Below are 55385 nucleotides of genomic sequence, written 5' to 3'. Positions count from 1 at the left end.
CGACTGCACGCCTTCGGCCCCGCCGAGAACCTCGTCCACGAGCGGGTCGAGGACCCCGAGCCCGGCCCCGGGCAGGTCCGCATCGCCGTCGCCGCCGCCGGCGTGCACCTGCTCGACACCGCCCTGCGCTCCGGCTACACCAGCGCCGTCCACACCGCCCCCGAGCTGCCGACCATCCCCGGCCGCGAAGTCGCCGGCACGGTCGACGCCCTCGGTGACGGCGTCGACGCGAGCCTGCTCGGCCGGCGCGTCGTCGCCCACCTCGGCATGGTCCCCGGCGGCTACGCCGAGCTCGCCGTCACCGCCGCCGACAAGGTGCACGAGCTGCCCGCCGGGCTCGGCGAAGCCGAGGCCATCGCCATGATCGGCACCGGCCGCACCACGCTCGCCATCCTCGGCTTCACCGAGCTGAGCAGCAAGGACGTCGCCGTGGTGACCTCCGCCGCCGGAGGCATCGGCGCCCTCCTCGTGCAGTACGCCAAGAACGCCGGCGCCACCGTCGTCGGCCTCGCCGGCGGACCCGCCAAGGCGGAGCGCGTGCGCGCCCTGGGCGCCGACATCGCGCTCGACTACAACGACCCCGCCTGGCCGGACGCCGCCCGCGCGGCCCTCGACGGACGGGGCGCCACCGTCGTCTTCGACGGGGTCGGCGGCGAGGCCGCCCGCGCCGCGGTCGGCCTGCTCGGTCCCGGCGGCAGCCACCTGGTCTTCGGCTGGTCCGCCGACGGCCTGACCGGCGACGGACCGTCGTTCACGCTCAGCGAGGAGGAGCTCGCCGAGCGGGGCATCACCTCCCGCACCGTCCTCGGCCCCGCCATGATGGAGCGCATCGGCGGCCCCGAGGGACTGCGCCGCCTGGAGGCCACCGCCCTCGCCGACGCCGCCGCGGGCCGCGTCACCCCGCTCGTCACCCGCTTCCCGCTCACCGAGGCCGCCGCCGCGCACCGGGCCCTCGAAACCCGCCGGACGGTCGGCAAGGTGGTGCTCGTCCCGTAGGGCCCGCTCCGTAAGGCCTCTGAAGGAAGCCCCGTAAAACCTGCAAAAGGAGCCCCGCGTTCAGCAGGCGCCCCTCACCCGACCGGCCTACGCTGGATTGCGGATCTCCGCACGTACGGCCGTGAGAGCAGGTCCCATGAGTTCAACGGGTTCCACGCGTTCCTCCGACACAGGCCCCATACCCCCCTCCCCACCCGGCACCGCGCCCGGCCCCGACCCCCGCCGCTGGTGGGCGCTGGTGGTCATCGCGGTCGCCCAGCTGATGGTCGTCCTGGACGCCACCATCGTGAACATCGCCCTGCCGTCCGCACAGCGCGCCCTCCACATGTCGGACGGCAACCGCCAGTGGGTCATCACCGCCTACACCCTGGCCTTCGGCGGCCTGCTGCTCCTCGGCGGCAGGATCGCCGACCTGGCCGGCCGCAAGCGCACCTTCATGACCGGCCTCGTCGGCTTCGCCGCGGCCTCCGCCCTCGGCGGCGCCGCGCACACCTCCGGCCTGCTGTTCATGGCCCGCGCCCTGCAAGGCGCCTTCGCCGCGCTCCTGGCCCCCTCCGCGCTGTCCCTGCTGACCACCACCTTCACGGTCGGCAAGGAACGCGCGAAGGCCTTCGGCATCTACGGCGCCATCGCGGGCGGCGGCGCCGCGATCGGCCTGATCGCGGGCGGCCTGCTCACCGAGTACCTCGACTGGCGCTGGTGCCTCTACGTCAACGTGCCCATCGCCCTGGCCGCCCTGCTCGGCGCCGGAGCCTTCCTCCACGACGACCGGCGGCGCGGCGAACGCCCCCGCCTCGACATCCGCGGCGTCCTCCTGGGCTGCGGCGGCCTCGTCTCCCTCGTCTACGCCTGCAGCGAGGCCCAGCCGCGCGGCTGGAGCAACGCCCTCGTCCTCGGCCTGCTGTGCGGCGGCGTGGCGCTGCTGGGCGCCTTCGCGTGGTGGCAGGGCCGCGCGCCGAGCCCGCTGCTCCCCTTGCAGATCGTGCGCGACCGCAACCGCAGCGGGGCGTTCCTGATGATGGGCCTGGCCGTCATCGCCATGTTCGGCATGTTCCTCTTCATGACCTACTACCTCCAGGTCATCCTCGGCTACTCCCCCGTGAAGACCGGCCTCGCGTTCCTCCCCGTGACCGCGGCGATCGTCGCCGGCTCCACCCAGATCTCCGCCCGCCTGCTGAACCACGTGCCCCCGCGGGCGCTCATGGTGCCCGGGGCCCTCCTCGCCGCCGGCGGGCTGTTCCTGCTCACGTTCCTGCCCGTCGAGCCCGCCTACGTCAGCCACGTACTGCCCGCGGAGCTCCTCGTCGGCCTCGGCATGGGCCTGATCTTCATGCCCGTCATGGCCACCGCCACGTCCGGCGTCGCCCCGCACGACTCCGGCGTCACGTCCGCCACGGTCAACACCGCGCAGCAGGTGGGCGGCTCCATCGGCACCGCCCTCCTCAACACCATCGCCACGTCCACCAGCGCCACGTACATCGCCGCGCACCTCAAGACCGCCGCCGCCGACGCCGCGGCGACCGGCGGCGCCCTGACACCCGCCGTGCGCGACACCGTCGTCAGGACCGGCGTCGTCCACGGCTTCCACGTCGCGATCGGCTGGGGCGCGGGCATCATGCTCCTCGCCGGCCTCGTCGGCGGCGTCCTGGTCACGGCCCGCCCGCCCAAGCACGCGAGCCCGCTCGGGGACGTCGAGGCAGGTGCGGCCCCCGGGGACGGTGCGACGACCGAGGCCGAGGAGCGGCACCACATGCGGGCGTCCGGCCCGGAGGACGGCTCCCCGTGACGGCCGCGCCCCCGCGCCCACCTTCGCCTCCGCCTCACGTAAAAATCGCTGGCCACGCCCCTCCCCCGCCCCCATCCTGGCCCCATGAAGATCGAGATCAGGGACGCCCGCGACACCGACTGGCCCGCCGTCTGGCCCCTCGTCCGCGACACCGCCGCTGCGGGCCTCACTTACACCTTCCCGCGCGACCTCGACGAGGACACCGGCCGCGCCATGTGGATGCTCGGCGCCCCCGGCCGTACGGTCGTGGCCGTCGACGACGAGGGCACCGTCCTCGCCACCGCCAAGATGAACCCCAACCACATGGGCCCGGCCTCGCACATCGCCAGTGCGAGCTTCATGGTCTCCCCCGAAGCCGCCGGCCGCGGCATCGGCCGGGCCCTCGGCGAGCACGTCATCGCCTGGGCCCGGGAGCAGGGCTACCGCGCCATCCAGTTCAACGCCGTCGTCGAGACCAACACCCGCGCCGTCGCCCTCTGGAAATCCCTCGGATTCCGCATCGTCGGCACCCTGCCCGAGGCGTACCGGCTCCCCGACGGCACCTACACCGGCCTGCACATCATGTACCTGCAGCTGTAGCCCGCCGGGCGCACACCGGAGCGGAAACGGTGGCCCCTAGGCCACCACCCGCATGCCGTGCGCCGTATTGTTCAGCCGCCGCCCGCCCGACTCCGTGCAGACGACAATGTCCTCGATCCGTACACCGAAACGCCCCGGAAGATAAATCCCCGGTTCGATGGAGAAACACATCCCCTGCACCAGCGGGAGATGCTCGCCCTCCACCAGATACGGCGGCTCGTGCGTCGTCACGCCGATACCGTGCCCCGTACGGTGAATGAAGTACTCACCGAACCCCGCCGAACGGATGACGTGCCGCGCCACCCGGTCGATCTCCTGGCACGCCACACCCGGCCGCACCGCCTCGAACGCCGCCTGCTGCGCCTCGCGCACCACGTCGTGCACCTTGCGCTCCTCGGCCGTCGGCTGCCCCACGTGCACCGTGCGCGTCGTGTCCGAGCCGTAGCCGTCCTTCAGACCGCCGAAGTCCATGACGACCATGTCGCCCAGCTCGATGACCCGGTCGCCCGCGTCGTGATGCGGATTGGCGGCGTTCGGACCCGAGCCGACGATCGTGAAGTCGACCTGGCTGTGCCCGTGTTCGCGCAGGAGCCGCGCCAGGTCGGCCGCCACCTCCCGCTCCTGCCGCCCCTCGAACTGCAAGCCGGTCACTTCCTCGTACGCCGCGTCCGCCGCCGCGCCCGCCGCCGCGAGCCGCTCCACCTCGTAGGCGTCCTTCACCGCCCGCAGCATCGGCATGACCTCGGTGAACGCCCCGTACGACACGCCCGGGCAGGCCCGTTGCAGACCCAGCAGGTGCAGCGCCCAGGCGTTGTCCGAGACGCCGTAGCGGGCCGCCGGCGCGAGCAGCGGGGCCAGCGCCGCGTACGGGTCCTGGCCGTCGCTCCAGCCGGTGACCGACAACGACGCGCCCGACGGGGAGCGTTCGGCGTCGGGGCGCTCCAGGGCGGGGACGAGAAGCCGCGGCCGCTCGCCCGGCGTGATCAGCAGGGCGGTCAACCGCTCGGTGGGCGGCGGCCGGTAGCCCGTGAGCCAGTCCAAGTCGGGGCCCGGTGTGACGATCAGACCGGCCAGGCCGGAGTCGGCGGCCTCGACGGCGGCGCGCTCCAGGCGGTCGGCATAGGCCGGCCCGCCCGCGGATCCACCGGGCGGGGTCGGGGCGGGTGCGGCGGCATCGCTCATGGGGGCAGCGTAATCCGCACGAAGGCGCCCGGAGCCGCGTTTCTCTACCTCACGGGTGACACTCCCTCATCCGGCCGGATGAGAGCGACCCCGACCCAGGGCCGATTTCCCGGCGATTCCATTGTGGAGCCAATTCCGGGGTGTCTAGCGTGTTCATGCCTGCCTGCCGTCCGCCCACCGGAAGCGACGCGGGAATCACCTAGCTAGGAGCACCACGCATGTTCCGACGAGTCGGGCGGTTCGCCGTCCACCGACCATGGCTCACCATTGCCGGCTGGATCCTCGCCGCGGTGGCCCTCAGCCTGCTCGCCCCGGGGCTGAAGTCCACCACCGATGAAACGGAATTCCTTCCTTCACATTACGAATCCGTGCAGGCGGGCAAACTTCAGGAAAAGGCCTTCCCCAAGACCGAACAGCCCTCCGCGATCGTCGTCTTCCAGCGCTCCGACGGCGGCAAGCTCACCGACGCCGACCGCGCCGACGTCGCCAAGGTCACCCGCGGGCTGGACGACAAGCACCGCAAGGGCGTCGCACACATCGTGACGAACCCGCAGGCGGTCTCCCCCAACGGCGAGATCGCCCTCGCCAACGTCGTCGCGACCGACCGGAACTCCCAGGACGGCACCCTGCCCAACGCGGTCAAGGACCTCCGTCAGGACGCCAAGGGCCTCCTGGACGGCACCCACCTGAAGGCCGGCTTCACCGGCCAGGCCGCCACCAACCTGGACGCCCAGGAGTCCTCCGGCGACACCGACTCGATGATCATGTCGGCCACCCTCCTCCTGATCGTCGTCCTGCTGCTGGTCATCTTCCGCAGCCCGCTGATAGCGCTGATGCCCGTCCTCATCATCGCCCTCGTCTTCGCCGTCGCCCTCGGCCTCATCGGCACCGCCGCCCACCTCGGCGGCCTCAAGGCCGACACCTCCATCTCCGCCATCCTCATCGTCGTCCTCTTCGGCGTCGGCACCGACTACATCCTCTTCCTCCTCTTCCGCTACCGCGAAGAGCTGCGCGCCGGGCAGGAGCCCAAGGAGGCCCTCACCAACGCCGTCGCCCGCGTCGGCGAGACCATCGCCTCCGCCGCCGGCGCCGTCATCGTCGCCTTCCTCGCCCTCCTGCTCTCCACCATGGGCATGATGCGCGCGATGGGCCCCTCGCTCGCCATCGCCGTCGGCGTCACCCTCGTGGCCGCCCTCACCCTCGTGCCGGCCGTCTTCTCCCTCCTCGGCACCAAGGCCTTCTGGCCCTCCAAGGCCTGGAAGAAGAAGCCCCGCAACCGCGTCGCGGGCGGCCTCGGCTCCCTCGTCGCCCGCCGCCCCGCCGCCATCGCCACGCTCTCCGCCGCCGTCCTGGCCGCGCTCGCCGTCGGCGCCCTCAGCTTCAAGGCCGAGTTCGACACCGACAGCCAGCTGCCCCAGAAGCTGGAATCCGTCCAGGCCATGAAGGACCTCCAGCGCGGCTTCTCCGCCGGCCAGTCCGACCCCGCCATGGTCTACGTCGAGTCCCGCGGCGGCACCGCCCTCGACAAGGGCGCCCTCGGCACGTACAAGAAGGAGCTCGCCGGCACCGACGGCGTCGGCACCGTCTCCGACCCGGTCATCAGCCCCGACGGCACCGTCGCCCAGTACAGCGTCGTCCTCAAATACCGCCCCACCGAGGACAAGGCCATCGACCTCGCGGGCGGCGCGCTCCGCGACAGCGCCCACAAGGCCGCGCCCGACGGCACCAAGGCCTACGTCGGCGGCACCTCCGCCGTCCTCGCCGACGTCGAGAAGGCCGTCAACCACGACTACAAGCTCGTGTTCCCCATCGCCGGCCTCGCCATCATGGTCATCCTGGGCCTGCTGCTCCGCAGCCTCGTCGCCCCGCTCTACCTGATGGTCGCCGTCGCCCTCGGCTTCAGCGCCACGCTCGGCTCGACGGTCTGGCTCTTCCAGGACCTCCAGCACAAGAACGGCCTGCTGTTCATGCTGCCGGTCATCGTCTACCTCTTCGTCGTCGCCATCGGCACCGACTACAACATCCTCATGGTCGCCCGCCTGCGCGAGGAGGTCCGGCGCGGCGTCCCGGCCCGCGAGGCCGTCCGCACCGCGGTCACCCGCTCGGCCCCGACCATCGCCTCCGCCGCGGTCATCCTCGCCGGCACCTTCGGCGTCCTCCTGCTGGCCGACAACTCGATGCTCCAGCAGATGGGCTTCGCCGTCGCCTTCGGCATACTGCTGACGGCCTTCGTGATGGCCATGCTCCTCGTCCCGACGGTCACGTCCCTCCTGGGCCACAAGGCCTGGTGGCCGGGCCACCAGGACGCCCCCCGCCCGGACCCCGCGGCGGGCCCCTTCCCCGCCCAGTCCCACGGCCGCCACCGCGCAGCGGACGAGGAGGTCCGCAGCTGAGGCGGCCGGGCCGGACCGGCCCCTGACACGACGAAACCGCAGGCCCAGGGAGGGACCTGCGGTTTCGTTCTGCGAGCCGACTGTCGGGTTCGAACCGACGACCTTCGCTTTACAAGAGCGGTGCTCTACCAGCTGAGCTAAGTCGGCCTGTCCGTTGCAGTCTAACCAAACTCCGGCCATGCCCAGGCCATGAATTTTCACAGCCTCCGGCTGCTGACAACCGACCGCACCGCAGGTACCGTCACCACCAACCCAATCCAATTGGACTGGACCACTCCCTCTACTCGGATCGTCCGGCACGTTCCTGCCGGTGAAGGGACTCATCACCATGGCCACGGTCACGTACGACAAAGCCACCCGGATCTATCCCGGGGCCGACAAGCCCGCCGTCGATCAGCTCGACATCGCCATCGAGGACGGTGAGTTCCTCGTCCTGGTCGGGCCGTCCGGGTGCGGGAAGTCGACCTCGCTGCGGATGCTCGCGGGGCTCGAGGACGTCAACGGGGGGTCGATCCGGATCGGGGACCGGGACGTCACCCATCTGCCGCCCAAGGACCGGGACATCGCCATGGTGTTCCAGAACTACGCGCTCTACCCGCACATGACCGTCGCCGACAACATGGGCTTCGCCCTGAAGATCGCGGGCGTGCCCAAGTCGGAGATCCGCCAGAAGGTGGAGGACGCGGCGAAGATCCTCGACCTCACCGAGTACCTGGGGCGCAAGCCGAAGGCGCTCTCGGGCGGGCAGCGGCAGCGCGTGGCGATGGGGCGGGCCATCGTGCGCGAGCCGCAGGTGTTCCTCATGGACGAGCCGCTGTCGAACCTCGACGCGAAGCTGCGCGTGCAGACGCGCACGCAGATCGCCGGGCTCCAGCGCCGCCTCGGCATCACCACGGTCTACGTCACCCACGACCAGGTCGAGGCCATGACCATGGGCGACCGCGTCGCCGTCCTCAAGGACGGGCTGCTCCAGCAGATCGACACACCGCGGAACATGTACGACCGGCCGGCGAACCTGTTCGTCGCCGGGTTCATCGGCTCGCCGGCCATGAACCTGGTCGAGGTGCCGGTGACCGACGGCGGCGTGAAGTTCGGCAACAGCGTCGTCCCCGTGTCGCGCGAGGCGCTCGCCGGCACCGGCAAGGGTGACCGCACGGTCACGGTGGGTGTCCGCCCCGAGCACTTCGACGTCGTCGAACAGAACGGCGCGACCGCCAGGACGCTCGGCAAGGAGTCGAAGGACGCCCCGGCCGGCCTCGCCGTCACGGTCAACGTCGTGGAGGAGCTGGGCGCCGACGGATACGTGTACGGCACGGCCGAGGTCGGCGGCGAGCGCAAGGACCTCGTCGTCCGCGTGAACGGCCGCAACGTGCCCGAGAAGGGCTCCCTCCTGCACGTCGTGCCGCGCCCCGGTGAGCTGCACGTCTTCTCCACCTCCTCCGGCGAGCGGCTGAGCGACTGACCCTCCGCCCGGCACCGCCGTCCGCGTGAAACCCCCGCCCCCGTGCCGCCAAAAGGCCGGGGGCGGGGTGTTTTTCGGGGCGAAGCCGCACCGGTCGCCGTTTTCCCCGGCAGACCACCCTTTTCGAGTCCCGTGCGTCAACTCGGCGACGCGCCGCACCCCCTGACATATCCCTCGACCGGGTGACTAGATGTCGCGGCGTCATTACCCCTCGCTACCATCTGCGGCATGAACCAGGCCGCCCGCCACATCGGCAGAACCCTTGCCTTCGTACTCCCCGTCGTTCTCGTCCTTTCGGGAACCCTCGCGGTGACCCGCGTCCCGTGGGCCGCGCCTGCCGATTCGCAGGTGCTCACCGCCTCCTCCAACACCGCCTCCACCCAGGCCCGCGGCCTCGCCCCGCACGAGGTGCTGCGCGACAAGCTGCTGACCGAGATGCAGGAGAAGAACCCGGGCGTCGCCCTCACCCACCTCCAGCAGGCCACCAACGGCCGCCCCTCGCTGGCCCGGCACTGCGTCGAGATCGCCCGCAGCCTCGGCCGCGCGGCGGTCGCGAAGTACGGCCCCAAGCAGGCCCAGAGCTTCGCCCGGCCCGTCTGCGACACCTCGTACGCCTCCGGCGTCCAGGCCCGCTGACCGCCGCCGGGGGGCACGGCTGCCGCGGCACCGCCGGTCCGCCCGCGGACGGCACCGCATATCGTGCGGGGCATGACCGGCACGCACGCGCATCCGTACCCCGCCCAAGCCGTGATCCTGGCCGGCGGCCAGGGGTCGCGGCTGCGCCCGTACACCGACGACCGACCCAAGCCGATGGTCGAGATCCCCGGCACCGGGACCCCGATCATCGGCCATCAGCTGGCCTGGCTGGCCGCCGAGGGCGTCACCGACGCCGTGGTCTCGTGCGGCCATCTGGCGGAAGTCCTCCAGGACTGGCTCGTGTCGGCCGATCTTCCGCTGCGGGTGACGACCGTCGTCGAGAAGGAGCCGCTCGGCCGGGGCGGCGGCCTGAAGTACGCGGCGGCCTCCCTGCCGCACCCCGACCGGCCCTGGTACGCCACCAACGGCGACATCTGGACCCGCTTCTCGCTGCGCGAGATGGCCGCCTTCCACCATGAGCGTGACGCGGCGGCCACCCTGGCCCTGGCCCGGCCCCGGATCCCCTGGGGAGCCGTCGAGACCGACGAGTTCGGGCACGTGCTGGACTTCATCGAGTCCCCGCCCTCCCCGTATCTGATCAACGCGGGCGTCTACGTCTTCTCCGCCGCCTTCACGGACCTGCTGCCGGAGCGCGGGGACCACGAGCGCACGACGTTCCCCCGGCTGGCGCGCGAGCGGCGCCTCGCGGGCTATCCGCTGCCGCACGGCGCGTACTGGCGGGCCATCGACACGGCCAAGGACCTGACCGAGGCGGCGAAGGAGCTTGCCGGTACGTAGGACCGCGGGCGGCCGCGGATTCCGCCGGACCCTCGCCGTCGTGGCGTGTCGCCGCCGCGGCGGGCACTTTCTTCCGCCGCCACGGCGACGGGAACGGCCCCGCACCCGGAAAGGGTGCGGGACCGTTGCTGCGGGGCCTGCTCAGCCCAGGAGGCCTCCCAGCGCTCCCGTGCCGCCGCTGGACGAGCCGCCGCCCGAGGACGTGCCGCCCGTGCTGCCCGACGTGCTGCCCGCGCCGCTGGAGGCCGACGAGCCGCCCGAGGGGCTGCGCGGGGCGGCCGGCGGGGCGGGGTGCCGCGGGGTCTGCGGGGCGGGGCGGACGCCCTGGCTGGCGCCGGGCCGACCGGTGCCGCCCGCCGCGGCGCCGGTGGGGGTGCGGGCGGCGCCGGGCGCGGCCGGGGCGGTCGCGGACGGGGTCGCCGAGTGGGTGCCGGGGGCCGTGGGCGTGGGGGTGCCGGCGGCCGACGGGCCGTGGGAGCCGCGCGGGGTGCGGGCGGCGCCGGGGCTCTGCGGGTCCGGGGAGCCGGGGAGGTTGTTGACCGGGGGGTCGCTGGGGCCGGGGACCTTGACGGTCTGGGAGGAGCGGACGGCGCCGCCGAGGGTGGAGCCGACCAGCAGGGTGAGGCCGATGACGACCGTGGCCATGATCGTGCCGCGGCGCAGGACGCGCCGCCGCAGGTCCCACAGCTCGGCGCGCGGGCCGAGGCGGCGCCAGGCCTCGCCGGCGAGCCGCCCGTCGATGGAGTAGAAGGGCGCCCCGGCGATCACGAGGGGGCTCCAGGCGGCCAGGTAGATGATGTCGGGGGCGTCGTAGACGGGGGTGCTGCGCCAGCTGACGGTGACGATCAGGACGGCGGACAGCAGCACGCCGACGCAGGCGGCGAGGCGCTGCCAGAGACCGACGATGGTGAGCACGCCGACGACGATCTGGAGGAAGGCGACGGTGAGGCCGGCGCCCACGGGGTGGCTGAGGGCGAAGTCGCGCAGGGGCTCGGCGGCGGGCCAGGGGTGGAGGGCCGTGAGCCAGGCGACCATGGAGCCGCGCTTGCCGCCGTCGAAGTAGCCGGGGTCGCAGAGCTTGCCCATGCCGGCGTAGACGGAGATGAGGCCGAGGAAGATCCGCAGCGGCAGCAGGACGACGCCGAGGTTCATCCGGCGGCCGGGGTAGTAGGCGTGCCGGACGGAGTCGCGCTTGGTGGCGCTCTCCTCGCCGTCCGCGCCCTCGGCGCCGTCTTCGTCGTACTCCGCGTCGTAGCCGCCGGGGTCGTCGGGGCCGCCGAACTGCGGGTAGCGGTAGCGGTCTTCGTCGTACGCGCTGCCGGTGGGGCGGACGCCGTGCAGGAGCTGCGTCTCGGGGCCGGCGGGACCGGCGGCGTCGACGAGCTCGCCGGGGCCGGTGCGCTCGCCGTGGCTGCGGGGGCCCACGACGGAGGGGGGCTGATCGCCGACGCGGATGCGGGGCAGCACCTGGGTGGAGCCCGCGTCGGTGACGGCGGAGTCCCGTACGGCCTGGAGGAGTTCGGTGGGCGCCGCGTCGCCGGGGGCGGCCCGCCCGCTCCACACCACGGGAGCGCGCCGTTTGGGCGCGCTCTTGACGGTGGGCAGCTGCGCCGTGTCGGCGATGCCTGCGTACTGGCGGGCGACGCGCGGGGGCCGGGCGAGCTGCACGCGGAAACTCACGTGGTTGACGGCGATCTGCGCCGGGTCGGACGGAACCTTCACCGTACTCAGCGCGGGCTGGTCGTCGTACCCGGAAGAGCTTCCCCCCGTGGGTGTGCGGGGTGTTCTGGTGTCCACACTCATCTAACCGAGTGACTTCTGATTAGGACACTGCCTTGACCGGTTCGAACTGCCGGGGACGCGTCAACGCTTCCCGCCGGGGGACGGCCGGAGCGGGCCGGGACGGGCCGGCGGCGATGTCCTCACACGCCGGACCGGCTGGTCAACCAGCCGGTCCGGCGTGTGAGGAGGGCGACCGGGCCGCCGCGTGCGACGCCCGGTGAATCCGCTTATGCCCGGCGGCGCGCCGCCTCGTACAGCACGACGCCCGCGGCGACACCCGCGTTGAGCGACTCCGCGCCGCCCGGCATCGGGATGCGCACGCGGAAGTCGCAGGTCTCGCCGACGAGGCGGGACAGGCCCTTGCCCTCGCTGCCGACGACGATGACGACCGGGCCTCCGAGGGCTTCGAGCTCGTGCAGCTCGACGTCGCCGTCGGCGGCGAGGCCGACGACGACCAGGCCCTCCTTCTGGTACGACTCCAGCATCCGCGTCATGTTGGTGGCGCGGGCGACGGGCGTCCGGGCGGCGGTGCCGGCGGAGGTCTTCCAGGCGCTGGCGGTCATGCCGGCCGCGCGGCGCTCGGGGACGACCACGCCGTGGCCGCCGAAGGCGGAGACGGAGCGGACGACGGCGCCGAGGTTGCGCGGGTCGGTGATGCCGTCGAGGGCGACGATCAGCGGGTCCTCGCCGTCGTCGAAGGCGGCGGCGGAGAGGTCCTCGGGGTGGGCGTACTCGTAGGGCGGGACCGACAGGACGAGGCCCTGGTGGTTGAGGCCGTTGGTCATCCGGTCGAGCTCGGGACGGGGGGCCTCCATGAGGTTGAGGCCCTTGTCGGTGGCGAGCTGGAGGGCCTCGCGCACGCGCTCGTCGTTGTCGAGGTACTGCTGGACGTAGAGGGTCTTGGCGGGCACGCCCTCGCGCAGCGCCTCGACGACGGAGTTGCGGCCGACGACGAGCTCGTTGGGGCCCTTGGGGCCGCCGCGGCGGGGGGCGGGGCGGCGGGCCGCCGCCTGCTTGGCCTGGGCGTTGGCGACACGGTTCTTCTTGTGTCCCTTGCGCATGGAGGCGGGCGGGGTCGGGCCCTTGCCCTCCAGGCCCCGGCGCCGCTGGCCGCCGCTGCCGACCGTCGCGCCCTTCTTGTTGGACGTGCGGCGGTTCCTGCGCTGGCTGTTGCCGGCCATGGGGTCACCTGACTTCTTCTACTCTGCCGCCCTGGGACCGATCGGCCCCGGCGGGCCCTTGCGGGCTTCGGACGGCTGCGCCGGACTGGGTCCGGCGGTTGCCTACTACGTACGTACGAAAAGTGTCCCTCAGGACAGCGACCAGCGCGGTCCGGACGGGGTGTCCTCGATGGCGAGGCCGGCGTGCTGGAGCTGGTCGCGGATGGCGTCGGCGGCGGCCCAGTCCTTGCGGGCGCGGGCGGCCTGGCGCTGGTCGAGGACGAGGCGGACGAGGGAGTCCACGACGCCGTGGAGGTCGTCGCCGCGGCCGGCGGAGGCGTCGGCCCACTGCTCGTCGAGCGGGTCGAGGCCGAGGACGCCGAGCATGGCGCGGACCTCCGCGAGGCGGGCGACGGCGGACTCCTTGTCGTCCGCGGTCAGGGCGGAGTTGCCCTGGCGGACGGTGGTGTGGACGATCGCGAGCGCCTGGGGGACGCCCAGGTCGTCGTCCATGGCCTCGGCGAAGGCGGGCGGGACCTCGGCGGCGGGCTCGACGGTCTTGCCGGCCATCTCGCAGACGCGCTGCATGAAGCCCTCGATCCGCGCGAACGCGGCCTCGGCCTCGCGCAGGGCCTCCTCGCTGTACTCGATCATCGAGCGGTAGTGCGGGGTGCCGAGGTAGTAGCGCAGGACGATGGGGCGCCAGTGCTTGACCATCTCGGAGACGAGGACGGAGTTGCCGAGGGACTTCGACATCTTCTCGCCGCTCATGGTGACCCAGGCGTTGTGCACCCAGTACGAGGCGAAGTCGTCGCCGAAGGCCTTGGCCTGGGCGATCTCGTTCTCGTGGTGGGGGAAGATCAGGTCGAGGCCGCCGCCGTGGATGTCGAAGGCGGTGCCCAGGTACTTGTGGGCCATGGCGGAGCACTCCAGGTGCCAGCCGGGGCGGCCGCGGCCCCACGGGGTCTCCCAGGAGGGCTCGCCGGGCTTGGCGGCCTTCCACATGGCGAAGTCGCGGGGGTCGCGCTTGCCGGTCTCGCCCTCGCCGGAGGGCTGGAGGAGATTGTCCAGCTCCTGGTTGGAGAGCTGGAGGTAGCCGGGGAAGGAGCGCACGTCGAAGTAGACGTTGCCGTCGGCGGCGTAGGCGTGGCCGCGCTCGATGAGGCCGCGCATCATCTCGACCATCTCGGTGACGTGGCCGGTGGCGCGGGGCTCGACGGTGGGCGGCAGGCAGCCGAGGACGTCGTAGCCGCTGTTGAAGGCGCGCTCGTTCTCGTAGCCGATGGACCACCAGGGGCGGCCCTGGTCCGCGGCCTTGTTGATGATCTTGTCGTCGATGTCCGTGACGTTGCGGACGAAGGTGACGTCGTAGCCGCGGTAGGTGAACCAGCGGCGGAGGATGTCGAAGTTCAGGCCGGAACGGATGTGGCCGATGTGCGGAGCGGCCTGCACGGTCGCGCCACACAGGTAGATCGAGACGCAGCCCGGAGTGAGCGGGGAGAAGTCGCGGATCTGCCGGGCGCTGGTGTCGTACAGGCGAATGGTCACGCAACCAGAGTAGTGGGCGTTCGGCAGTGCCCCCGGCAATCGGGGGTGCGGAAGGACGGGAACGAGGGGTTCCGCGGGATCCCGAGAGGAAATACCCCTCTTTGCTCCCTATCTTCCTAATACGGCCTAATACGGCAAAAGTACGGATCTGCGTGATAGCTTCCCGGGCACTGCCTCACCTTCACCGCCTGGAGGGGCGTTGCACCCCACCCTGCCCGTACAGCCCGAGGGAAGCCGCGGGCCCGTCCGGCTGGCCGCACTGGACGGTCTGCGGCTGTGCGCGGCACTGATGGTGGTGGCGTACCACTACGTGGCGTTCGGCAGCGGGGCGTGGGCGGGGCCGCCGGCGGAGGTCTTCCCCGCCGCCCACGTGCCGGCGTCGTACGGGTGGCTGGGCGTGCAGCTGTTCTTCATGATCAGCGGCTTTGTGATCTGCATGAGCTGCTGGGGCCGGGGGCCAGGCGAGTTCGCCGTGTCGCGCGTCACCCGGCTCTTCCCCGCGTACTGGTTCTCCGTCCTGGCCGTCGCCCTCGCCGTCTGTCTGTGGCCGATGGCGGACGAAACCCTCCGTTCGCGGGACGTCGCCGTCAACCTGACCATGCTCCAGTCACCCCTCGGGGTGGATGCCGTCGACGGCGTGTACTGGACGCTGTGGGTCGAGCTGCGCTTCTACCTGCTCTTCGCGCTGGTCGTCGCCGGCAGGGGGCTCACGTACGCGCGGGCGGTCGGCTTCTGCGTGATCTGGGGCTTCGCGGCGGCCGTCGCGGCGGCGGTGGACGAGCCGCTGCTCGACCAGGTGCTGCTGCCGGAGGACTGCTGGTACTTCATCGCGGGCATTGCCTTCCACCTCATGTACCGCCACCGCCCGAACCTCGTGCTGTGGCTGCTGGTCGCCGGGTGCTTCCTCGTCGCGCAGCACTACCTGGTGGTGGCCCAGGGACGTGCGGAGGGCCACATGGGCCACCGGGTGCCGCACTGGCCGACGGCGGTGCTGCTGGCCGTCTTCTTCGCCGCCATGGCGGCGGTCGCGCTCGGCTGGACCCGGCGCCTGACGCACCGGTCGCTGACCGCGGCCGGCGCGCTGACCTATCCCCTCTATCTGATCCACGAGCGGGTGGGCTGGCTGGTGATCCGGCGGACGGCCGGCGCCGCGCCCCCGGCCGTCCTGCTGCCCGCGCTGGTGGCGGGGATGCTGGCGACGGCGTGGCTGGTGCACCGGCTGGTGGAGCGGCCGCTGGCGGGGGTCCTGCGGCGCGGGCTGCGGCGGGCGGCGGCCGAGATGCGGGCCGCCTCACAGGGCGCGTCGCAGGCCGGACCTCCGGGAGCACCGCAAGCCGGACCTCCTGGGGCATCGCAGGCCGCATCGCCGGGCTCACCACAAGATCGTCACAAGATCACCCCGGAGCCGTTCCAGGCCGGGGGTTGGAATTACGGCAGAGACAGGAGATAACTGTCACGGCGGGCCGGGGGGTCCTTGTGTCAGCATGCCCGCGGACGGCCCTCGTAGGATGAGCCGACCTGAGCCGATGGAGAGGACCACATGCGTTTCGCCAGCCGAGGAGATCTCGATGGCGGCCTGGCTGCAGCCGGACGGAAACCGGCGGCTCCCAGGCTTTACGTCCTGGACGGGCTCCGGATCGTCGCGGCCCTCATGGTCGTCTTCTTCCACTACGTGGCGCTGCGCGGCGGCTGGGGCCAGGACCCCGAGCACATCTTCCCCAATGCGTGGAAGTTCGCCCAGTACGGCTGGACCGGCGTCGAGATCTTCTTCCTCATCAGCGGCTTCGTCATCTGCATGAGCACGTGGGGCCGCTCGCTGGGGGACTTCTTCATCTCCCGGGTGTCGCGGGTCTACCCCGCCTACTGGGTCGGGATCCTGCTCACGGCCGCGGTCGTCTCGCTGTGGCCGCAGGTGCGGCAGGTCAACGGCGGCTTCGACGGCATCCTCACGAACCTGACCATGCTCCAGTCGGGGCTCGGGGTCTGGGACGTCGACGGCGTCTACTGGACGCTCTTCATCGAGCTGAAGTTCTACGTAATGTTCGCGGTCGTCGTGGCTACGGGCGTGACGTACCGCAAGTGCGTGCTCTTCTGCGTCGTGTGGACGATCGTCGCGCTGGCCTCGGTCCAGGCGGACATCAAGCTCCTCGACCAGTGGGCGATGCCGCTCTTCCAGCCGTACTTCGTGGCGGGCATCGCCTTCTACCTGATGTACCGCTACCGCCCCAACGCCCTGCTCTGGGGCATCGTCGCGATGTCGCTGCTCCTCGCCGAGCACCAGATCGGCCGCCGCGTCCGGGACAACACCACGCACAACATCCCCGACTGGCCCGCCAAGGCGATCGTCTTCGTCGCGTTCGTGCTGATGGCACTGATCGCGTGCGGCGTGTTCAACCGGATGCAGTGGCGCTGGCTGTCCACGGCGGGCGCGCTCACCTACCCGCTGTACCTGATCCACCAGTACATCGGCATGACGGTCATCTACGGCCTGCGCGACCGCGTCCCCCGGCCCGCGCTGGTCGCCGGCCTGATCGTGGTGATGCTCTGCGCGGCGTGGCTGATGCACAAGTTCGTGGAACGGCCGCTGAGCTCCAAGCTGCGCAAGGTACTGCGCTCCAGCATGGAGGAGGTGCGGCAGCACTCCCCGCGGCGTGCGGCGCCGGCTGCGCCAGGGGCCTCGCAGGCGGCTCCACAGGGAGCCCCGCAGGCGGCTTCGCCGGTTCCCGAGCAGCACGGCGGGCGCGAGGAGGTCCGCGAGAGCGCGGTGGCGCAGCGGCTGCGGGCGTACGAGACGGGCCTGTACGAGCAGCCGGCGGACGACCGGGTGCCCGTGGGCCGGACGGACGGGGCCTGAGCCTCAGGGGCGCGGGCCCGAGCCGTACGGGCCGGGCTGTGGGCCTGTGCGGGCCGGCTGCCCGTACGGACGGGCCGGGGCCCGCGCCTGCCGGGCCGCTCCGAGCCTGAGCCGTACGGGCGCGCGTTCCGGCTTGTCCCGGCTTGTACGCGCCCCTTTCCCGCGCCGGCGGCATACGGTGAGCGCGATCGCGTACGCGCACGCTCCCCCGGGAAGGATCCGCCGTGGCCGCCACGCTCTCCGACGACCTGAAGAAGCTCCTCGACGACGCCCCCGTCTTCGCGACCGTCGCCACGGTCCAGCCGGACGGCAGCCCCCAGCTCACGGTCACCTGGCTCACGCGCGACGGCGACGACCTGCTGATCTCCACGACCGTCGGGCGGCGCAAGGAGAAGAACCTGCGCCGCGACCCGCGCGTCACGGTGATGATCAACCCGCACAACGCGCCGTACACCTACGCCGAGGTGCGCGGCACGGCCACGCTCACCACCGAGGGCGGCCAGGAGCTGATCAACGAGCTCTCGCGGAAGTACACGGGCAAGGACTACGCGGACTTCAACCCGGCGGCGAAGGACGACGCGGAGCGGGTGGTCGTACGGGTCACGCCGCGGAAGGTGGTGGGGTCGATCTGACCCCACGACTTCCGGCCGGGTTCGGTGCTCCGGGGCTCGGTCCTCCGGGGTTCAGTAGACGTCCGCCCGGACCACCAGCGCGGTCGCCACGGCCGTGAGGCCCTCCTCACGGCCCGGGAAGCCCAGACCGTCCGTCGTGGCGCCGGAGACCGTCACCGGGGCTCCCACGGCCTCCGAGAGGACCTTCTGGGCCTCCTCGCGGCGCTTGCCGATCCGCGGGCGGACGCCGACGACCTGGACGGCGACGTTGCCGATGACGAAGCCGGCCTCGCGCACGATGCGGGCGGCCTCGGTGAGCAGCGTGACGCCGGAGGCGCCGGCCCACTCGGGGCGGCCGGTGCCGAAGTGGGCGCCGAGGTCGCCGAGGCCGGCGGCGGAGAAGAGGGCGTTGCAGGCGGCGTGGGCGACGACGTCGGCGTCGGAGTGGCCGGCGAGGCCGGTCTCTCCGGGCCACAGCAGGCCGCCGCACCACAGCTCGCGGCCTTCCTCGAAGGCGTGCGTGTCGGTGCCGATGCCCACCTGGGGCAGGGCGGGGAGCGGGCTAGAAGCCATCGTTGGCCCTCCTTCGGGCGAGTACGGCTTCGGCGAGGACGAGGTCGAGCGGCCGGGTGACCTTGAAGGCCTCTTCGTGGCCGGGCACGAGGACGACGGGGGCGCCGAGGCGCTCGACCATGCCGGCGTCGTCGGTGGCGCCCTCGCCCGCCGAGTCGGCGAACTTCTCGTGGGCGGCGTCCAGCGTGCGCCGGTCGAAGCCCTGGGGGGTCTGCACGGCCCGCAGGAGCGCCCGCTCGGGGGTGCCGGTGACGAGCTCGGGCTCGCCCTCGGCCGCGCCCGTGCGCGGCTCGACCTGCTTGACGGTGTCGGCGAGCGGAAGCGCCGGGACGACGGCGGGCGCGCCCTCGCGCACCGCGGTGATCACGGCGTCGACGGTGTCGACGGGCACCAGGGGGCGGGCGGCGTCGTGCACGAGGACGGTGCTGACGTCCGCCGGGAGGGCCGCGAGGCCGAGGCGGACGGACTCCTGGCGGGTCCCGCCGCCGGGGACGACGAGCACCTCGGCGCGGTCGTGGCCGCTGAGGGGGTGGTCGTCGAGGAGGGCGCGGACCTCGGCGGCGCCGTCCGGCGGGGCGACCACGACGACGAGGGAGACGGCGCGGGAGGCGGCCATCGCCCGGACGGCGTGGACGAGCATGGGGGTGCCGCCCAGGGCCCGCAGGGCCTTGGGGGCGCCCGGGCCGAGCCTGACCCCGCGCCCTGCGGCGGGGATCACGGCGGCGGTGCGCGAAGGAGTGACGGCAGGGGCTCGATCAGACATTGCGTTCGCGTTCAGGTTTGCTTCCTCGGCCGAATTGGGTATGGCCTGGGGAGTGCCGGGCAACAAGCCCCGACCAGCCCCTTCCGTGACAGCTGGGCGGGCCGGCTGCCCGGGCCCGGCACTCCAGCAGCACAGTGAGCGCGCGTACAGCACGAGGGGTGCGCGTGCCCGCATCCGGAGATGCCGCAGCGCCCGGCGGATGACTTGCGTCACCGCGCGGGCACCGCGGCACTTCTTTACGTCCGGTGCATCCCGTACGTACGGTTTTCACGTCACGCACGAGCTTCACGTCGCGCACGGTCTTCACGTCCGGTACCTGTGCGTCGGCGACGCGAGGGCATCGGCATGCCGGCCGTTGACTCACTCAGGACCTCAGGATGCGAGGACCTCGTCGAGCAGGGCCTCGGCCTTGTCCTCGTTGGTGTTCTCCGCGAGGGCGAGCTCGCTCACCAGAATCTGGCGCGCCTTGGCCAGCATGCGCTTCTCACCGGCGGACAGGCCGCGCTCGCGCTCGCGGCGCCACAGGTCGCGCACGACCTCGGCAACCTTGATCACGTCGCCCGACGCGAGCTTCTCGAGATTTGCCTTGTAGCGACGGGACCAGTTCGTCGGCTCTTCGGCATACGGCGCACGCAGCACCTCGAAGACCCGGTCCAGCCCATCCTGGCCGACCACATCGCGCACACCGACGAACTCCGCATTGTCCGCCGGCACCCGAACCGTCAGGTCACCCTGGGCGACCTTCAGCACCAAGTAGGTCTTGTCCACGCCTTTGATCTGGCGAGTTTCGATGGCCTCGATCAGCGCGGCCCCGTGATGGGGATAGACCACGGTGTCGCCAACCTTGAACGTCATGTGACAGGTACCCCTTCCGTGGCTATCCAGTCTAACACGGGAACTCCCCGTTCTGAATGGCGTTTTCGCAGGTCAGGGCATATCTCGGGGCTTGACAACAGCAACCGGGACGTGCTGCGGAGGGGTTCCGGAAGCGGGTATTCGCAGGTGGGAGCGGTTCTCCGGGCAGGGCGAAACGGGCACGTTACACGCGCCGAGAGCCGCTCGCGAGCGGTCGAACGTCCCGTTTTGCCGGGGTCCGCTCGGCTGACTTCCGCTACTCCGTTCGGGGCGCGGGCCGCGTTCACCGACCGGAATCCGGAATTGATCACCGCGAACTTGATCAATTCAGGAAGGCCTTCCGCGCGCCCGCGCATTCCCTGCCGATAATGCGCACCGGCGCCCGCGGACATCCGCGCGGGGCGCACACCGTCGATATTCGGCCGTGCGCCGGACCGGGCCGAAGTTGACCATGGGGGCGGGTCGGGTGCGGCCGCCTCCGAGGGGGTCGGTAACCTAAGCGCGCTGACACAACTCTTACACCTCTCACCTCGTCCAAGGAGATGCCGCCGCCGTGAGCAGCAGCCTTCGACGCGGCACTCTCGCCGCTACCGCCCTCGTGCTCTCGATCGCCTCGCTCTCCGCCTGCGCGGCGGGTAACAGCGCGCAGACGCTCGAGGTGAAGCCGGACAACGCCGCCACTTCGGTCGGCGACATCAAGCTCCAGAACGTCAACGTGATCACGCAGCCGGACCTCACCGCGAAGGGCCCCGCCGTGATCACCGGCCAGGTCTTCAACAACGGGCTCAAGGACCAGACGCTCCGCGCGATCAGCCTGCCCGGCAAGAACGGCGCCAAGGTGAAGCTCACCGCGGCCAAGGGCTCCGGCGACGTCGTCGTCCCGGCCGGCGGCTCGGTGCTGCTGGGCGGCAAGGGCAACGCCTCGGCGGTCCTGCCGGACGGCCGCGAGGCCATCAAGGACGGCGAGCAGCAGCGCCTGGCGTTCGACTTCAGCGAGACGGGCGAGGTGCGGATCGGGGCGTTCGTCGTCCCGGCGACGAGCTACTTCAAGGACTGGGGGCCGGCCGAGGCCGCGCCGACGCCTGCGGCGAAGCCGGGCGGCACCAAGCCGTCGGGTGAGCCGTCCGCGCCGGCGGGCACGCCTTCCGCTCCCGCGGGGAAGCCGAGCGGTGGCGCGTCCTCGCCTGCGGCGGGCGAGGCGTCCCAGGGCGGCCAGCAGCACGCCGGTCACTGAGTGAGCCATGACGAAGGGCCCGGAAGCATTGCGCTTCCGGGCCCTTCGCTCGTACGGGTGAAGATGGGCGGGGCACCGCCGAACTCCACCGTCGTGGTTGCTCGCCGTGGCGGCGGACACTTTCTCCCGCCGCCACGGCGAGACGCCACGACGGCGAGGGTCCGCCGGAACGGCCTACGGCTCGAACTTGTAGCCCAGGCCGCGCACCGTCACCAGGTAGCGGGGCGCGCCCGGGTCCGGTTCGATCTTGGCGCGGAGGCGCTTGACGTGGACGTCCAGGGTCTTGGTGTCGCCGACGTAGTCCGCGCCCCAGACCCGGTCGATGAGCTGCATGCGCGTGAGCACGCGGCCCGCGTTGCGCAGCAGCATCTCCAGGAGGTCGAACTCCTTCAGCGGGAGGTCGACCTTGGCGCCGGAGACCGTGACGACGTGCCGGTCGACGTCCATCCGGACCGGGCCGGCCTCCAGCGCGGCCGGGGTGACCTCCTCCGGCTCGCCGCGGCGGCGCAGCACCGCTCTGATGCGGGCCACGAGCTCCCGCGAGGAGAACGGCTTGGTGACGTAGTCGTCGGCTCCTATTTCCAGGCCGACGACCTTGTCGATCTCGCTGTCCTTGGCGGTCACCATGATGACCGGGACGTTGGAGCGGCCGCGCAGCTGCCGGCAGACCTCGGTGCCGGGCAGGCCCGGCAGCATCAGGTCGAGCAGGACCAGGTCGGCGCCGTTGCGCTCGAACTCGTCCAGCCCGTCGGGCCCCGTGGCCGCGACGGCGACCTCGAATCCCTCCTTGCGCAGCATGTAGGACAACGCGTCGCTGAAGGACTCTTCGTCCTCGACGACGAGTACTCGGGTCACGGAAGGACCTCCGGGGCGGGAAGGTGTTCGACAACGGGGTGGTGGGGGCTGCGGTCGCGGTCTCGGACCGCGCCCGCCTCGGGAAGTCGGAGGGTGAACGTCGAGCCCTGGCCCTCGGCGCTCCAGACCGTGACCTCGCCGCCGTGCGAGGCGGCGACGTGCTTGACGATGGCGAGGCCGAGGCCGGTCCCGCCGGTGGCGCGCGAGCGGGCCGGGTCGACGCGGTAGAACCGCTCGAAGACCCGCTCGCGGTCCTTCTCGGAGATGCCGATGCCCTGGTCGGTGACGGCGATCTCGATCAGGGCGCCGCCGGGCGCCGCGATGTGGCGTGCGGCGATGCCGACGCGTGTACGGGCGGGGCTGTAGTTGACGGCGTTCTCGACGAGGTTGCCGAGGGCGGCGGCGAGCTGGCCGCGGTTGCCCCAGACGTGCAGGTCGGCGGTGCCGCCGGCGGCCATGGTGATCTGCTTGGTGGAGGCCTGGTGGCGGCAGCGGTCGATGGCCTCGGCGACGAGTTCGTCGACGCGGACGGGCTCGGCGTCCTCCAGCGGGTCGTCGTTCTGGACCCGGGAGAGGTCGATGAGCTCCTGGACGAGGTTGGTGAGCCGGGTGGCCTCGATCTGCATGCGGCCCGCGAAGCGGTGGACCGCCTCGGGGTCCTCGGCCGCGTCCATGACGGCTTCGGAGAGCAGGGAGAGGGCGCCGACCGGAGTCTTGAGCTCGTGGCTGACGTTGGCGACGAAGTCGCGGCGGACGGCCTCGATGCGGCGGGCCTCGGTGAGGTCCTCCACCAGCAGCAGGACGAGCCGGGAGCCGAGCGGGGCGACGCGGGCGGAGACCGCGAGGGCTTCGCCGCGGCCGGTGCCGCGCCGGGGCAGGTCGAGCTCGACCTGGCGTATTTCGCCGTCCCGCCGGGTGTCGCGGGCCATTTGCAGCATGGGCTCGACGGCCAGCTTCCCGCCGCGCACGAGCCCGAGGGCGTACGCGGCGGAGCTGGCCTTGACCACGGCATCGGCCTCGTCCAGGACCACGGCCGACGAGCGCAGCACCGAGAGCACGGTGTCGACGCCGGGCGGGAGCACGGCGTCGGTGTGCAGGGAGCTGCGGGTCGGGCGGGCCTGGTCGCGCTCGCTCCAGCGGAACGCGAGCATGGCGATCACGCCGGTGCACAGCCCGGCGAGCGCTGCCGCTGCGGCGAGGGCCGCGTCCACGTTCATGAGTCCAGGTTATGCGGGCCGTACAGACCGTCCACAGCCAAATGGGTACCGCCTCGAACACACGTTGCCGAGAGTTCACCTCGGCGTCGGTCCCGGTTCACTCCGGAGCGCCGCGGCCGTCGCGTTCCGGCCGGACCGTGGGACCGTGGGCGGTCATACGGCTCGGCCCACTGTTTCACTCGGCAGAGAGAAGGTCAGGCAATGCGGGACGCGTACCACGAGGAGCTGGATTCGATCGGCGAGGGCCTGGTGGAGATGGCCCGGCTCGTCGGGTCGGCGATCGGGCGCGCCACGACGGCGATCCTGGACGCGGACCTGAAGCTCGCGGAGTCGGTGATCGCCGCGGACGCGAGGGTGGACGACCTCCAGCGGGATCTGGAGGAGCGTGCCGTCGCCCTGCTCGCGCGGCAGCAGCCGGTCGCCACCGATCTGCGGATCGTGGTCACCTCGCTGCGCATGAGCGCCGATCTGGAGCGCTCGGGCGACCTGGCCCAGCACGTCGCCAAGCTGGCGCGGCTGCGCTTCCCGGACACGGCGGTCCCGCGCGACCTGCACGCGACGATCCTGGAGATGGGGCAGCTGGCGCAGCGGCTGATGGCCAAGGCCGGCGAGGTGATCATCACCAAGGACGTCGACCTGGCGCTCCAGCTGGAGCAGGACGACGACGCGATGGACCTGCTGCACCGCGCGCTCTTCCAGCACCTGATGGACGACCGCTGGAAGCACGGCATCGAGACGGCGGTCGACGTGACGCTGCTGGGCCGCTACTACGAGCGGTTCGCGGACCACGCGGTGTCGGTCGCGAAGCGCGTGGTCTACCTGGTCACGGGCGAGCACGCGGACGAGCTGACGCAGTCGGAGGGCCGGTCGGGCGGGGACGGCGACGCCTGAGCCGGAGCGGGCGCCTGCCGGCGGTCCCTCCGGGTCGGCCGCGGGCGCGGGCGAGGGCGTACGGCCCGGGCCGGGTGCTTCCACGCGCCCTCCATGCGCCCGTACGTACGTACGCGAGGAGCATTGACGGACGGATCGGGCGGTCTTTGACTTGGGGGCAGGCAACCACCCTTCGAGGAGGTACCCGCACATGACCAAGACCCCTCCCGCACAGACCCAGGCCTGCTCATGCGGCCCCGGCTGCCAGTGCGGCTGCCAGTCCGGCGGATCGTGCCAGTGCGGTGGAGGCTGTAGCTAGCTCCTCCTCATCTCGCATGTCACTCACGGGAGGGACCCCCGGCCGGTGCTCCGGCCGGGGGTCCTCTCGCTTCCGGGCTCACTCCACCTGGGGCGCTCCCGGGCTCACTCCTCCTGGGGGTCCGCCTCGCCCTCGCCGGCTTCGCCGCCTTCGCCGGTTTCGGGGCCGGGAGGCGCGGGGGCGGCCGGGCCCGGCTTCTGGGCGGGGGCCTGGGGCTGCTGAGGCGGTGGCTGCTGTTGCTGCGGCGGCTGCTGAGGCTGTTGCTGGGCAGGCTGCTGCTGGGGCTGGGGCTGCGGGGGCTCCTGCCGCGGCTTCTGCTGCGGCTGCGGTGCCGGTGCCGCGCCGGTCAGGTACGAGCTGACGACGACGTTGGCGTTGTAGAGGTGCTTCTTGCGGTCGTAGTCGCCGCCGCAGGTGATCAGGCGCAGCTGCGCCTCGTCGGTGTCGGCGGGGCCGTAGAGCTTGTCGGCGTCGAAGGGCTCGTTGGGGACGACGGCGATGTTCTCGACGGTGAACTCGGCGACGATCCCGTCCGTACGGGTCACGTGGATCTTCGCGCCGCGCTTGAGGACGCTGAGCCCGGCGAAGACGGCCGGTGCCTTCTGGGTGTCGACGTGGCCGACGATGACGGAGGGGCCCTCGCTGCCCGGCGAGGGGCCGTCCTTGTACCAGGAGACGGCGTCGGCCCGCTCGTACGGCGGCAGTTCCACGCCGCCGAGCTTGTCGAGGCCGTGGCTCTCGATCGGGGCCTTGAGCCCCAGGACCTTGATCTCCAGGGTCTGGGGGCCGGCCCCCGGCAACGGATCGCGTGCCGGGGGCAGGCCGTGCGCGTGGGGGTGGCTCTTGGCCGCCGTGGTGCCGCCGCGGCCCGAGGCCTGGGTCTCCGGCTCGTCGGCACTGCCGTTGCCGGTCAGGCACAGGGCCACCAGCAAGGCCGCCCAGGCCACCCTCGTCAGCAGGCGGTTGCGTTTACGGCCACCTGCACGCGCTTCTGACATGACGCCCGTTCGCTCCCCGTCAGTGCTTGACGGCGCTCGCGGCGCGGCGGCGGTACCAGATCAGGCCGCCGACGAGACCGGCGGTCGCGGTACCGGCCAGGATGAGCACCGGTGCGTCGGCCGACTCCGTGGAGGCCGCGAGCGCGGTGGCGCCACCGCCCGCGTGGGAGGAGTGGTGCGGACGGCCGTGGTCGTGGTCGCCCCGGCCGTGGTCGTCGTCACCCCGGCCGTGGTCGCCGCGCCCGTGGTCGTGGTCGCCCTTGTCGTGGTCGCCACGCCCGTGGTCGTGATCGCCGCGGCCGTGGTCGTGGTCACCTCGCCCGTGGTCGTGGTCACCCCGGCCGTGGTCGTGGTCGCCACGCCCGTGGTCGTGGTCACCCCGGCCGTGGTCGTGGTCACCTCGCCCGTGGTCGTGATCGCCGCGGCCGTGGTCGTGGTCGCCACGCCCGTGGTCGTGGTCACCCCGGCCGTGGTCGTGGTCACCCCAGTCGTCGTCGCGGTCACCCCAGCCGTCGTGGTCGCCGCGGCCGTCGTGGTCACCCCAGCCGTCGTGGTCATGACGGCCGCAGCCGCCGTGGTGGTGGTCGTCGTGGTCGTGGCGGCCGTGGTCGTCGTCGCAGCGCCCCGTTGCGGGAGCACCTGCGGCCTCGCCCACGTTCGGGGCGATGCTGCCCCCGAAGGCGTAAGCCGGGACGACGGGAGCCGCGACGACGGCGACGACAGTGGCTGCACCGCATATGGCGGAGCGGAATGAATGCATGGTGTTACCTCCTTGCTCCGAGGCTCACCTGAAGACCCGCCCGCCGCATCCGCACCGTATCCGTCTTGCTCCATTCGGTGACCAGGCAACCCGTTCGCCACAGCAAGAGGCCCCCCACCAGCGGTTTCACCGCCGACAGGGGGCCCGTAGCCCCATGACCCCCGTCAGGGGGCCGGGGTCACTTCTTCTTGCCCTGGTTCTTCACGGCCTCGATGGCGGCCTTGGCGGCCTCCGGGTCGAGGTACGTGCCGCCGGGGGTGACCGGGCGGAAGTCGGCGTCGAGCTCGTAGGCGAGCGGGATGCCGGTGGGGATGTTCAGGCCCGCGATGTCCGCGTCGGAGATCCCGTCCAGGTGCTTGACCAGGGCGCGCAGCGAGTTGCCGTGGGCGGCGACGAGGACCGTGCGGCCGGCGAGGAGGTCCGGGACGATGCCGTCGTACCAGTACGGCAGCATGCGGACGACGACGTCCTTGAGGCACTCGGTGCGCGGGCGCAGCTCCGGCGGAATGGAGGCGTAGCGCGGGTCCTCGCTCTGGGAGAACTCCGAGCCGTCCTCGAGGGCGGGCGGCGGGGTGTCGTAGGAGCGGCGCCAGAGCATGAACTGCTCCTCGCCGAACTCGGCCAGGGTCTGGGCCTTGTCCTTGCCCTGGAGGGCGCCGTAGTGGCGCTCGTTCAGCCGCCAGGAGCGGTGAACCGGAATCCAGTGGCGGTCCGCGGACTCCAGGGCGAGCTGCGCGGTGCGGATCGCGCGCTTCTGCAGGGAGGTGTGGACCACGTCGGGGAGCAGGCCGGCGTCCTTGAGCAGCTCGCCGCCCCGGACCGCCTCCTTCTCGCCCTTCTCGTTCAGGTTGACGTCCACCCAGCCGGTGAACAGGTTCTTCGCATTCCACTCGCTCTCGCCGTGGCGGAGGAGGATCAGCTTGTACGGTGCGTCGGCCATGCCCATGAGCGTAATCGACCGCGCAGGTCACGCCGTGCGCGCTGCCCGGACGGCCGTCGATTGACGGCGTGCGGCAATCGGATGGCAGGTTCACCTCAGCTGTGTGTAAGTTGCGCCTAGCAGGTTCGGCACTTACACATGGGGGGATCCGGAATGTCCGTCGCGAGCGTCAGACGAGCCGCGAAGGAGAGTGTCTCGGGCTTGCCCCGGGCCTTCTGGTGGCTGTGGGCCTCCACGCTCGTCAACCGGCTGGGCGCCTTCGTCTCCATCTTCCTGGCCATGTTCCTCACCGCCGACCAGGGGCACTCCGCCTCCTTCGCGGGCTTCGTCGGCGCGCTGCTCGGCCTCGGCAGCGTCGTGTCGTCGATCGGCGCCGGCGTGATGACCGACCGGCTGGGCCGCCGGCCCACCCTGCTGATCGCCCAGGCCTCGACCGCCGTGTCGGTGGCCGTGCTGGGCTTCATGACCGACCCCGTGGCCATCGCGGTCGTCGCGTTCGTCGTCGGCATGGCGAGCAACGCCTCGCGCCCCGCGGTGCAGGCGATGATGGCGGACATCGTCGCCCCCGAGGACCGGGTGCGGGCCTTCGCCCTGAACTACTGGGCGATCAACCTCGGCTTCGCGATCTCGTCGGTCGCCGCCGGGTTCGTCGCCGAGTACAGCTATCTGATCGGCTTCCTCGGCGAGGCCGCGATGACGATGCTCTGCGCGGTGCTGGTGTTCGTGAAGCTGCCCGAGTCCCGGCCTGACGCCGTGGGCGCCGCCGCCACGGGCTCGGGCGCGGGCTCGGCCAAGGCCGGCGAGCCCGTCGTCAGCATGGGCACCGTGATGCGCGACGGCCGCTTCATGGCCGTGGTCGGCCTGTCCTTCCTCATCGCCGTGGTCTTCCTCCAGTCCCAGGTCGCCCTGCCGGTGGCGATGGCGGACGGCGGGTTCTCCACGAAGGACTTCGGCATGGCCATCGCCGTCAACGGCGTCCTGATCGTCGCCGTCCAGATCCCCGTCACCCGCTTCATCGAGCACCGGGACCAGCGGCTGCTGCTCGTCCTCGCGGCGCTCCTCGGCGGCTACGGCTTCGGGCTCACCGCCTTCGCCGGCTCGCTCGCGGTGTACATGCTGACCGTCTGCGTGTGGACGCTCGCGGAGATCATCAACTCGCCCATCCAGATGGGCCTGGTCGCCCGGCTCTCGCCGGTCCACGGCCGCGGCCGCTACCAGGGCATGTACACCCTGTCGTGGTCGGCGGCGTCGCTGGTCGCACCCGTCGCGGGCGGCACGGTCATCGACCGGTTCGGCGCGGACGCGCTGTGGGCGGGCTGCGCGGTGGTCGGGACGATCACCGCGGCCGGCTACTGGGTGCTGATGAGGAGGGTCACGGCGGCGGATCCGGCAGCGGTGCCGGAACCGCTTCGGGAGGGGGCCGACGCACAAGCTTCGGCCCCGGACCCGGCGGGGTCACCGGCGTAGGCCCCGCCTTACGACCCCGCGGGTCCGGCCCCGCCCTCGCCGTCCGGCCGGCCGGCCGCATCGGCCTGATCCGCCGTCAACCGCGCGAAGGCCTCCAGGTTCCGCGTCGACTCGCCCCGCGCCGTCCGCCACGCGTACTCCTTGCGGATGGCGCTCGCGAAGCCCATCTCCAGCAGCGTGTTGAAGCTGCCGTCGGCGTTCTCCAGGACCGTGCCGAGGATCCGGTCGAGCTCGTCCGGGGTGACCGCGGCCAGCGGCAGCCGGCCGACGAGGTAGACGTCACCCAGCTGGTCGAGCGCGTAAGCCAGCCCGTACAGCCGGGTGTTGCGCTCCAGCAGCCAGCGGTGCACCGCCTCGTGGTTCTCGTCGGGGCGGCGCACGACGAAGGCGTTGACCGAGAGCGAGTGCTTGCCGACGACCAGGGAGACGGTCGTCGCGAGCTTGCGCGTGCCGGGCAGCTTCACCACGTACGTGCCGTCGGCCGGGTTCTCCCATTCGAGCCCGGCCTCGTGGAACGTCTGCTCGATGACGGATTTGGCGTCAGACATGCGACGAGCGTAGGCGACGCCGCCGTTCGCCCATCGCCTCGGTGTACACCTCGGCCGTGGCGGCCGCGGCCGTGCCCCAGCCGAAGCGGCGCGCGTGGCGGGCCGCGGCCTCGCCCATCCGCCCGGCCAGGCCCGGCTCGTCGGCGAAGCGGCGCAGCACGGCGGCGTAGTCGGCGGGGTCGTGGCCGTCGACGAGGAAGCCGCTCTCGCCGTCCCGCACGGCCACGGGCAGGCCGCCGACGGCCGCCGCGAGGACGGGCGTGCCGCAGGCCTGGGCCTCGGCGGCGACGAGCCCGAAGGACTCGCTGTGGGAGGGCATGACCAGGACGGACGCCGCCCGGTACCAGTCGGCGAGCTGTTCCTGGCCGACCGGCGGGCGGAAGCGGACGACGTCGGCGATGCCGAGGCGCGCGGCGAGCTTCTGGAGCCCCTCGGGCTTGGCCATGCCGCTGCCGCTGGGGCCGCCGACGACGGGCACCACGATGCGCGACCGCAGGGCGGGCTGCTGGTCCAGGAGCTCGGCGACGGCGCGCAGCAGGATGTCGGGGGCCTTGAGGGGCTGGATGCGGCCGGCGAACAACGGGACGAGGGCGTCGGCCGGCAGGCCCAGGCGTGCGCGCGCGGCGGCCCGGCCGTCGGCGGGCCGGAAGCGGTCGAGGTTGACGCCGGGGTGGACGACGGCGACCTTGCCGGGGTCGGCTTCGTAGTGGTGGATCAGCTCCCGCGCCTCGCCCTCGGTGTTGGCGACGAGCCGGTCGGCGGCGCGCACGATCTGGGTCTCGCCGATGACGCGCGTGTCGGGCTCGGGCGTGTCGCCCGCGGCCAGGGCGGCGTTCTTGACCTTGGCCATGGTGTGCATGGCGTGGACGAGGGGGACGCCCCAGCGCTCGGCGGCGAGCCAGCCGACGTGCCCGGAGAGCCAGTAGTGGGAGTGGACGAGGTCGTAGTGGCCGGGCCGGTGGCCGGCCCACGCCTGCATCACGCCGTGCGTGAAGGCGCACAGCTGCGCCGGCAGCTCCTCCTTGGCCAGCCCCTCGTACGGGCCGGCGTCGATGTGCCGGACGAGGACGCCGGGCGCCAGCTCGACGGCGGGCGGGAGGGCGCCGGTGGTGGCGCGGGTGAAGATCTCGACCTCGATGTTGATCGCGGCGAGCCGCTTGGCCAGCTCCACGATGTACACGTTCATCCCGCCGGCGTCGCCGGTGCCGGGCTGGTGGAGCGGCGAGGTGTGAACGCTGAGCATCGCGATGCGGCGGGGCTTGCGAGGGGCGCCGAGGCGGCGCAGCGGGGTGCCCGCGAGGGTGCCGAGCGCGCGGCCGCGGCGGGCGCCGAGCCTGGATGCGTACTGGCTCACCGTGCGTGTCCTCCGTCAGCGTGAGGGGTGGGGGCGTGCGTCACCGTTATCAACGGTGCAACGCCGCGGGGCGGAGTCGCATTTCCGCTTTGCCAAAGAGTGACCCAGCCCTCGTCCGGCCGGTCTCCGGCCGCCCTGACCAGCGCCTACTCTCGAAGGCATGGCCGTACGCACCTCCGCTCCCCCCAGCCGCCCCGTCGGCGCGGTGACCCGGGGTACGACCAACCCGAACCGGTTGCGCCGCATGGACCGCTGGATAGCCGACGCCCACGGGCCCGGGCTGCGCCGCAGCGCCGACCCGGTCGCCGTCGACCTCGGCTACGGCGCCGCGCCCTGGACCGCGGTCGAACTGCTCGGACGGCTGCGCACGGTGCGGACGGACGCGTCGGTCGTCGGCATAGAGATCGAGCCCGCGCGCGTCGAGGGCGCCCGGCCGTACGCGCGGGACGGCCTGTCCTTCCGGCACGGCGGCTTCGAGATACCGCTCGACGGCGGGCGGCGGCCCGTGCTGATACGGGCGGCGAACGTCCTGCGGCAGTACGACGAGGCCGCGGTCACCGCCGTCTGGGACCGGCTCCGCGCGCGCCTCGCGCCGGACGGGCTGCTCGTGGAAGGCACGTGCGACGAGATAGGGCGGCGGCACGTGTGGGTCGCGCTCGGCCCCGAGGGGCCGCGTACGGTCACCTTCGCGGCCCGGCTCGGCTCCCTGCACACCCCCTCTGACCTGGCTGAACGCCTCCCGAAGGCGCTCATCCACCGCAATGTTCCCGGCGAGCCGGTGCATGCGTTCCTGCGCGACTTCGACCGGGCTTGGGCGGCTGCCGCGCCGTACGCTGCGCTCAGCGCTCGGCAGCGGTGGATCCGTACGGTGGCCGCGTTGCGGGCGGACTGGCCTGTCGTGGACGGGCCGCGGCGGTGGCGGCAGGGGGAGGTCACGGTGGCGTGGTCGGCCCTCGCGCCGCGCGAGTGAGGCCGGGGCTCCGCCCCGGGTCCGTATCGCGCTGAACGCGCTCGTCCTCAATCGCCGGACGGGCTCAAGAGTGCGTGGACTCCCCCGTTCAGTGCCCGGACGGGCGCGCAGCACGGGAGCTCCCCCGTTCAGTGCAGTGCCCCGGACCTGCCTATCTGGGCGAGGAACGCGTCCACGAGTTCCTTGTCCCGCTCCTCCGTCAGCCGTTTCCTCGCCTCCGCCGGCGGCAGCCACGCCATCCGGTCCACCTCGCGGCTCGGCACGAACGTGCCCTCCGTCGCCCGCGCCGCCCAGTAGCGGACCTCCTTGCGGCGGCCAGCCGCCACGTAGAAGGCCGTGGGCAGCGCCGCGCCCGGCTCGCACGCCATGCCCGTTTCCTCACGGACCTCGCGCAGGGCGCACCCCAGCGCGTCCTCGCCGCGCTTGAGCTTGCCTTTCGGATGCGACCAATCGTCGTATTTCGGTCGATGGACCAGCGCGATCTCCAGGCCTCCGCCCCGCCCCCGCCGCCAGAGCACGCAGCCGGCTGCCCGCTGCGTCGCCGTCTCCCCCGTCATGACGGCGTCGCCACCGTGACCCGCTGCCAGATGCGGCCGAAGGCGAAGCGCGACGCCTCGACCTCGTGGCGCTGGTCGGCGTGGAGGATGCCGAGGGCGTAGGCGGTGGCCGGGGCGATGCGCGGGGTGCGGGCGGCCGCGGCGGCGGCCGCTGCCGCCTCGGCGGCGTCGCGGTGCCGGTCGAGGGCCTGGCCGGCGCCGAGGAGGCGTACGGACAGGGTGGGGTCGGCCTCGGTCCGGAGGTGTTCGTCGAGGACTTCCTGGGCGTACCGCCGCAGCCGTACGAGCCGGCGGACCTGGTGCCAGGGCGCGTCCTGCCGCCCCTCGGCGGGCGGCCCGTCGGGGGCCGGGGTGGCGGCGAGGCCGTGGGCGAGGGCCTCGGCGTTGTACGGGTGGCCGGCGGTGGACAGCGGGAGCGCGTCGGCGGCCTCGGTGAGCCGCCGGTGGATCTGCTCGGCGAGCCGGGGCAGGGCGTCGTGGGCGGGGAGGGAGCGCGCGCCGGGGTCGAGGGGCACCTCGGAGGCGAGCAGCGCCGCGGCGTCGGCCACCGCGTGGAAGCGGGAGGTGCCGAGCGCTTGCAGGGCGGCGGAGTGGGCGCGTGTCCGGGCGAGGGTGAGCTGCCGTTCCAGCAGGGCGCCGGCCCGGGCGGCCCCGACCGTCAGGCCGCAGCCCGCAGGCCCGCCGCCCTCCGTTCCGGACAGCCGGTGCAGCGCTCCCCGCAGCCGGGCGAGCCGCGCCGCGTAGGCATGCTCCCGTCCCAGCAGCTCTGTCAGCCACACCAGTTCCGTACGGATCTGGTCCGTCCAGTCGGTGTCCGTCAGCGGGCGGTAGACGTAGAGGGCCCCGGCGATGCGCCGGGCGGAGCGGCGCAGCAGCCGGGCCGCCTCCCCCGCCTCGTCGGCGTCGGCGCCGCTCTCGCCGTGGAGGCGCAGGCTGCGGAGGAACTCCACCGCCTGGGCGTGCAGATAGCCGGCCAGGACGTCGCCCGCGGCCTCCGGGCCGGCGGAGCCCGCGGGGCCGGCGAGGCTCGCGGGAGCGGGGCCCGCGGCGGTGCGCGCGGCCGGGTACTTCGTCGTCATCGTGTCCTGCCCCCCGGCGGCGGTGTCCTTGAGCGCGGTAAGCGCGTCCGTATCCGTGTCTGATGGCGTGTCCGCGGGCGCGGGGTCATGGGGTTGCTGGGCCACGCCGGCGCCTCCGGGCGTCTATGAGCATCTCCTGGACGTTCCGCAGCGGCTGCCCGTCGCCGTCGGTCGCGTGCCGCGTCCAGGCGCCGTCGGGGCCGAGGTGCCAGGAGGCGGTGGAGTCGGACATGCCGGTCTCCAGCAGCCGGCTGAGCGAGGCCCGGTGCGCGGGGTCGGTGACGCGGACGAGCGCCTCGATGCGGCGGTCGAGGTTGCGGTGCATCATGTCGGCGCTGCCGAGCCACACTTCGGGCTCGCCGCCGTTGCCGAAGGCGAAGACCCGCGAGTGCTCCAGGAAGCGGCCGAGGACGCTGCGGACGCGGATGTTCTCCGACAGGCCGGGCACGCCGGGCCGCAGGGCGCAGATGCCGCGCACCCACACGTCGACCGGCACGCCGGCGCGGGCGGCGCGGTAGAGGGCGTCGATGACGGCCTCGTCGACCATCGAGTTGACCTTGATGCGGATGGACGCGGGCCGCCCGGCGCGGTGGTGCGCGACCTCCTTGGCTATCCGGGCGACGAGCCCGTCCCGCAGCGATCTGGGGGCGACGAGCAGCCGCCGGTAGGTCTCGCGGCGCGAGTAGCCGGAGAGCCGGTTGAAGAGGTCGGAGAGGTCGGCGCCGACCTGCGGGTCGGCGGTGAGCAGCCCGAAGTCCTCGTACAGCCGTGCCGTCTTGGGGTGGTAGTTGCCGGTGCCGACGTGCGAGTAGCGGCGCAGGGTGTCGCCCTCCTGCCGCACGACCAGGGACAGCTTGCAGTGCGTCTTCAGGCCCACCAGGCCGTAGACGACGTGGCAGCCCGCCTCCTCCAGCTTGCGCGCCCACTTGATGTTGGCCTGCTCGTCGAAGCGCGCCTTGATCTCGACGAGGACGAGCACCTGCTTGCCCGACTCGGCCGCGTCTATCAGGGCGTCGACGATGGGCGACTCACCGGACGTCCGGTAGATGGTCTGCTTGATGGCGAGGACGTCCGGGTCGGCGGCGGCCTGCTCCAGGAACGCCTGCACGGAGGTGGAGAACGAGTCGTACGGGTGGTGCAGGAGCACGTCGCGCTCGCGCAGGGCGGCGAAGATGTCGGGCGCGGACGCCGACTCGACCTCGGCGAGGTCGCGGTGGGTGCCGGCCACGAACTTGGGGAACTTGAGCTCGGGCCGGTCCAGGGCGGCGATGCGGAAGAGCGCGGTGAGGTCGAGCGGGCCGGGCAGCGGGTAGACCTCGGCGTCGGAGATCTTCAGCTCGCGGACGAGGAGGTCGAGCACGTACGGGTCGATGGTCTCCTCGACCTCCAGCCGTACGGGCGGGCCGAAGCGGCGCCGCATGAGCTCCTTCTCCAGGGCCTGGAGCAGGTTCTCCGCGTCGTCCTCCTCGACCTCCAGGTCCTCGTTGCGGGTCACGCGGAACATGTGGTGCGCGAGCACCTCCATGCCGGGGAAGAGCTCCTCCAGGTGCGCGGCGATGACGTCCTCCAGGGGGACGTAGCGCTGCGGGGAGGCCTCCAGGAAGCGGGAGAGGATCGGCGGCACCTTGACCCGGGCGAAGTGGTCGTGCCCGCTGACGGGGTTGCGGACGACCACGGCCAGGTTGAGGGAGAGGCCCGAGATGTACGGGAAGGGGTGCGCGGGGTCGACGGCCAGCGGCGTCAGCACGGGGAAGATCTGCTGCCGGAAGAGGGTGAAGAGGCGGCCCTGCTCCTTGTCGGTCAGCTCGTTCCAGCGGATGAGGTGGATGCCCTCCTCGGCGAGCGCGGGGGCGACGTCCTGCTGGTAGCAGGCGGCGTGCCGGGCCATGAGCTCGCGGGAGCGGGTCCAGATCAGCTCCAGCACCTCGCGGGGCTGGAGCCCGGAGGCGGAGCGGGTGGCCACGCCGGTGGCGATGCGGCGCTTGAGGCCGGCGACGCGCACCATGAAGAACTCGTCCAGGTTGCTCGCGAAGATCGCGAGGAAGTTGGCGCGTTCCAGGAGGGGGGTGTCCGGATCCTCCGCCAGCTCCAGGACGCGCTCGTTGAACGCCAGCCAGCTGCGCTCGCGGTCCAGGAAGCGGCCCTGCGGGAGCGGGCCGTCGCCGTAGGGGTCGTCGCCGGCGTCCCGGCCTCCCTCGCGGGCCGGGCGGAGGCCGTAGGCGTCGTGCCCGTATCCGTCATGGCCGTAGCCGTCGTCGTCGTACGCGTCGTGACCGTACGGGTACAGGCCGAGGTCGGCGTCCAGGTCGGGCTCCAGGCCCGGGGAGGCGGCGGGGCCGGCGACGGCGTAGGGCCGGTGCGCGGCGATGGAGCCGACCGAGGGCTGCGGGTTCCCGTACGCCTCGGCGAGGCGGTCGCCGTGCGGCCGGTCCGGCCGGCCGTTTGCCTGTGCGCTGGACGACTGGGTCATGTTCCCATGGTGCCGCGCCGGGGGCGGGCCGGGCGCGTCGACGGCTCGCGCGTCGGGGGCGGCACGGAGCCTTCGAGCGGGTGCGGGTGGCACGGCGGGCTGCATTCCGCAAGGCTCGCAACCGCGGTTGAATCGCAGGTGAAGCCCACATGTCGTGCGGGCAACCGACCGGGGGCCCTCCGTGCGGCAGGCCCGGGTCCCCTGCCCGGCCGCCGGAACCCGCAGGTCAGGGGCTGAGCCGCCGGACCCGCCACACGGCCCCCGCCGACAGCAGGGCCGCCGCGCCCGTCACGACGCCCGCCTGGGCCCATTGCAGGCGCCAGAAGTGCGAGGCCGGATGGTAGTCGAGATACCAGCCGGTGGCTCCGTGGTCGGCGACGCAGCGCCGGATCGAGGGGGCCTCGATGCAGCCCGCGTCGGGGAGGCGCCCGCCCGACGGGGTGGTCATCCCGCGCTCGTAGCGCCAGGAGGCCCCGTTGGAGAGCGCGGGGGGATAGTCGGCCGTGGCCGGGACGGTGTCCGTCACCGGGTCCGCCAGGTACGGGCGGACGGCGGTCAGCGGCCAGTACAGCAGCGCGCACGCGGCGGCCGTGACCGCCATGGCCGGCAGCGTGCGGCGCACCAGCAGGCCCGCGAGGGCGCCGAGCGCGCAGCCGGCCAGGACGCCGGCGACGGGCGCGGGCCCGAGCGCGTCGAACGTCTCGTACCAGCGGGGCCCGTGCACGATCCAGTCGTGCTCGAGGAATCCCACGGACGCCCAGGTCCAGCTGTACAGGGCGGACAGCACCGAGGCGCCCGCGAGCAGGGCGAGGACCGGCAGGGCGAGCTTCGCGGCGAACCAGCGCAGGGGTGAGACCGACTGGGTCCACACCACCTTGTACGTACCGCTCTCCAGCTCGCGTGCGATCACGGGCCCGGCCACGAACATGCCGGCGAGGACGGGCAGGTAGTCCAGGACGAGGCCGTTGTAGGAGAGCAGGCCGCCGTAGCGGGACACGAAGCCCTCGGCGGCGACCTGGTGCGCCGCGCACGCGTCGGCGTCCCCGGTGCAGGGGACGTTCAGGCCGTGCGCCGCGAGGTATCCGGTCATCGCGCCGCGCAGCCGGAGGAGTTCGGCGCAGAGCGCGGCGAGGACGGCGAGGGCGATCCAGGCGGCGGTGCGGTGCTGCCGCCAGACGACCCAGGTCACGCCGAGGGAGCGGGGCGGGCGGGCGGTGGTCGTGGCGGTGGTCGTGGCGGTGGTGCTCACGCCGCCGCCTTGAAGCGGCGCGGTTCGGCGCTGGGGGCGAGGAGCGGGGGCGCGTCCGGGGTGCGCAGATGGGCCAGGAGCAGCTCCTCCAGGGAGGGCTCGGCGGCCTTCCACTGCCCGGCGACCGGGCCGTCGGGCCGGACGAGGGCGGTCAGCTGCCGCCCCGTGGCGCGGGCCTCGACGACGGTGTGCACGGCGAACTCCCGCGGCAGGCCCGGCCCTTCGTGGCGGCCCACGAGGACGGTGTGCGCGGCGAGCAGGTCCTCGACCTCGCCCGCGAGCCGGACCCGGCCGTCGGCTATCAGCAGCAGGTAGTCGCAGACGCCGTCGAGCTCGGCGAGGACGTGGGAGGCGATCACGACGGTGGTGGCGTTCGCGGCGGCCTGGGTCATCAGGGCCGCCGTCATCTCGTGCCGCACGAGGGGGTCGAGGTCGGCCATGGGCTCGTCCAGCAGCAGGACGTCGGGGCGCTTGCCGAAGGCGAGGGCCAGGGCCACGCGGGTGCGCTGGCCGCCGGAGAGGTCGCCGACGCGGGCCCCGGACGACAGCCCGCCGTCGGCGACCGTGGCCTCGGCGGCGGCCTGGTCCCAGCGGCCGGGGTTGAGCTCGCGGCCCATGCGGAGGGTGTCGGCGATCGTGAACTGCGGGTAGAGCGGCTTGTCCTGGGAGAGGTAGGCGACGCGCGGCCGCACGTCCGCGGCGCCCGGGCGGCCGCCGAAGACGGTGAGCGAGCCCTTGCCGGGGCGGGTCAGCCCCGCGGCGAGCGACAGCAGCGTGGACTTGCCCGCGCCGTTGGGCCCGACGAGCGCGCAGACCCGGCCCGCGGGCAGCCGGAACGAGCAGTCCCGCAACGCCCAGCGGCGCCGGTAGCGCACGCCGAGGCCGACGGCCTCCAGGGCGGTCCGCTCGGGTTGATACGTCAGGCCGGTCATCCGATCCGCTCCCCCTACGTCCTACGTTGCCGTTCCCGCGGGCCCGTCGAACCCCTCCTCCAGCACGGAGGCGAGCAGCGCGGCGACGTCCTCCCGGTCGAGACCGGCCTCGCGGGCGCGGCCCATCCAGTCCGCCAGCTCGGCCCGCAGCGGCGACCCGGCGGCGGCCTGCGGCCGGGCCAGCGACCGCCGCACGAACGTCCCGAGCCCCGGCCGCGCCTCGACGAGCCCCTCGCGGTCGAGCTCGCGGTAGGCCTTCAGGACGGTGTTGGGGTTGATCGCCGTGGCCGCGACGACCTCCTTGGCCGTGGGCAGCTTGTCCCCGGGCGCGAGCAGCCCCAGCCGGAGGGCCTGTTTGACCTGCTGGACGATCTGCAGGTACGTGGCGACCCCGCTGCGACGGTCGATGCGGAACTCGACCACGCGGGCCCCTTTCACTACTTGACTAGTGAAAGGGTGCGGGACGGGGGTGTGACCTGTCAAACGGGGGCCGCCCCGCCGCCCCCGCGCAGGGCCGCCCGGACGGCGCCCGCTCCCCGCAGCGCGGCCGCCACGGCACCGTGGGTGGCGGGGGCGTCCCGGCAGCACTCCCGGCACAGGACCTCGTCCGCTACGGGCCTGAACAGCCGCGGCTGCACATGATCGCCTCCGCACTCCCGCATCCCGGCCACCCGTGGCGGCGGCGCCCCCACCTGGGGCATCGAGGCCCGCTGCTCGGCGAACGCCGGGGCCGGGGGCATCTTACGGACCAGCCGGTCGCGGACCAGGCCCGCCGGGTGATGCACCACCTGAGGGAGACGGGCGGTCAGCGCCTCACGGAATTCCGCCATCGGCACGCCCCGCCGCAGCCACTCCCCCGCCAGCGGCGCCAGCCGCGCCACGTCCGGCGCCGACAACCGCAGCCGCCGCTCCGTGCGGGCGACGGCCGCCAGCGCCCGGGCCCCGCGCTCGATCACGGGCGCGGGGGGCGCGGCCCGTTCGGGAGGCGCGTCCGCCGCCTCCCCGTCCGCCTCCCCGTCCGCCGGGGAGGGAGGGTGGCAGTTGTTCTCACCGTTGTTGTCTTTGGGGGAACGGCCGACGGACCGGCCGGTCGGCTCACCGGCGGCCGGAATCCCGCCCGTCGGCGGCCTGCCGTCCCGCACGGCCAGCGCCTCCTCCGCGGACAGCGGCACGCTCGACACCAGCTGAGTCGTCGACCACCGTCCACCCTCACCCTGAAGCCGCCACTCGTGGAGGTAACCCTCGCCCAGGAGTTGGCGCTTCGCCCGAAGGAACGCAATCTTCTTGATCCCTGCGCGCTCCGCGGACTTCGACAGCGGTTCGTTCGCACCGTCCGGCAGAGATAACTGCCAGGTCAGGAGGCGGACGGCGTCGGAGGACAGCCGGGGGTGACGGAGGATCTCGTTGGGAACCTGCGTGAAGAAGGACGCAGGAGGGATAGCATGCTTGAGCATCTTGAGGAGCCTTTGCTTGAGCTCTCCTTACAGGTGTAGGCCCCCAGGCCGGTGTGGCTAGCACCGCCGGGGGCCGCCTCGCTTTCTGTACGAGGCAACCCGATGCGCGCACGCTAGCCGCAACCGCACACGAACACGCCACGGCGACCCAACTACCGCCCCCCACCGGGTGAATCGCCCCACGGACCGGATCAAGCGGCCCGGCCATCCCGTAGGCTGCGCGCCGCCGACGCCGCCGGTGGGAGGCCGGGGGCGAGGTCCCACGGCGGGCTTTACCTCCATGGAGGACTCCCCGACAAGGTGGTTGCACGCCCGATCTCCGGTTGGCCTGCCGATACTCGTCCGCACCCCGGGATCCGGCCAAGTGCCGGAGGAGCGACGCCCCCAGCAGCAGGTGCCGCCCTCCGACCGCCGGCGACCGGGGGCACCCTGAGCGCGATTCGCTAACTTCCGTACACATACCTACGGTTACTTCACACCAGTACGTGATCAGTCATGCACTGCCGGTTCGCCGGAACAGTCATCCAGCGCCCGTTCCAGGATCGAATACCCCTTTCATCACACGGCAAAATGCGACGCAGATCCGCTTGAGCACCTTTGCACTCACATGCTGCATACACCTAGCTTCTTGATCGCCAAAGCAGACCAGCCCTCCACGACTGGACGGAAACCTGATGGTCTGCGACGTCAAGAGCTTGGAGTTACTTGTGCGTACCGCCCGGAGATCCCTTGCCCGTCCCCTTGCGTCCGCCGTGTCGCTCGCGACGGCCCTCACTCTGCTCGGCGCTGCGGCTCCGGCCTTCGCGGACGGCTCCCCGGTCGGCAATGCCGCGCATGCCGCTTCGGTCGTCGAGAAGGCCACAGGTACGGGCGACATCGCCCCCTCCGTGAGTTCACCTGAGGCGGCCGCGAAGGCCACGACCGACACAGCAGCCGGCAAGGTCACTGTCGCCGCACCACACGACGCCACGGGCGACGTCAAGGCCACGGCTGCGGACGGCAGTTCTCTCGGTCTGAAGCTCACAGGCACCAAGGGTGTGGCGGGCACCAAGGCAGGCTCAGGCACTGTGGTGTACTCCGAGGCGGCAAAGGCAACGGACCTTGCGGTCCAGCCCACCGCTGACGGCGGTGCCCGCACGCTGGTCACGCTGAAGGACCGCTCGGCTTCCACCGAGCAGCGATTCACTCTCGACGTGCCCGACGACGCCCGGCTGATCCCCGATGGCAAGGGCGGCTACGGCGTCATCAAGTCCGCGGGTGACGGAGCCAAGATGACCGTAGGGGCCATCGAGGCGCCCTGGGCCAAGGATGCTCACGGCAAGCCGGTGGCGACCAGCTACAAGCTCGACGGAAACCAGCTCATCCAGCACGTTGAGACCAACAAGGACACTGCGTTCCCCGTAGTGGCCGACCCCAAGATCACCTGGGGGAACGTCACCGGCACGGCGTACTTCACGAAGTCCGAGACGAAGAACATCGCCATCTACGGTGCGACCGCCGCTCTGTCTGTGAGCCTTCTCCCGCCGCCACTGAACGTCCTCTACCAGGTCAACTCGGCCCTCATTACCGCCAAGGCCGTCGAGGCGAGGGGCGACGGGTACTGCCTGAAGATCAAGTTCGCGGCCGGAATCTTTGTGCCGGGCGTCTACAGCAACGGCTGTAACTGACAAGCCCAATTCCGCCATGTCACCATGGCGGTGGTCTGAGCGGAAGGGACATCCTGTGAACTGGTGGCTGTGGACATCCGTCGCAGCGTTCTGCATGGCGGCCCTGGGCACGGAAGTGTTCCTCACCCGTCGTGGCGTGCGCAGCCGCTTCGCGCGACTCGGAGCGTATGCGGACGCGCCCGCGCTCTTCGCCGGTGTCTTGACCGTGGTGCTCGTCCAGTTGGCCATCGATGGCTCTGCATCGACAGCAGCAATGGCGTGGACGTCGGCCGTCTTCTGGGGGCTGAGCGCTGCCACGACGGTGCATCTCGTGCGGCTCTGCCGACGACCGGCAGCTCATTCGTCCGAGCGGTGACGTAAGGCCACGCACGTGGCAATGGCAAATGGCCTGGCCTGACCCTGGAGGATCAGGCCAGGCCATTTGCTCGGCCCTGAGACAACAGTCCCTCCACGGCGTCCAGCGCGAGGTCCCACGGATACGACGCGCGCCGTTCCTCCCCCGTACCGGGGGCGTGGGGCACCCATGCGCCTGCTCCGTACAGCACGCGGACACCGGCACCGCGCAAGGTCTCCACAGCGCGCTGCGTGGCGGGGTGGGAGTCCAGAGCCGTCGACCAGAAGGGCAGGGCGACCACGGGCAGCCCGAGCCCTACGGCCTCGGCCACCAGGCCGAGGGCGTACGTGTCGGCGATCCCGGCGGCCCACTTGTTGGCCGTGTTCATGGTCATCGGCGCCACGACGACGGCGTCCGCAGGAGGGTTGCGCTTCTCCTCGCCGGACCGGCGCCACGTGCTCCGCACCGGCCGCCCCGACGCGGACTCCAAGGCAGGCCGGTCGATGAAGCCACCTTCGGCGGCGGCCGGAGTGGCGATCACGCACACGTCCCAGCCGCGGCCTTTCGCGGCAGCCACCGCCCGTACGGCGTCCCCGGCGGGGCCCGCCGCGCACACGATCAGATACAGCACCCGGCCGGGGCTCATACGGTCACCTGAGCTCTCGACGCCAGGGAACGCAGCACGGGCACACGGCCGCTTCGATCCCGCATCAGCAGCTCCCCGATCAGCTCCCGGACCACAGGCCGGGACCGTACCTCTTCGGGAGCCTCTCCCTCGGCCGCGAGCAGGGCAGCCGTGGCCTTCTCGGTTCTCCCGCAGGCGTGCAAGGCCCGAGCGACATCTGTCCAGAAGACCGCACGCCGCTCCGCGACAGCCAGCGTGGGAACGCTCACCTTCCGCGCCTCCGTGAGTGCCCTGCCGGCGTCCCCGAGGGTGAGTGCGATGGAGACCCTGTGCAGCAGAACGTTGTTCGGCCCGAACGCGGTCCCCTGGAGGTTCGAATCTTCCAGTAGTTCGGCAGCCTGCCCGGCTTCATTCAAGAGCGCCTCGGCCATGTCCCTGTCGCAGGCCGCCGAAGCAGCCCACGCCCCTCGCAGCAGCAGGGCGCCGAAGACTGCGACCATGCCCGGGCTGGACCGGGACACGCTGCCGGAGACCTCGTCCGCTCCCCGGACAGCGACACCGACCCCTTGCCGGTGATGGCCCACTGCCGTCACCGCGTGGGCCAGAATGCGTGAAGCCGAAGCGATGGCCGCCGCGTCCGCCGTCCGACGAGCCGCTGCCATGGACCGCTCGGCAGCGATCCAGGCGGACGGTGCATCATCGTTTTTCAACAGGAGAGAGGAAGCCACGTGGTACGCCTCGACGGCGATGCGATCGAGCTGCCGCCGGTCTTCGGCTGATCCGTGCCGGGGCTCCAATTCGATAAGCAAGTCCGGCAGACCTCTGGCCACGCTGGAGTAGTGGCACTTCTGGATCTGCCGCTTCGCTGAAGCGGACGCTTGCACCAGAGCTCTGAGATTGCTCGGCTCTTTCCGGCACTCCGCACCACCGCCCGTGAGGACGGACCGCAACCGGTCCAGCGGATCGGCCATGACCTGGGTCAGGATCTCGTCAGGCGAAGCAGGAACACTCACCGCACCGACCGCGGCAAGCGAGTAAGTGACGAAGTCGCGTCTCTTCACGGGACCATCGTGCGGCGTGACCGCCGGGGATGGGACGGCTTCCCCCACGTTCCGAACCGGCCGAGCGAAGCCCAGCTCTTCAACGGGGCTCCGGAGAAGTGCCTGAAGGACCGTGCGCGCAGCAGGGTGCGGCCAGCCCGGTTTCCCGGATTCCCAGCGACGGACCTGCCGGACCGAGACCGTCAGCTTGAACCCCAGCGCACGAGCCGCACCCTCGAACGCTTCGGCGAATTCCTCCTGCGTGTACAGCCCCTGAGCAATGCGTGCCCGCACGAACAACGGGTTCCCTGGCGTGTCTGCCATGACCGACCCCCAACGCTGTGCTGCTCAAAGTAGTCCACCAGGTGGAGCAGCATCTGGAAACGTCCTGCAATATGTCCGCCCAAGTGGCCGCCGGTGCGACCTGGTCCACGGCCTCTCCAAGCGATGTCCTATCCGCATGAGAAATCCAGCCACCGAAGGTCTCACCCCGTCCGGCCGCTCCGCCGATCAAGTCCCCCGGAAAGGTTCATTCGTGATCGACATCCGCTGGGGCAAGGTCGGTGAGGTGATGGGCCACGAGGGGCCGCGGCTGCAGCTCCGCCCGCCACTCGGCGGGCGCGAGTGGGAAGCCGCCCCGGCGGTCGTACGGCCCGCGTCGGACGCGGAGGTGTTGAGCGCGAGGACCCGGGACGACCGCTCCCCGCGGCCCGCAGCACGGCCGATCAGTCCGGTGGTCCCGCTTCATTGGTACGAATGACGGCTCGCCTCGGCGGCCGAGCCGTCATGGCCGCGGCCGGTCCCGCCGAGGTCCGCCCGCCCCGTCCTAGCTCTCCGTGCGGTACATCAAGTCCGTTTCGTGGATCTGGAAGCCCAGGCCCTCGTAGACCGCTACCGCCGCCGCGTTGTCGGCGTCCACGTACAGCATCGCCGTCGGGAGGCCCTGGGCCGCGAGGTGGCGGAGGCCGAGGGTGGTGAGGGACTTGCCGAGGCCGCCGCCCTGGGCGCCGGGGGCCACGCCCAGGACGTAGACCTCGCCGAGGCCCTCGTCGGCGTGGATCTTCGTCCAGTGGAAGCCGATGACGCGGCCGTCCTTCTCGGCGAGGAAGAAGCCCTTGGGGTCGAACCAGTCCGCGGCCTTGCGGTCGTCGAGGTCGCGCTGGACGAGCGAGCCCTGTTCCGGGTGGTGGGCGAAGGCCGCCGCGTTCACGGCGAGCCATTCGGCGTCGTCCTCGCCGGGACGGAAGGTGCGCACGGTCACGCCCGGGGGGAGCACCGGGTCGGGGAGGAGGAGGTCGTGCAGGGGGCGGCGCATCTGGCGGAGCTCGCGGAAGAGGCTCATGCCCAGCACCTGCGCGAGGTGCCGCGCCGCCGGGTGCCCGCCGTGCGCCCACACCCGCAGCCGCTTGCCCGACTCGTGGAGCAGTGCCGTGCCGAGCGCCCGCCCGTGCCCGCGGCCGCGCTGCGAGGGGTGGACGACGAGCTCGCCCGCGGGCGCCTCGACGGGGTCGCTGTCCTCCAGCTGGCCGTAGCCCACGAGCGCCCCGTCGCCGGTCCGCAGCAGCACGTGCCGGACGCCCGGCCGGCGCCCCTTCAGCTGGAGCCGGCCCTGCTCCGAGACGGCCGGCTGCCCGTCGGTCTCCGCCGCTTCGGTGATCAGCCGCAGCACGTCCTGCGCGGCCTCGGGTGCGAGTGCGTCCAGCACCTCGATGGACCGCGGCCCGTTCGCGTTGTTCGTGACGTCGCTCATGGTGCGAGCCTACGACGCCGGTATCGCGGAACCCGCACAGCCAACCCTCCTGACGTTCTACGCGGGTTGATCTACGCTGCGGCTGACCATTCCGTCCACCTCTCGTAAGCAATCCTGCATAAAGGGGAACATATGCACGCGACGCCGCCACGCAAGCGCCTGGCGAGACGGCTGACCGCGACCGCCGCCGCCCTCGCCGCCACGGCCGGGGTCCTGGCGACCGCCGTCCCGGCCGACGCCCGCACGCACGGCCGCACGGTTGACGTCCAGCTGCTCTCCTTCAACGACCTGCACGGCAACCTGGAGCCGCCGCAGGGCTCGTCGGGCACCGTGACCGAGGCCCAGCCCGACGGGACGACGAAGGCCATACCCGCCGGCGGCGTGGAGTACCTCGCCAACTCGCTGCGCACCGCCCGCAAGGGCCACGAGTACTCGATCACCGCCGCGGCCGGCGACCTGATCGGGGCCAGCCCGCTGATGACCGGTCTCTTCCACGACGAGCCGACCATCGAGGCGATGAACAAGATCGGCCTCGACGCGACCTCGGTCGGCAACCACGAGTTCGACGAGGGCCGCACCGAGCTGATGCGCATGCAGCGCGGCGGCTGCCACCCGAAGGACGGCTGCGCCGAGAAGGGCAAGACCTTCAAGGGCGCCCGCTTCCCCTACCTCGGGGCGAACGTCCTGGACGAGAAGACCGGCAAGCCGGTCCTCAAGCCGTACACGGTCTGGCAGCACAAGGGCGTGAAGATCGGCATCATCGGTCTCACCCTGGAGGGCACGCCGGACGTCGTCACCGCCGAGGGCGTCAAGGGCCTGAAGTTCGCCGACGAGGTCGAGACGATCGACAAGTACGCCAAGGAGCTCGACCGCCAGGGCGTGAAGTCGATCATCACCCTGGTCCACGAGGGCGGCATGCCCGCCTCCGGCGCGTACAACTTCGACTGCGACACCCCGGGCGCGGGCGCCGGCATCTCCGGCCCGATCGTGGAGATCGCCAAGAAGGTGACGCCGAAGGTCGACGCCTTCGTCACCGGCCACACCCACCAGGCCTACGCCTGCACCATCCCGGACCCGTCCGGCGCCCCCCGCACGGTGACCTCGGCCGCCTCCTTCGGCCGCCTGTACACCGACACCACGCTCACCTACGACCGGCGTACCAAGGACATCGTCCGCACCCCGGTCAAGAGCAAGCAGGGGGCGTACGGCAAGCCCGCCGCGAACCCGCGCACCGCGAACCACGTCGTGGACCGCAACCAGCCCAAGGCCGCGGACATGACCGCGCTCATCGACCACTGGAAGAAGCTCGCGGCGCCGGTCGCCGACAAGCCCGTCGGCTACATCAGCGCCGACATCAACGGCCGCGGCTCCGAGGCGTACGAGAAGCCGCTCGGCGACGTCATCGCCGACGCCCAGCTGGAGGCCCTCGCCCCGGCCGACAAGGGCGGCGCGCAGATCGCCTTCATGAACCCCGGTGGCATCCGCTCCGACCTGGTCTTCAAGGCGTCGGCCGGTGAGGGCGACGGCGTCGTGACGTACGGCGAGTCGTTCACGGTCCAGCCCTTCACCAACATGATGCAGTCGAAGGACCTGACCGGCGCGCAGGTCATCGCCGCGCTCCAGCAGCAGGTCAGCGGCCCGAACGAGGCCCAGCCGAAGATCCTCCAGATCAGCAGGGGCCTGGCGTACACCCTGGACCTGACGAAGAAGGGCGCCGACCGCGTCCCGGCCTCGTCGGTCAAGCTGAACGGCACCGCCATCGACCCGGCGAAGACCTACCGCATCGCCGGCAACGAGTTCCTGATGGGCGGCGGCGACGGCTTCCCCGCCTTCAAGGAGGGCACGAACAAGCGCGTCGGCGCGTCCGACCTGGACGTCTTCAACGCGTACCTGACGGCCCACTCGTCGAAGGGCGCCCCGCTGGCCCCGCCGGCGGCCGACCGGATCACGGTCGTCAAGTAACCCGCAGGGAGCGGGCGGCCCCGGTGCCGAAATGCACCGGGGCCGCCCGCCGCCTCAGACCCGACGCCTCACGACTGCTGCCGGATCAGGTCCTCCAGGGAGCCCTCGGGCACCTCGCCGGCCGGAGTCAGCTTGTCCACCGCCTGCGGCAGCGTCTGCGCGAGCTGATCCGCCGCCTCCTCCGGGGTCACGCCCGCCTGCTGGGCCACGTGGTCGAGCGCCTGGTACGGCAGGGCCTGCGCGATCTCCGGCCCGCTGACCTCCTGGTTCGCCCCCTTGCCGACCCACGAGTCGGTCTTCTGCCCGAGACCGCCCTCCTTGAGGGTGTCCAGCAGCGCACCGAGCGGATTGCTGCCCGCGCCGTGCGTGCCGGCGCCGCCGAGCGAGGTGAGCAGCGCGCCCAGCAGGCTGCCGCCCTTGCCGGCCTCCCCGCCGCCGAGCAGCCCGCCCAGCAGACTTCCCAGGTCATTGCCCATCGCCGCCGCCTCCTCAATCACCTCGATAGCAGAGCCATACCCCCGGACGTCCCGCCCGGAGCACGATTCACCCGTTCACCCACCGTCGAGTCACCTGCCCTCCAGGCCGCGGACGATGCCATGGATCACGTCCCGGGACCGCGCCTCGCCGAGGGCCACGGACTCCATGCGGTCGAGCACCATGCGGTAGCGGTCCAATTGGGCGGCCGCGTCCACCAGTTCCGAGCCGTGCTCGCGGTCGACGTGCACGGTGTCCAGCTGCGGTACGGGGCCGACCGCGAACAGCGTCGACTGCCCGGAGCCGGGGAACGCGCCGGCGTCGAAGGGGATCACCAGGACCTTGATGTGTTCGCGCTCGCTCATGCCGAGGATGTGCCGCAGCTGCGCCCGCGCGACCGCGGGCCCGCCGAAGCGCATCCGCAGCGCGGCCTCGTGGACGATCGCCGTGTACGGGGTGGGGCGTTCGCGGTAGAGGACGGCTTGGCGCTTGATGCGGTGCGAGACGCGGTGCTCGATCTCCGGAGGGCACAGGGGCGGCACCACCTGCCGGAAGACCACACGGCAGTGCTCGGCCGTCTGGAGAAGCCCGGGCAGGTGGGCGACGTACGAGGCGCGCAGCGCCACGGCGTGGTGTTCCAGCTCGGCGAGGTCCAGCAGCCCGGCGGGGAGGATCTCGCGGTACTCCTCCCACCAGCCGCGCTTGCGCTCGCCGGCCATGTCGATGAGGGCGGTGACGAGGGCTTCGTCGGAGCACGAGTAGTTGCGCGCGAGGGCGCGCAGGCGCTCGGCGCTCACTCCGTAGCGGCTCGCCTCGATGTTGCTGATCTGGGCCTGGTTGGTGCCCAGGAGCCGGCCCGCCTCGGTCGAGCTCAGCCCGGCCCGCTCGCGCAGCTTGCGCAGTTCGGCACCGAGGCGGAGCTGACGTGCCGTCGGGCTGCTCCTCACCGGCATCTTCCGTCCCTCCCTCCGCGCGCTGCCCGCGCCACCCGCACGACCGGGCACCGCGGAGGCCGGCGCGTCACCCACATGGGTGCTTACCGAAGTAGTTCTGCCGACGCCGCTAAATACCTTTGGCCGGACGGCGTACGGTGGTGAGCCGCGCCACTCACCCGCTCGCCTAGCCTCGCTCGTCAGAGGAGCCAGCATGGCCACGGTATCGCCGCAGACCCCCTGGTCGTACACGCTCGACCTGCCCGACGACCCGCGGTGCGCCACCGTCGCGGAGTCCACCGTCCGCACCGTCCTGGAGGCGTACGCCCTGGAGGAACTGGCCGACGAGGCCGCGGGACAGGTGGCGAAGCTGCTGACCCGCAACCGCCCCGGCTACCGGGCCTCCGAGGCACCCACGTCACTGCGGCTGACGCACTTGCCGCCTCTCGGGGTGGGGATCACGGTGTCGTACGGCCGAGGGCGGGAGGTCGTTGCCGTCGCGTGGTCATCCCGGTTTCGCGGAGCGCATGACATGCCGGCCACGCTAGATGACCCGCTTGCCCCCACAGGGGCGAAGGGTCCGGGAACTGCCGGAAATGATGGTGACCGCACCGGTATTGACGGTCAGGGCCACGCAATCACGCGTTCATCGGAACTTCATGTGCCGCACCCATAAAAGTGAAGGCGCAATATTCAATCCTCCTTACAAAAACATGACAGAGGGACAGGTCACACCCTGATCCATTGAACAGACCGTACGGTATGTGCTTGTGTGTGCAACGGCTGCCGGGCCGAGGAGGGGAGCGCGGCGGCCCGCCGCCGACCCGAGGATCCGTACGGTCATGCAGTCCGCCATGAATGCCGCGATGAAGTCCGCCCTTGCGTCCCGGGCGCTCGGCAGCGCCGCGTACTACGTGATCTCGCCGTTCCTCGCGATCTGGCTGCACGGCACGCTGGGGATCCCCGTCGGGCTCGCGGCGGCCGCCGTCGGCGTGCACCTGCTGAGCATGCGGGCCGGCGCGGTCTACATGCAGTTCGTCGTCGTGCGCTTCCGGCTCCGGGCCGTCCTCGTGGGCGGCTACGCGGTGGCGGGCGCGGTCATGCTCGTGCCCGCCGCGCTGCGCCTGGACGACGCCGCGTCCTGGCTGGCCGTCCTGGCCGTGAACGGCACCGCCGTCTCGTGCGCCAACGTCGGCACCAAGGCGCTCATCGCCAACGGCTGTGACGAGACGACCCGCTTGGCGGCGTTCGGCCGCCTGAACGCCGCCATCAACGGCGGGGCGGCGCTCGGCCCCGTGGCCGGAGGCTGGCTGATGGCTGCCACCGGCCGCGCGTTCCCGCTCATCCCGGCCGGGGTGTTCGCGGTGGCGGCCGTACTGGCCGCCCGCGCGCCGGGCGACGTGACGGCGACACCTCCGGAGAAGGGCGCGGCGCGCTTCGGGCTGCCGAGCCGCCCGGTGCTGCTGTGGTCGTGCGTGACGGCGACGCTCTGGCTGGCGTACGCGCAGTTCGCCAACGTGCTGCCCATGTACGTGGGGACGTCCGTGTCTCCGGGTGTCATCAGCATGCTGTTCCTCGTCAACGCCGTGCTGATCGTGCTGTTCCAAGGCGTGGTCGCCCGGCGCATGCAGAGCCTGGCGGGCAGGCGCGGCGACCGGGCCGTCATCGCACTCGGCATGGTGCTGCTGGCGGCCGGGCTCGTGCTGTTCGTGCCCGGGAGGGGGCCGGCCTGGCCGGTCGTCTTCGTGGGCGCGGCGGTGTTCACGTTCTCGGAGCTCGTGTGGTCGCCGGCGGCGGACAGCATCATGGCCCGCAAGGCCGAGGGGAACAGCTTCGCGGCCTTCGGCTTCGCGGGGCTGGTGTGGGGCGTGGCCGAGTCCGCGGGCGGCGCGCTGGGCACGGCGGTGGCGGGCGGCTCGGACAGCGCGTGGACGGGCGGGGCCCCGTTCGTCGTAGCGGCGGCGCTCACGCTGCTGACGGCGCTGGCAGTGGTCCTGGCTCCGAGCCGCAGCACACCTTCCTCCCGGCCCACCGGCAAGACCGTCCCCACCAGCCGTACCGATGAAGAAGATCGAGCCGATCGTGCCGATCAAACCGACCCCGTCAAGAAATGAGTCCGGCACCATGGCCGATCACATCGTCATCATCGAAGCCCTGACCAGCGGCACCGGCCTGCGCCTCGTCGAGGCGGCCGTCCGCCGGGCGGCCCGCGTCACCTTCGTCACCCGCGACAAGGGCCGGTACGCGAACGACCCGCTCCGCCACCTCCTGGACGGGGGCCCGGTCGAGGTGCACGTGCGCGAGACCCGCTCCACGGAAGAACTGACCGACCTCTTCCAGGCGCTGCTCATTGACGGCGAGTTCACGCTCATAGCGCCCAACGAGCAGTACCTGCTGCCGGCCGCCACCGCGGCGGAGAAGCTGGGCATCCCGTTCCTGCCCACGGCCTCGGTGCGGCTGACCCAGGACAAGCACGCCTTCCGGCAGGCCTGCGCCGCCGTGTCCGTCCCGGCGCCGCGCAGCACGGCGGCCCCGGACGTCGACAGCGCCCTCGCCGCCGCCGACGCCACCGGCTACCCGGTCGTCCTCAAGCCCTCGATCGGCACGGGTAGTTACGGTGTCGTGTCCGCGGCCGACGCCGACGAGCTGCGCTGGCACTTCCCCGAGGTGCGCGACGAGTCGGACGGGCAGGGCGGTGTGCCGCTCGTCGAGGAGTTCCTCATCGGCCCGGTGGTCAGCGCGGAGGTGCTGTACTCGGGCGGCACCCCGCACGTCCTCGGCATCAGCGACCGCATCATGAGTGAGCTGCCGTACTTCATGGAGCTCGCCATCCGCTTCCCGGTGGACCTCTCCGCGGAGGCGCACGAGCAGATCGAGCGGATCTGCGCGGACCTGGCCCGCCTGATGGCCTACGAGAACGGCCCGGCGCACATCGAGTTCGCGCTGACGGCCGAGGGGCCGAAGGTCGTGGAGTTCAACCCGCGCTTCGCGGGCCGCAACGTCTCCACGATGGTCTCGGCAGCGCTCGACTGGAACGTGTTCGACGGCGTCATCGCCTCGTACCTGGGCGAGCCCGTGAACGCGCCCGCGCCGGTGGGCGCGGCCGCGGAACAGGCCCTCTACGCCAAGCGCGGCGGCCGCTTCGAGGACGTCGCGGGCCGCGAACTGGCCGACCGGGTGCCGGGCCTGCGCGACATCCGGATCACGGCGCGGGCGGGCGACGTCCTGCCGGACGCGAAGGACCAGCGCAGCGAGTACGGAACGCTGTGGTGCACGGGCGCGACCGCGGACGAGGCGGGCATCCGTGCGGCGTCGGCGGCGGGTTACCTGCGGCCGGTGTTCGGCGACGAGGCGTAGGCCCGAGCGGCCTGACACACCCGGCAGGCCGGCGACCCCGGACCCGCCGGAACCCCGGCGCTGCGGTGACGCGCCACAGCGCCAGGTCAGCAATCGAGTCAGCACACCCTGACTCAATCACTCACTGTAATCAACGTTTCACCAGACGAAATGAGCATGCACGTGAGCACTCCCCAGCGCCCCCGCATCGACCTCTACAGCGACACGATCACGCTGCCCACCGCCGCCATGCGCACCTTCATGGCGGAGGCTCCGCTCGGTGACGAGCAGAAGGGGGAAGACCCCAGCGTCAACGAGCTGACCGCGATGGCCGCCGAGCTGCTCGGCAAGGAAGCCGCCGTCTTCCTGCCCTCGGGCACCATGTGCAACGAGATCGCGCTGGCCGTCCACTCGCGGCCCGGTGACGAGATCCTGGCCGACGCGACCGCGCACATCATCAACTACGAGGTCGGCGGGCCGTCGGCACTGAGCGGGATCAACGTCCGCGCGCTGGAGGGCGAGCGCGGGGTGTTCACGGCCGGGCAGTTCCGCGCGGGGATCCGCACGCCCAGCCGCTACGCGCCCGCGACGACGGGCGTCGTCATCGAGCAGACGTCCAACGCGGGCGGCGGCACGGTCTGGCCGCTGGAGCGCATCGAGGAGATCACGAACATCGCCCGCGAGCGCGGCATGTGGACCCACATGGACGGCGCACGCCTGCTCAACGCCTCGGTCGCGAGCGGCGTAGCGGCCGGGACGTACGCGCAGCACTTCGACTCGGTCTTCATCGACCTGAGCAAGGGCCTCGGCGCGCCGGTGGGCGGACTCCTCGCAGGTACGCAGGAGTTCATCGACCGCGCGTGGCGGCTGAAGCAGCGCTGGGGCGGCGCCATGCGCCAGGCGGGCGTCATCGCCTCGGCGGGCGTCTACGCGCTGCGCCACCACGTGGACCGGCTGGCGGAGGACCACGCGAACGCGCGCCTGCTCGCCACGGAACTCGCAAAAATAGAGGGCCTGACAATCCACCCCGAACACGTGGAGACGAACATCGTCCTCTTCGACGTCTCGGCAACGGGCCTGACGGCAGCGGAGTTCGCGGAGCGCACGATCACGGACCACGGCGTACGGGTGAGCGTGTTCGGCCCGACGACGGTCCGCGTAGTCACGCACCTGAACGTAGCGACGGAGCAGATCCCGGAGGCGGTAGAGGCAATAGCAAAGGTAACGACGTCGGGACGAGCGGCGGGCTAATCCCCCCCCCGGCAGCAGCCGGAGGACGGGCAGGAGGGGGCGGGGTGGGGCCGGCCCTGGGAGGGGCGTTGGGGGCACCCCCAGCGGTAGCTGGGGGAGTGATTTGCGGCGTGGTCCGGGGCGCCGTAGATGGTGACGGTTGCCGTAAATCATGCAGCCCCGGAAGGGCCGGCCCCACCCCGCCCCCGACCCCCACGGACCTACAGAGCCGGCGGAGCCACCGGCGCACCCGGAAGCCGCACAGACGCAACCGTCCCACCCCCCGGCGCCGGCCGCAAAGCCACCTCACCACCAGCCTGCCGCACCGTACGAGCAACGATCGACAGCCCCAGCCCACTCCCCGGCATGCTGCGCGCGGACGGCGAACGCCAGAAGCGATCAAAGACGTGCGGAAGCTCGTCCGGGGCAACACCAGGCCCGTGATCTCGAACGGTGAGCTCACCACTCGCGGAGGACAGGGCAACCTCCACCACCCCACCCCCCGGACTGAACTTCACGGCGTTATCGAGCAGATTCACCAGCGCCCGCTCCAACGCAGCCGGCTCGGCCCGCACGTACCAGCTCTCCAGGTTCACCTGGAAGGACAGCCCGGCCCCCCGCAGCCGCGCCCGCTCAACAGCCCGCTCAGCGGCCTCGTGCAAGGCGACAACCTGCACAGGCTCGGTACCGGGCCCGGCGTCGGGCCGGGAGAGTTCTTGCAGATCACCGATAAGAGCAGCCAACTCGGCCATCTGAGCCCGAACACTCACCAGCAGCTCCCTCCGGTCCTCAGGCGGAATCTGCCGCCCGGTCTCCTCACTCCGCACGAGCAGGTCGATATTGGTGCGCAGCGACGTAAGCGGGGTCCGCAACTCATGCCCGGCATCAGCGATGAGCTGCTGCTGCCGGTCACGGGAGGACGCGAGCGCGGCAGTCATGGCGTTGAAGGAGCGCGAGAGACGAGCGATCTCGTCCTCGCCCTCGACGGGGATGCGGACGGCCAGGTCCTCCGTGCGGGCGATGTGCTCGACGGCGCCGGTGAGCCGGTCGACGGGCCGCAGCCCGGCCCGGGCGATCCACGCGCCGGCGGTGGCGGCGAGGAGGACGCCGACGCCCGCGGTGACGGCGAGGACGGCGGCCAGGGCGTTCAGCGGCCGGTCGATCTCACGAAGCGGCTGGGCGATGGAGACGGCCGTGCCGGGCACGGGCCCGGGCGAGGTGGCGACCCGCATCTCCGTGCCGTCCTGGGCCTGGGCGTCGTGCAGGGCCTGTGCCTGCTGCCGCTGGGCGACAAGCAGGTCCTCGGTCTCCACCTTGATGGGCGATTTGCCGATCGTGCTGCAAACGAACCCCTCACCGGTAATGATCTGCACCGTGTAGGGCCGGAACAAGGTGGACGGCCCACTGGGCACGGACCCGCAGTTCCGCAGCAGCGTCTTCACGGTGGCGTCGTCAGCCCGAACGCTGGTCAGCGTCGTATCCCGCTGGTGCTCCAGCTCCTGCCGGGTGAGCAACCAGCAGGCGGCCGCGGCAGCGGCGACAGCGACAGCAACGGCGGCCGCGGTCAGCAGCGCCAGCCGCGACCGGAGCGGCAACCGCTGGAATCTCGCGATCATTCCGCGCCGTCCACCCGTTCCGCGCCGTCCGCCCGCAGGACGTAGCCCACGCCGCGCACGGTGTGCACGAGCCGGGGCTCTCCTCCGGCCTCGGTCTTGCGCCGCAGGTACATCACATACACATCAAGGGAGTTGGAGGAGGGCTCGAACTCGAACCCCCACACGGCCTTGAGGATCTGCTCACGGGTGAGGACCTGCCGGGGGTGGGCGAGGAAGAGCTCGAGAAGCGTGAACTCGGTACGGGTCAGCTCGACGGCCCGCTCGCCGCGCGTGACCTCGCGCGTGTCGAGGTTCATCCGCAGGTCGGCGAAGGAAAGGACGGCGGAGGCGGCGGGCGCGGCCGTGGCGTAGGAGCTGCGGCGCAGCAGGGCGCGGATGCGGGCGAGGAGCTCGTCGAGCTCGAAGGGTTTGACGAGGTAGTCGTCGGCACCGGCGTCGAGGCCGGTGACGCGGTCGCCGACGGTGTCGCGGGCGGTGAGCATGAGGATGGGGACGGTGACGCCGGAGGCGCGCAGGCGGCGGGCGGCGGTGAGGCCGTCCATGCGCGGCATGAGGACGTCGAGCACGATCAGCTCGGGGTCGTACGAGGCGACCTTCGTGACGGCGTCGAGCCCGTCGACGGCGAGCTCGGTGGCGTAGCCCTCGAAGGCGAGGCTGCGGCGCAGGGCCTCGCGCACGGCGGGCTCGTCGTCCACGATCAGGATGCGGGCGGGCTGGTCGCCGTGGTCGGCGGGGCTCATCGGCGGTACCTCACGAATACGGTCGGGCTGCGATCGGCGATCAGAGTGGGCTTCTCAGCCCGCCGCGCACAACCGCGCGCGGCATCTCAGCCTCGCACGGCGCCGCGCTCAGCTGTTGCCGCCACCCGCGCCGCCGGCCCGCAGCTTGGCGAGGTCGGCCTTGACGGTGTCGACGGGGATGGCGAAGCCGAGGCCGACGCTGCCCGCGGAGTCGCCGGAACCGCCGCCGGAACCGGGTGCGTACATGGCGGAGTTGATGCCGATGATCTCGCCGTTCATGTTGATGAGGGCGCCGCCGGAGTTGCCGGGGTTGAGGGAGGCGTCGGTCTGGATGGCCTTGTAGGTGGTCTTGGAGGAGCCGGTGTCGCCGTTGTACTGGTTGCCGCCGAACTCGAAGGGCCACTGGGGGAGGCCGCGCTCGCGCTGCT

At 72.1% G+C, this 55385-nt stretch carries 51 protein-coding genes and 1 tRNA gene (2 of these 52 only partly in view); 23 read left to right on the top strand and 29 right to left on the bottom strand.

From position 1 onward, the window contains the following. The 3 genes from PS271_RS16475 to PS271_RS16465 all read left to right on the top strand — a co-directional run. On the top strand, window positions 1-996 hold the 3' portion of the coding sequence (locus PS271_RS16475; protein ID WP_398382600.1) for a zinc-binding dehydrogenase. It extends 12 nt beyond the left edge of the window; only the last 996 of its 1008 coding nucleotides appear in the window; its start codon lies beyond the left edge, outside the window; its stop codon occupies window positions 994-996. A gap of 136 nt (window positions 997-1132) precedes the next feature. Continuing rightward, window positions 1133-2782, top strand: a complete 1650-nt coding sequence (locus tag PS271_RS16470) for an MFS transporter (RefSeq protein WP_398382599.1) — start codon at window positions 1133-1135, stop codon at window positions 2780-2782. Window positions 2783-2866: 84 nt separating this feature from the next. Then, window positions 2867-3361 (top strand): GNAT family N-acetyltransferase, encoded by a 495-nt coding sequence (locus PS271_RS16465; protein ID WP_398382598.1) that lies wholly within the window; start codon window positions 2867-2869, stop codon window positions 3359-3361. Between the two features lie 36 nt (window positions 3362-3397). On the opposite strand, the gene PS271_RS16460 is transcribed toward PS271_RS16465, so the two are convergent. Further along, window positions 3398-4543 carry an aminopeptidase P family protein gene (locus tag PS271_RS16460; protein WP_398382597.1) on the bottom strand — a complete coding sequence of 382 codons (1146 nt, stop codon included), beginning with the start codon at window positions 4541-4543 and terminating at the stop codon, window positions 3398-3400. A gap of 218 nt (window positions 4544-4761) precedes the next feature. Between PS271_RS16460 and PS271_RS16455 the strand changes: the two genes are divergently transcribed. Beyond that, window positions 4762-6936, top strand: coding sequence for an MMPL family transporter (locus PS271_RS16455; RefSeq protein WP_398382596.1), 2175 nt, complete (start codon window positions 4762-4764; stop codon window positions 6934-6936). Between the two features lie 74 nt (window positions 6937-7010). On the opposite strand, the gene PS271_RS16450 is transcribed toward PS271_RS16455, so the two are convergent. Next, window positions 7011-7083, bottom strand: a tRNA-Thr gene (locus PS271_RS16450). A gap of 181 nt (window positions 7084-7264) precedes the next feature. Between PS271_RS16450 and PS271_RS16445 the strand changes: the two genes are divergently transcribed. The 3 genes from PS271_RS16445 (at window position 7265) to PS271_RS16435 (ending at window position 9832) form a co-directional block, all read left to right on the top strand. Further along, window positions 7265-8398: an ABC transporter ATP-binding protein gene (locus PS271_RS16445; protein ID WP_398386885.1), complete on the top strand. Its 1134-nt coding sequence runs from the start codon at window positions 7265-7267 to the stop codon at window positions 8396-8398. Window positions 8399-8626: 228 nt separating this feature from the next. After that, on the top strand, window positions 8627-9034 hold the full coding sequence (locus PS271_RS16440) for a hypothetical protein (protein ID WP_120757056.1): 408 nt from the start codon (window positions 8627-8629) through the stop codon (window positions 9032-9034). A gap of 72 nt (window positions 9035-9106) precedes the next feature. Then, on the top strand, window positions 9107-9832 hold the full coding sequence (locus PS271_RS16435) for a nucleotidyltransferase family protein (protein ID WP_398382595.1): 726 nt from the start codon (window positions 9107-9109) through the stop codon (window positions 9830-9832). Window positions 9833-9973: 141 nt separating this feature from the next. Here PS271_RS16435 and PS271_RS16430 read toward each other — a convergent pair whose 3' ends face one another. The 3 genes from PS271_RS16430 to cysS all read right to left on the bottom strand — a co-directional run bounded on the left by PS271_RS16430 (window position 9974) and on the right by cysS (window position 14322). After that, complete coding sequence (locus PS271_RS16430; protein ID WP_398382594.1) at window positions 9974-11635, bottom strand: DoxX family protein; 1662 nt, start codon at window positions 11633-11635, stop codon at window positions 9974-9976. Window positions 11636-11841: 206 nt separating this feature from the next. After that, window positions 11842-12795: a 23S rRNA (guanosine(2251)-2'-O)-methyltransferase RlmB gene (gene rlmB, locus PS271_RS16425; RefSeq protein ID WP_398382593.1), complete on the bottom strand. Its 954-nt coding sequence runs from the start codon at window positions 12793-12795 to the stop codon at window positions 11842-11844. Between the two features lie 129 nt (window positions 12796-12924). Beyond that, on the bottom strand, window positions 12925-14322 hold the full coding sequence (cysS, locus tag PS271_RS16420; protein ID WP_398382592.1) for a cysteine--tRNA ligase: 1398 nt from the start codon (window positions 14320-14322) through the stop codon (window positions 12925-12927). Between the two features lie 199 nt (window positions 14323-14521). Between cysS and PS271_RS16415 the strand changes: the two genes are divergently transcribed. The 3 genes from PS271_RS16415 to PS271_RS16405 all read left to right on the top strand — a co-directional run bounded on the left by PS271_RS16415 (window position 14522) and on the right by PS271_RS16405 (window position 17808). Then, window positions 14522-15772, top strand: coding sequence for an acyltransferase family protein (locus PS271_RS16415; protein ID WP_398382591.1), 1251 nt, complete (start codon window positions 14522-14524; stop codon window positions 15770-15772). 90 nt (window positions 15773-15862) lie between these two features. Then, complete coding sequence (locus tag PS271_RS16410; protein ID WP_398382590.1) at window positions 15863-17176, top strand: acyltransferase family protein; 1314 nt, start codon at window positions 15863-15865, stop codon at window positions 17174-17176. Window positions 17177-17400: 224 nt separating this feature from the next. Continuing rightward, window positions 17401-17808, top strand: a complete 408-nt coding sequence (locus tag PS271_RS16405; protein WP_398382589.1) for a PPOX class F420-dependent oxidoreductase — start codon at window positions 17401-17403, stop codon at window positions 17806-17808. A 51-nt stretch (window positions 17809-17859) separates the two neighbouring features. On the opposite strand, the gene ispF is transcribed toward PS271_RS16405, so the two are convergent. From ispF to PS271_RS16390, 3 genes are all read right to left on the bottom strand, one after another. Then, on the bottom strand, window positions 17860-18360 hold the full coding sequence (ispF, locus tag PS271_RS16400) for a 2-C-methyl-D-erythritol 2,4-cyclodiphosphate synthase (RefSeq protein WP_367140217.1): 501 nt from the start codon (window positions 18358-18360) through the stop codon (window positions 17860-17862). After that, window positions 18350-19123, bottom strand: a complete 774-nt coding sequence (gene ispD / locus PS271_RS16395; protein WP_398382588.1) for a 2-C-methyl-D-erythritol 4-phosphate cytidylyltransferase — start codon at window positions 19121-19123, stop codon at window positions 18350-18352. The genes ispF and ispD overlap by 11 nt, the downstream gene beginning before the upstream one ends. Before the next feature lie 372 nt (window positions 19124-19495). Further along, the gene (locus PS271_RS16390) at window positions 19496-19978 is read right to left on the bottom strand and encodes a CarD family transcriptional regulator (protein WP_003953493.1); all 483 of its coding nucleotides are present in this window, start codon (window positions 19976-19978) and stop codon (window positions 19496-19498) included. Window positions 19979-20531: 553 nt separating this feature from the next. Here PS271_RS16390 and PS271_RS16385 point away from each other — a divergent pair. Beyond that, window positions 20532-21212, top strand: a complete 681-nt coding sequence (locus PS271_RS16385) for a DUF461 domain-containing protein (protein ID WP_398382587.1) — start codon at window positions 20532-20534, stop codon at window positions 21210-21212. Window positions 21213-21386: 174 nt separating this feature from the next. Here PS271_RS16385 and phoP read toward each other — a convergent pair whose 3' ends face one another. Then, the gene (gene phoP / locus PS271_RS16380) at window positions 21387-22067 is read right to left on the bottom strand and encodes a two-component system response regulator PhoP (RefSeq protein WP_031183999.1); all 681 of its coding nucleotides are present in this window, start codon (window positions 22065-22067) and stop codon (window positions 21387-21389) included. Then, window positions 22064-23284: a two-component system sensor histidine kinase PhoR gene (phoR, locus tag PS271_RS16375; RefSeq protein WP_120757066.1), complete on the bottom strand. Its 1221-nt coding sequence runs from the start codon at window positions 23282-23284 to the stop codon at window positions 22064-22066. The genes phoP and phoR overlap by 4 nt, the downstream gene beginning before the upstream one ends. Before the next feature lie 201 nt (window positions 23285-23485). On the opposite strand from phoR, the gene phoU reads away from it, so the two are divergent. Continuing rightward, complete coding sequence (phoU, locus tag PS271_RS16370; protein WP_398382586.1) at window positions 23486-24175, top strand: phosphate signaling complex protein PhoU; 690 nt, start codon at window positions 23486-23488, stop codon at window positions 24173-24175. A 402-nt stretch (window positions 24176-24577) separates the two neighbouring features. On the opposite strand, the gene PS271_RS16365 is transcribed toward phoU, so the two are convergent. Next, window positions 24578-25471, bottom strand: a complete 894-nt coding sequence (locus PS271_RS16365) for a class F sortase (RefSeq protein WP_398382585.1) — start codon at window positions 25469-25471, stop codon at window positions 24578-24580. A 175-nt stretch (window positions 25472-25646) separates the two neighbouring features. Here PS271_RS16365 and PS271_RS16360 point away from each other — a divergent pair, with 175 nt between their 5' ends. Next, window positions 25647-26225 (top strand): hypothetical protein, encoded by a 579-nt coding sequence (locus PS271_RS16360; RefSeq protein ID WP_398382584.1) that lies wholly within the window; start codon window positions 25647-25649, stop codon window positions 26223-26225. A 184-nt stretch (window positions 26226-26409) separates the two neighbouring features. Here the strand turns inward: PS271_RS16360 and PS271_RS16355 are convergent, their stop codons facing one another. Next, a complete protein-coding gene (locus PS271_RS16355; protein ID WP_120757181.1) occupies window positions 26410-27171 on the bottom strand; it encodes a phosphoglyceromutase in 762 nt (253 codons plus the stop codon). A 153-nt stretch (window positions 27172-27324) separates the two neighbouring features. Here PS271_RS16355 and PS271_RS16350 point away from each other — a divergent pair, with 153 nt between their 5' ends. Further along, on the top strand, window positions 27325-28638 hold the full coding sequence (locus PS271_RS16350; protein ID WP_398382583.1) for an MDR family MFS transporter: 1314 nt from the start codon (window positions 27325-27327) through the stop codon (window positions 28636-28638). Between the two features lie 8 nt (window positions 28639-28646). Here the strand turns inward: PS271_RS16350 and PS271_RS16345 are convergent, their stop codons facing one another. Both PS271_RS16345 and mshA read right to left on the bottom strand, forming a co-directional pair. Beyond that, entirely contained in the window at window positions 28647-29186 is a 540-nt protein-coding gene (locus tag PS271_RS16345) for a type III secretion system chaperone family protein (protein WP_398382582.1), read from the bottom strand. Beyond that, window positions 29179-30540 carry a D-inositol-3-phosphate glycosyltransferase gene (gene mshA / locus PS271_RS16340; RefSeq protein WP_398382581.1) on the bottom strand — a complete coding sequence of 454 codons (1362 nt, stop codon included), beginning with the start codon at window positions 30538-30540 and terminating at the stop codon, window positions 29179-29181. Before mshA ends, PS271_RS16345 begins: the two co-directional genes overlap by 8 nt. A gap of 160 nt (window positions 30541-30700) precedes the next feature. Between mshA and PS271_RS16335 the strand changes: the two genes are divergently transcribed. Further along, entirely contained in the window at window positions 30701-31510 is an 810-nt protein-coding gene (locus tag PS271_RS16335; protein ID WP_398382580.1) for a class I SAM-dependent methyltransferase, read from the top strand. 128 nt (window positions 31511-31638) lie between these two features. Here PS271_RS16335 and PS271_RS16330 read toward each other — a convergent pair whose 3' ends face one another. The 7 genes from PS271_RS16330 to PS271_RS16300 form a co-directional block, all read right to left on the bottom strand. Then, complete coding sequence (locus PS271_RS16330; protein ID WP_398382579.1) at window positions 31639-32067, bottom strand: NUDIX hydrolase; 429 nt, start codon at window positions 32065-32067, stop codon at window positions 31639-31641. Beyond that, the gene (locus PS271_RS16325; protein ID WP_398386884.1) at window positions 32064-33146 is read right to left on the bottom strand and encodes a CHAD domain-containing protein; all 1083 of its coding nucleotides are present in this window, start codon (window positions 33144-33146) and stop codon (window positions 32064-32066) included. The genes PS271_RS16330 and PS271_RS16325 overlap by 4 nt, the downstream gene beginning before the upstream one ends. A gap of 85 nt (window positions 33147-33231) precedes the next feature. Beyond that, a complete protein-coding gene (locus PS271_RS16320) occupies window positions 33232-35721 on the bottom strand; it encodes an RNA degradosome polyphosphate kinase (RefSeq protein ID WP_398382578.1) in 2490 nt (829 codons plus the stop codon). A 121-nt stretch (window positions 35722-35842) separates the two neighbouring features. After that, a complete protein-coding gene (locus PS271_RS16315; RefSeq protein WP_398382577.1) occupies window positions 35843-36865 on the bottom strand; it encodes an ABC-2 membrane transporter-related protein in 1023 nt (340 codons plus the stop codon). Further along, complete coding sequence (locus PS271_RS16310; protein ID WP_398382576.1) at window positions 36862-37797, bottom strand: ABC transporter ATP-binding protein; 936 nt, start codon at window positions 37795-37797, stop codon at window positions 36862-36864. The genes PS271_RS16315 and PS271_RS16310 overlap by 4 nt, the downstream gene beginning before the upstream one ends. 21 nt (window positions 37798-37818) lie before the next feature. Then, complete coding sequence (locus tag PS271_RS16305) at window positions 37819-38220, bottom strand: GntR family transcriptional regulator (protein ID WP_398382575.1); 402 nt, start codon at window positions 38218-38220, stop codon at window positions 37819-37821. A gap of 56 nt (window positions 38221-38276) precedes the next feature. Then, window positions 38277-39251, bottom strand: coding sequence for a hypothetical protein (locus tag PS271_RS16300; RefSeq protein WP_398382574.1), 975 nt, complete (start codon window positions 39249-39251; stop codon window positions 38277-38279). 752 nt (window positions 39252-40003) lie between these two features. On the opposite strand from PS271_RS16300, the gene PS271_RS16295 reads away from it, so the two are divergent. After that, window positions 40004-40918 (top strand): hypothetical protein, encoded by a 915-nt coding sequence (locus tag PS271_RS16295; protein ID WP_398382573.1) that lies wholly within the window; start codon window positions 40004-40006, stop codon window positions 40916-40918. A gap of 55 nt (window positions 40919-40973) precedes the next feature. After that, window positions 40974-41273 carry a hypothetical protein gene (locus PS271_RS16290; protein WP_398382572.1) on the top strand — a complete coding sequence of 100 codons (300 nt, stop codon included), beginning with the start codon at window positions 40974-40976 and terminating at the stop codon, window positions 41271-41273. Between the two features lie 52 nt (window positions 41274-41325). On the opposite strand, the gene PS271_RS16285 is transcribed toward PS271_RS16290, so the two are convergent. Both PS271_RS16285 and PS271_RS16280 read right to left on the bottom strand, forming a co-directional pair. Beyond that, window positions 41326-41898, bottom strand: a complete 573-nt coding sequence (locus PS271_RS16285; RefSeq protein WP_398382571.1) for a flavoprotein — start codon at window positions 41896-41898, stop codon at window positions 41326-41328. After that, entirely contained in the window at window positions 41895-43241 is a 1347-nt protein-coding gene (locus PS271_RS16280) for a helix-turn-helix domain-containing protein (RefSeq protein WP_398382570.1), read from the bottom strand. Before PS271_RS16280 ends, PS271_RS16285 begins: the two co-directional genes overlap by 4 nt. 211 nt (window positions 43242-43452) lie before the next feature. Between PS271_RS16280 and PS271_RS16275 the strand changes: the two genes are divergently transcribed. Beyond that, window positions 43453-43677, top strand: coding sequence for a hypothetical protein (locus PS271_RS16275; protein WP_398382569.1), 225 nt, complete (start codon window positions 43453-43455; stop codon window positions 43675-43677). Window positions 43678-43743: 66 nt separating this feature from the next. On the opposite strand, the gene mshD is transcribed toward PS271_RS16275, so the two are convergent. Then, the gene (gene mshD, locus PS271_RS16270; protein WP_398382568.1) at window positions 43744-44667 is read right to left on the bottom strand and encodes a mycothiol synthase; all 924 of its coding nucleotides are present in this window, start codon (window positions 44665-44667) and stop codon (window positions 43744-43746) included. Between the two features lie 132 nt (window positions 44668-44799). Between mshD and PS271_RS16265 the strand changes: the two genes are divergently transcribed. Beyond that, window positions 44800-46629: a bifunctional metallophosphatase/5'-nucleotidase gene (locus PS271_RS16265; protein WP_398382567.1), complete on the top strand. Its 1830-nt coding sequence runs from the start codon at window positions 44800-44802 to the stop codon at window positions 46627-46629. Between the two features lie 68 nt (window positions 46630-46697). On the opposite strand, the gene PS271_RS16260 is transcribed toward PS271_RS16265, so the two are convergent. Together PS271_RS16260 and PS271_RS16255 are read right to left on the bottom strand one after the other, a co-directional pair. After that, window positions 46698-47105: a YidB family protein gene (locus PS271_RS16260; protein WP_398382566.1), complete on the bottom strand. Its 408-nt coding sequence runs from the start codon at window positions 47103-47105 to the stop codon at window positions 46698-46700. Between the two features lie 90 nt (window positions 47106-47195). Further along, window positions 47196-48056, bottom strand: coding sequence for a helix-turn-helix domain-containing protein (locus PS271_RS16255; protein WP_398382565.1), 861 nt, complete (start codon window positions 48054-48056; stop codon window positions 47196-47198). A 193-nt stretch (window positions 48057-48249) separates the two neighbouring features. On the opposite strand from PS271_RS16255, the gene PS271_RS16250 reads away from it, so the two are divergent. From PS271_RS16250 to PS271_RS16235, 4 genes are all read left to right on the top strand, one after another. After that, entirely contained in the window at window positions 48250-48711 is a 462-nt protein-coding gene (locus PS271_RS16250; RefSeq protein WP_398382564.1) for a hypothetical protein, read from the top strand. Window positions 48712-48877: 166 nt separating this feature from the next. Then, the gene (locus PS271_RS16245; protein WP_398382563.1) at window positions 48878-50149 is read left to right on the top strand and encodes an MFS transporter; all 1272 of its coding nucleotides are present in this window, start codon (window positions 48878-48880) and stop codon (window positions 50147-50149) included. A gap of 10 nt (window positions 50150-50159) precedes the next feature. Next, complete coding sequence (locus PS271_RS16240; protein ID WP_398382562.1) at window positions 50160-51392, top strand: ATP-grasp domain-containing protein; 1233 nt, start codon at window positions 50160-50162, stop codon at window positions 51390-51392. A 162-nt stretch (window positions 51393-51554) separates the two neighbouring features. Further along, the gene (locus tag PS271_RS16235) at window positions 51555-52622 is read left to right on the top strand and encodes a threonine aldolase family protein (RefSeq protein ID WP_398382561.1); all 1068 of its coding nucleotides are present in this window, start codon (window positions 51555-51557) and stop codon (window positions 52620-52622) included. Window positions 52623-52822: 200 nt separating this feature from the next. Here the strand turns inward: PS271_RS16235 and PS271_RS16230 are convergent, their stop codons facing one another. The 3 genes from PS271_RS16230 to PS271_RS16220 all read right to left on the bottom strand — a co-directional run. Then, entirely contained in the window at window positions 52823-54217 is a 1395-nt protein-coding gene (locus tag PS271_RS16230) for a sensor histidine kinase (RefSeq protein ID WP_398382560.1), read from the bottom strand. Then, window positions 54214-54957: a response regulator transcription factor gene (locus PS271_RS16225; protein WP_398382559.1), complete on the bottom strand. Its 744-nt coding sequence runs from the start codon at window positions 54955-54957 to the stop codon at window positions 54214-54216. The genes PS271_RS16230 and PS271_RS16225 overlap by 4 nt, the downstream gene beginning before the upstream one ends. A 108-nt stretch (window positions 54958-55065) precedes the next feature. After that, window positions 55066-55385, bottom strand: the 3' end of a protein-coding gene (locus tag PS271_RS16220) for a S1C family serine protease (RefSeq protein WP_398382558.1). It continues 820 nt past the right edge of the window; 320 of the gene's 1140 nt are visible here — the last part of the coding sequence; its start codon lies off the right edge, out of view; its stop codon occupies window positions 55066-55068.

Source organism: Streptomyces sp. SCA2-17 (assembly GCF_044336695.1).
This window is presented reverse-complemented; position numbering and strand designations above follow the sequence as displayed.

What these genes read in the sequence shown, in the direction of transcription:
- PS271_RS16465 (WP_398382598.1), top strand. Translation starts at nt 2,867, where the DNA reads ATGAAGATCGAGATCAGGGACGCCCGCGACACCGACTGGCCCGCCGTC.
- PS271_RS16445 (WP_398386885.1), top strand. Translation starts at nt 7,265, where the DNA reads ATGGCCACGGTCACGTACGACAAAGCCACCCGGATCTATCCCGGGGCC.
- PS271_RS16435 (WP_398382595.1), top strand. Translation starts at nt 9,107, where the DNA reads ATGACCGGCACGCACGCGCATCCGTACCCCGCCCAAGCCGTGATCCTG.
- PS271_RS16345 (WP_398382582.1), bottom strand. Translation starts at nt 29,186, where the DNA reads ATGTCTGACGCCAAATCCGTCATCGAGCAGACGTTCCACGAGGCCGGG.
- PS271_RS16240 (WP_398382562.1), top strand. Translation starts at nt 50,160, where the DNA reads ATGGCCGATCACATCGTCATCATCGAAGCCCTGACCAGCGGCACCGGC.
- PS271_RS16460 (WP_398382597.1), bottom strand. Translation starts at nt 4,543, where the DNA reads ATGAGCGATGCCGCCGCACCCGCCCCGACCCCGCCCGGTGGATCCGCG.
- PS271_RS16265 (WP_398382567.1), top strand. Translation starts at nt 44,800, where the DNA reads ATGCACGCGACGCCGCCACGCAAGCGCCTGGCGAGACGGCTGACCGCG.
- PS271_RS16365 (WP_398382585.1), bottom strand. Translation starts at nt 25,471, where the DNA reads ATGTCAGAAGCGCGTGCAGGTGGCCGTAAACGCAACCGCCTGCTGACG.
- PS271_RS16390 (WP_003953493.1), bottom strand. Translation starts at nt 19,978, where the DNA reads ATGACGTTCAAGGTTGGCGACACCGTGGTCTATCCCCATCACGGGGCC.
- PS271_RS16260 (WP_398382566.1), bottom strand. Translation starts at nt 47,105, where the DNA reads ATGGGCAATGACCTGGGAAGTCTGCTGGGCGGGCTGCTCGGCGGCGGG.
- PS271_RS16440 (WP_120757056.1), top strand. Translation starts at nt 8,627, where the DNA reads ATGAACCAGGCCGCCCGCCACATCGGCAGAACCCTTGCCTTCGTACTC.
- phoR (WP_120757066.1), bottom strand. Translation starts at nt 23,284, where the DNA reads ATGAACGTGGACGCGGCCCTCGCCGCAGCGGCAGCGCTCGCCGGGCTG.
- PS271_RS16325 (WP_398386884.1), bottom strand. Translation starts at nt 33,146, where the DNA reads ATGACGACGAAGTACCCGGCCGCGCGCACCGCCGCGGGCCCCGCTCCC.
- PS271_RS16280 (WP_398382570.1), bottom strand. Translation starts at nt 43,241, where the DNA reads ATGGCAGACACGCCAGGGAACCCGTTGTTCGTGCGGGCACGCATTGCT.
- PS271_RS16230 (WP_398382560.1), bottom strand. Translation starts at nt 54,217, where the DNA reads ATGATCGCGAGATTCCAGCGGTTGCCGCTCCGGTCGCGGCTGGCGCTG.
- phoU (WP_398382586.1), top strand. Translation starts at nt 23,486, where the DNA reads ATGCGGGACGCGTACCACGAGGAGCTGGATTCGATCGGCGAGGGCCTG.
- PS271_RS16410 (WP_398382590.1), top strand. Translation starts at nt 15,863, where the DNA reads ATGCGTTTCGCCAGCCGAGGAGATCTCGATGGCGGCCTGGCTGCAGCC.
- PS271_RS16335 (WP_398382580.1), top strand. Translation starts at nt 30,701, where the DNA reads ATGGCCGTACGCACCTCCGCTCCCCCCAGCCGCCCCGTCGGCGCGGTG.
- PS271_RS16285 (WP_398382571.1), bottom strand. Translation starts at nt 41,898, where the DNA reads ATGAGCCCCGGCCGGGTGCTGTATCTGATCGTGTGCGCGGCGGGCCCC.
- PS271_RS16330 (WP_398382579.1), bottom strand. Translation starts at nt 32,067, where the DNA reads ATGACGGGGGAGACGGCGACGCAGCGGGCAGCCGGCTGCGTGCTCTGG.
- PS271_RS16250 (WP_398382564.1), top strand. Translation starts at nt 48,250, where the DNA reads ATGGCCACGGTATCGCCGCAGACCCCCTGGTCGTACACGCTCGACCTG.
- PS271_RS16430 (WP_398382594.1), bottom strand. Translation starts at nt 11,635, where the DNA reads ATGAGTGTGGACACCAGAACACCCCGCACACCCACGGGGGGAAGCTCT.
- PS271_RS16245 (WP_398382563.1), top strand. Translation starts at nt 48,878, where the DNA reads ATGCAGTCCGCCATGAATGCCGCGATGAAGTCCGCCCTTGCGTCCCGG.
- PS271_RS16225 (WP_398382559.1), bottom strand. Translation starts at nt 54,957, where the DNA reads ATGAGCCCCGCCGACCACGGCGACCAGCCCGCCCGCATCCTGATCGTG.
- ispD (WP_398382588.1), bottom strand. Translation starts at nt 19,123, where the DNA reads ATGTCTGATCGAGCCCCTGCCGTCACTCCTTCGCGCACCGCCGCCGTG.
- rlmB (WP_398382593.1), bottom strand. Translation starts at nt 12,795, where the DNA reads ATGGCCGGCAACAGCCAGCGCAGGAACCGCCGCACGTCCAACAAGAAG.
- PS271_RS16300 (WP_398382574.1), bottom strand. Translation starts at nt 39,251, where the DNA reads ATGCTCAAGCATGCTATCCCTCCTGCGTCCTTCTTCACGCAGGTTCCC.
- PS271_RS16255 (WP_398382565.1), bottom strand. Translation starts at nt 48,056, where the DNA reads ATGCCGGTGAGGAGCAGCCCGACGGCACGTCAGCTCCGCCTCGGTGCC.
- PS271_RS16355 (WP_120757181.1), bottom strand. Translation starts at nt 27,171, where the DNA reads ATGGCCGACGCACCGTACAAGCTGATCCTCCTCCGCCACGGCGAGAGC.
- PS271_RS16455 (WP_398382596.1), top strand. Translation starts at nt 4,762, where the DNA reads ATGTTCCGACGAGTCGGGCGGTTCGCCGTCCACCGACCATGGCTCACC.
- PS271_RS16350 (WP_398382583.1), top strand. Translation starts at nt 27,325, where the DNA reads ATGTCCGTCGCGAGCGTCAGACGAGCCGCGAAGGAGAGTGTCTCGGGC.
- mshD (WP_398382568.1), bottom strand. Translation starts at nt 44,667, where the DNA reads ATGAGCGACGTCACGAACAACGCGAACGGGCCGCGGTCCATCGAGGTG.
- PS271_RS16470 (WP_398382599.1), top strand. Translation starts at nt 1,133, where the DNA reads ATGAGTTCAACGGGTTCCACGCGTTCCTCCGACACAGGCCCCATACCC.
- PS271_RS16310 (WP_398382576.1), bottom strand. Translation starts at nt 37,797, where the DNA reads ATGACCGGCCTGACGTATCAACCCGAGCGGACCGCCCTGGAGGCCGTC.
- PS271_RS16320 (WP_398382578.1), bottom strand. Translation starts at nt 35,721, where the DNA reads ATGCAGCCCGCCGTGCCACCCGCACCCGCTCGAAGGCTCCGTGCCGCC.
- ispF (WP_367140217.1), bottom strand. Translation starts at nt 18,360, where the DNA reads ATGGCTTCTAGCCCGCTCCCCGCCCTGCCCCAGGTGGGCATCGGCACC.